Genomic DNA, 56,480 nt, shown 5'->3' on the forward strand with positions numbered 1-56,480 from the left:
CGCGTGGCCACGGGCTGGCCGGCCTCGCGGCTGGCCGTCTCCATCAGCACCGCATTCGCCTTCGCGGGGTTGCCGCGGGCCTCGTACAGCGCCAGCAGTCCCGCCTCCCCCCACTCGGCGGCCACCAGCGCGCCCTCGCGACTCGCCTGGAGGTAGCGCAGCAAGTCGCGCGCGGCGTTGATGCCGAGCTGCTCCTCCAGGTGCGCCATCAGCGCCTTCATCCCGTCCACGTCGAGCGCCGGCATCTGGAGCCGCCGCAGCCCGCCGCGTGCCTCCACCAGGGCCCGGGCGCCCTTGCCTCCGGCGTACAGCGCCACCATCAGCGCGGCCGGCGCCAGTTCACGCGTGGCCTGCTCATACTTGCCCTGGGCCAACGAGTACGCCCCGTGCCCCGTCCCCACCGCCAGGTGGTAGAAGCCCACCGGCACACCGAAGGTGAGGTGGTCGAAAGCCCCTGCCGAAGTGCTTCCCGGCGAGTAGTGCCGCTCCGTCAACGCCTTCGCCACCTCGTCGAGGGCGGCCTGATAGGGCGGTGGAAGCTGGCTGCGCTTCACCACCATGAGGTCCGAGTACTGGGCCTCAACACTCACCTGATTACTGGAGAGCATGTCCCTGCCCGCGCGCCCCAGCCCGCGCAGCACGTCGCGGGCCTTCTCTCCCCGCTCCGGGAAGCCCTCCAGCTCCAGGCCCCGCCGCTTCAGGTCTTCGCGGACGGCTGCCATGGCGCCCAGCGTCTCGCCCAGCTGCTTGTCGCGAGCCAGCAGCTGCACCACCTCGCGCAGCTCGTCGTCGAAGGCCGAGTGCAGGACGAAGAGAGCGAGCACCTCGGAATACGGCACGCCGTACCTCTCCACGGACGTGACGATGAAGGCCGCGCGCTTACGGCCCAGGGCGACCGAGGCTCGTGCGTCCAGGGGCCCCAGTGCTCCCAGGCGGACAGCGTCCCAGGCTGTGAGGGACTCCACCAACGCGGCCATGTCCACCCCGCGCTGCATGGCCACGAACTCTGCGGGCGAGGCACACGCCAGGAAGGGCGCCAGCACCTCCCGGCTGGAGTCCAGGTGAGGCCAGCCCGAGGGCAAGGCCTTGCTGCCACAGACGAAGACGCCGCCCTCCCTGTCTGAGCCTCGCGCCCCGTCCCTGTCGACGACCACCCCCTGGAGCCCGCGTCGCAGGCCCATCGGCCCTATCTCGGGCGGCCCATCCGCGGAGCCTGACTCCTCCCCCCGATACACACCTGCCGCCGCACTCCTCGCCGCATGGGTGGGCACTGAGAAGGGAGTGAAGGCAAGGGTGGCCCCTCGGCCCGCCTGGCCCGGCCTCGCCGGCAACGAGGCGCACCCGGAGGCCAGAACGGCCAGCACCAGCGCCAGGCCAAGCCCGCCGCACCAAGGCCGCTCAGCGCGCATTGTCCACCCCCAGCCCCACCGAAGCGAAGGCGCCTGGCCGCAGCGTCCCTTCCGCCGTCGGGAACAGCAGCGTGCCCCCCTGCCCCACCGCGTACAGCTTCCCGCCCAGGAAACGCCACCGCGCCTCGCCCGACGCGAGGTAGCGCGCTCCCGGCTGACCCGCGCCCGACGCCAGCCCACCCACGCCCACCGTGAGGTTCCGGTGGAAAGCCTGCACCTCCATCCGGCCGTCCACGTCCACCCGACCCCAGTTGAAAACCTCGGCCCCCATCGTCAGGCGGAAGTGGCGCTGCCCCAGTCGTCCCAGGCCCTCACCATCCCAGTTGAGAATCACCTCGCCGTGGGCCGAGTACCCGTCCGGAAACGGTGCGTCCGCCTGCGGCACAGCGTCCGGGCCTGCCACCTGGAAGCGCGCCAGTTCGTAGTCCGGGCCGAAGGCGCCCTGGCGGAAACCTCCGCGCTGGAGACGCCCCTCCAGGCGCGCGCGCATGTCCACCGTCGAGGACATGTACTCCGCGCCCAGCCCTGCCACCGCGCCCCACGCGCCGCCCTCGCCGGGACGCCCGCCCCAGCCCGCGTTCGCCTGCAACTCGAAGCCTCCCTCCTTGTTGCGGCGGCTCACGAGGACGGCTGTCCCATCCAGGTGGGCCAGCGTCATCGGCTCCGACGTCCCTCCGGCCTTGCCCCAGTCATGCGCCGCCGACAGCGACAGCATGTACTTCATGGGGTACGGCTGGCGGCCGAAGAGGATGTGCTGAATGTCCAATGCGACTTCTGCCCCCATCAGCCGCGCGCCCAGCACGTCCGAGGCGAAGGCCTCCACGTAGAAGGGCCTCAGCATGCCCGTCACCAGAGCCCCGGCTGGGTGGTAGTCGGGGTTGCCCCGGTTGTTGTAGCGGCGCACCAGGTGCCCAGACAGCAGCGTGTAGGACTCAAGGGCCCCCAGCCAAACGAAGTTCGGCGCGTCGCCTCCTATCGTCAGCGCCTGCACCACCTGGCCCCAGTCGGACAGCTCGTCCCAGTCCTCCTTCCGCACCAGACTGGCGCCCTCCTCTGCGCCCCACATCCGCAGTCGCACCGGCGCGCCCAGGTCGAGGTGGAGCATGCCCGGCTTGACGAGTTCCAACCGCGGCACCACCTGCAAGAAGCCTTCGTCCCTTCCGGCCCCTCGCCGCGGCAGCAACATCCACGTCGTGGTCTCCAGGCTCAGCCGGTTCGCCCAGCGAGAGCCCGAGCCGGACGAGGCCGGCTCCTCCTCGACCAGGGCGTCACCCTCGTCCATGGAGGGCTCGAGCTGCTCGTCCACCTCTGGCTCAAGGAGGACGGTGTCGTCCTCGACCTTCGCCAGGTCGTCTTCATAGGCAATCTCCTCCGCCCACCCCACTCCGGGTAACACCAGCAGCAACACGACGGCCCAGCGCATGAACATCGACGTCTCCTGTGAAGGCCCCAGCAACGGGGCAATGGACAGAGGCTTCCCGCTCAGTCCGGCAGGGCGCCGGGCTGCGGGGTGAATGCAGTGCATTGCGGGAGTCGCCGGCAGGCCGACTGGGCCAAGTCATGGGCAGACGTGTCACGTCACGGCGCCAGGAAGCCCCAGCGCAGTCTCAACAGCAGACAGACGTGTCACGCAACGGCGCCAGGCGGGCTTGGCTCCATTCATGACTCCAGTCGAATGAATAAGAATGACTGAGGAAGGGCTCCTCAGCGTCCGTCAGGCACGCAGCCCGACGAAGCGCAGACGGCGACTCGGCGCACGACGACCATCAGCACGCGCCTCGCATGGCGGTGCGGGAGGTCCTCTGCGCGGATTGAGAGCCCAGCGCCTACTTCGAAGCGGACTCACGAAGGTGGATCAGGCGCGTCGCCCTCCAGGCGCTCTTCGTGGCCACCAAGGAAGCGCGCAGTCGCGCGCACACGCTCCAGCACAGTGGGGAACACATCGCCCTCCAGGGCACGCCAGAATGGACTATACCTATTGGTATAGTCCATTGGACCTTATAACGACAATCCGCACAAGCCCCAAACGCCGGAAACCCATGAGAGAGCTTGGCAGCAGCCCTCGCTGGGTTAAGGGAAGGTGACGTTGCTCAGGGTGATGGTGCGGCGCATATCTGCATCCCAGAGCCTGAGCGTGAAGCCCTCTTGGGGGGCCTCGGACGCGGCTTCAGCCTCTACCACCACTCGCTGGACCACCGAACCGGAGGCCACGGGGCCCGACTGCCACACTCGAAGCACCTTCAGCTCGTCGTTGGCCTTGGCCCGTAGCATCGCACCTACTGCTGTCCACGGCTGAGCGTCTCCTACATACTTGAGGGTGACCACAACAGCCACCCTGCGGGCTGTGCGGTATGCATAGACAAGATTCTTGGCTGCGGCCCCTCCTGGGGCCTGGGTTACAGCCTTTGTCACCTCGCGGAAGTCAACGCCTCGATTGCTGAGGACTTCCGTCGAGATGAGTCCCGTCAGCCCATCAGGAGCACTTCGCTCCGCGCGCAGGCGCTCATTCTCCTCTCGGCATTGCTCAGCCTCGATGCGCGCCTGACGGACTTCCTCCTGGTATGTCTCGACGCTCCTCTTGCGCCGATAGACCTCGATGAGCGCTTCTGACCGTGCAGGGTGCGCGACCAGGACAAACGTCGCACTCGCCGGGGCCGCCCCGTCCTGAAAGCGCACCGTCAACTTGAGCCGCTCTCCCGCGGAGATTTTCTCGGACGGGACCAAGCGCAAGGTGGTGAGCCCAGCGTCCACCACCGCGAAGCGCTCGCGTCCCTCGAGGTTCAGCCCTTCTCGACTCACCTCCGAATCGAAGATGAACACCGTCGAGAGCCCTGGGCTCACCGCGACTTCAGCCGCTGGCTGAGTATCATCCGAGACCAGCTCGATTCGGCGAACGCTTAGCCCCGATGTAGCCGGTGGCGACTGCGCCAGAGCTGTCCCCTCGCCTGCGAGGAGGAGGAAAAGCAGAACGGCCGACACTGAATGATGCACTCGACATTTCTCCTGGACCAAGCCAGCAGCGACACCCCTGGCAGCTCATGAGCGTCTGCCAAACAGCGGCATGTCATTCAAACTCACTCACCGCCTTGACCAAAACGGCAGAGAACACGCGCGCCTTTCCGGAATCCCCTCCACCACCCTCTATCTCCAGTCCGCGGTTGCTAGAGCCGTCCCGCACCTCCAAGCACACGGGAAAGGTTCCTTTGCTCGTGCGCGCTCGCGTCAGCCGGACATAGACACGGTCAGCAATAATGAGTCGCCCAGACAGAGTGGCCATGTCCGAGCCCAGGATGATCTGTGCAGTGCCTTCCTTCACTGTGACGTACTTTTCTTCGCCCCTGACGAAGCTTGAACCCTCCTCGTCCCCAATCTTCATGCCCAGCTTCCTCATGCCCTCCACAGCGCCTGCCGGGCACGGTTCAGGCTCCGGAGCAGGGCGCACCTGCGCACCAGAGCACGCAAGCGTCGTGCAGAGGGCCGTCGTCGCCAAGGCACTGCTGACGCTCCTCGTGGCCTTCCTGGCAGGCACCGGCGGGGAGGTCGGGGAGTCACTCTTCGTCGTCGTCACGGTGGCAGTCACCTCGGGAAGCATCGCGGGAGGCGCGACGGCCGCAGGTGTTGCCTCCGGCCCGGTAGGAGCTGCGGCTCGGGCAGCTTGAGGTTTCTTTGTATATGGCGCTACTTCTTGGCCCGGGTCGGCCCGCGGCTTCGGTGAGGCCGTCCGCTGTGAGAAGTACGCCCCAGACGCGAGGGCCATGGCCAGCAGCCCCGCGCCCAGCACGCGTCCCAGCCTGAGTCGCGCGAGGAACGAGCGCCGCACCAACTCGACGACGGGGGCCACAGGCGCCGCTTGCTCCATTGCGGCTTCCGCCCTCACCCCCGCCTCATGCGCCAAGCCCGGCAGCGCCCCCTCCAGGGGCCGCGTAGCAGCAGCTACCGGAGCGGCTTGGGACAGCAATGCCGCGGGCGCGCCCGCTCCCGGCAGCTCCGGCCCCGGCGCCTTGCCACGGCGCATCTGGCGCAGGGGCCGCTTCGCCCACCGAGCCAGCGCTCCCGCCTCGCCCTCGGTGGTGGCCGAGTTCGGGCCATACGTGTCGAACAAGGGAGTGTCCCACGCCTCCCCTTCCGCCCCCGCCAGGAGCTCTTCCAGGGCCGCACAGACAGCGCTCGCTTCCGGACGCGCAGCAGGGTCCTTCTCCAGCAGCCGCATGCACAACATGCCCAGCCGCTCCGGGACGAAGCGGTTGGCGAGGTGAGGGGGTACAGGCGACTTGCGAATGACACTCTGGACGTACTCCGGGTCCGTCGCCGCGTCGAAGGGCAGCCTCGCCGTGAGGAGGCGGTAGAGGACAGTGCCCAGGGCCCACACGTCGTCCGAGGGGACGGACACGTAGCGGGCGCCTCGGTGCCCCGCGTGCTGCTCCACGAATAGCCAAGCCTCGGGGGGCCGGTACTCCATCGTCCCGGGCGGCAGCATGGACTGTGTGACACCGGGGGGAGCGCCCTCGTAGTCCCCTATGCCGTAGTCCACCAGCACCGCCAGGCCGTCCGCATCGCGCACCATGACGTTGGCGTCCTTCACGTCTCGGTGCACCACTCCCGCCGCATGAGAGGCCGCAAGCGCCCGCGCCACGTCGAGCGTCACCTTCGCAATCTGCCGGGCCGAGGGATTCTCATCCTTCACCCACGCGCTCAGCTTCCGCCCCTCCACGTACTCCATGGCGATGAGGGCGTAGTCGCGCTCCCCCGCCTGCCAGTAGGAGAAGCCGCGAAGCCCCACCACGTTGGGGTGCGTCAAGCGCAGGAGGATGGAGACTTCCTTCTCCACGCGCCCCTCCACGCGCTGCCGCTCCACCAGCTTCAGCGCGCAGGGCTGCCCGTCGTTCGTCGCGAGGTACACGGTGCCAAAGCCACCCTGGTCCAGGTGCCTCACCACCGTGTAGCCCTTCACCACGTCCCCGGGGGACAGCACGGCCGGGGGGCCGTTGTCCCTCACGGCGACGTCCTCCTGGCGACTCTGTAGGACAGCAGGACTGCGGCCACGCGCATGCGGCTCCCTCCCGGCGCGGGCCCACGCTACCAGAAGCCCAGGGAAATCGCGCGAAGTCTTCTCCCACCTCCGACCACCAACCCAAGAAATTCGAAGCCATCCAGCAAGGTTGAATTAACTATACTATCAAGTATAGTTTGTTTGAAATGTACATCCACCCTGACATCCGCGGCGTCGTCCCTCCGGAGACTCCTTCCAAACCCCTGTCCAACATCATCGGCGACACCGCGCGCTTAGCCCGCCTTCGCGCCAACCTGACGCAGGTGGACGTAGCTCAACTCCTCGACATCTCCCCCGTCGTCTACAACCGGCTCGAGCGAGGACGAATGCTCCCCAGCGTCCAGACGCTGTACCGTCTGTGCCCCGCCCTTCGCACCACTCCCAACGAGTTACTGGGCTACCCCGCCTCGCTACCGCCTGACGTCGTCGCTGACGCCAAGGAGTCCCTGCTGCGTCGTGTGCGCCAGTTGGACGCGCACCAGGCGCTCGCCCTCATCCAACTTCTGCCGGGCGTGCGCTGATGGAATGGTGTCCCCATGACAAATAGCAATTCGGGTATATTCTCCTGCACCTTATGAACGAACAGCTTGCAACGCACCTTGGCGCTATCGCCCGCCTCGCCCGGGAGCAAATGAGCCTGACGCAGGTCCAAGTCGCGGAGCGCGTGGGGATGGCCTCCGCCGTCTACAGCCGAATCGAACGCGGGCACATGATTCCCAGCGTCGAGACGCTGAAGAAGTTGTGCATCGAGTTGATGGTCTCTCCGGAGGACATGATGGGCCTCACCGAGTCGCCTGACAGAGGGGCTCCAACCCGGCCGGAGGATGACGTCACCTTGCGCCGCCTTCTCTTCCTCGCGCGGAAGCTCGATGCGGCGAAGCTGGACGCCCTCGTCCGCATCACCACCGAGTTGGCCCGCTGACGCAGCACCCTCGGAGGAGGGGCGCCGCCAAACGGCTCGCACCGCCCTCTTCCCAGCGCCAGGCTGCGTGCGGCCAGCGCTCCGGCGTCGCCGAGCAGGGGGCGGGCCTGGCGGGCAGAGCCCCATACCTCGGAGCCCTGCACCGAAGCACGCGCCCCTCCAACCCGAGCGGGACCCAGCGATGACGGAGCGCCTCCCGACGACGGAGGCACCCCGCTACGCTGCGCCGCGCTCCCACAGCTCCGCATTCACGTCGGCGAGCTGCGCCTCCAGGCCCTTCCTCCTCAAATGGAGACGGGCCACCTCGTCCAGCCCCACCTCCGCGTCGACACGTCTCTCCCTTGGAGGGTCGGCCTCCAGGTACTCACGCACCTCCACCGTGAGGACGTCGCCCGCGCGGATGTTGTTGACGTAGCACCACGTCAGGTGCTCGCGGTGCTCCCTGCCCACGGAGCCCCCCACATGGAGCGTCAGCTCCGGGCAGGCGGTGGATTCGTCGTGAGGGCGGCGCACCCACGTCAGAATGGTGGAGAGGACGCCGAAGTCCGGCACCCCCGCGGTGGTGAGGTGCCGGCCATTGCGCAGCGCCCGAAAGCAGAGCATCGGCGGCCTACCCTTTCTTTGGGAGCCCAAGCTCGTGCTTCTCCAGCCCATCCGGGTAGATGCCGGCCTCGCCGAACTCCACCTCGTCACGCAGCACCCCTCCCTCGGACACGACACGGGCTACCTCCTTGGCGGCCTCCGCTCGCCCATAGGGCTCGTGGAGCTGGGCGTGGGCGACACCACGCAGTGCATCCCTCATGTCCGCCGCCGTCGCGAAGCGCTCCTCGGGGTTGAGGCGCAGTGCCGTGTGCAACACCGCCTTGAGGTCCTCATTGAGGTGGGCCACCGCCTTCTCGACGACATCCGGCCCGAAGGACTCCATGAGGGTCTGCATCTGCCCCAAGGGCAGAGAGGGCTGCATCTCCGTCCGGAACCGGCTCTCCTTCGCCGCCAACACCGGGGCGTCGTGCACCTCGAAGAGGTGTTTGTTCGTCAAGGCCTCCACCAGCAACACCCCCAGGCTGAAGACGTCGGAGCGCGGCGTCAGCCCTTCCTTGCGCAGGTACTCGGGGCTGGCATAGGCAACGTCGCCTCGGAGCAGATTCTCCGGCGACTCCTCCCGCCCCACCAGCAGCGAGTACGCCGCTCCGAAGTCCAGCACCTTCACCTCTCCATGCTGCCCCAGCGCAATGTGCCGAGGGCTCACGTCGCGGTGGACAATGCCCAGATGCACTCCCTTCTCCGACGTCAGCGTGTGCGCGTAGTGCAGCGCGTCCGCCACCTCCGCGCCCACGTACAAGCAGAAGCCCTCCGAGAGGGGCTGCCCTCTCACCAACGCCGCACACACCAGCGTCTCCAGCGAGGGCCCACCCACGTACTCCATGATGGCGTAGGGGGCGTCCTCCAGCTCATCCACCTGCATATGGAAGACTTGAGCGATGTTGGGGTGGTTGAGGCGAAAGGCCAACTGCACCTCTTCAATCATCCGCGTGCGCTGCATGTACGTGGATGGGCTGGCAATTCGGCGGACCAGACACGGACCGGACAGCGCGCCATCCGCCACGCGCCGCTCCGCCTTCAGCAGCCGCTCGCCACTCGGCCGCACCTCCAGTTCCCGCACCGCCTCGTAACGCACGCCCTCCACCTCGAAGAGGAAGCGCGGCGCGCTGGGTGCAGTCAGGCTGGGGACTCTGAGCGGTAACTCTTCCGTCGTCACTTCATCTTCCGGACGCTTCGGCATGGCTGTGAATCCTCCTGAGTGAAGGGTGCGGCCCCACGGGCAACGAGACTCGCCGTCACCGGGCACCTCTCCGGGAACGAACTAGGTCTAGTTGACTTGACCGTCGAACTAACATGACCTTCCGTGCCTGTGAAGCCCTCTGACACCCGCAGCGGACAGGCCGCTGCCCCATGAGCGCCTATCCCTCTCCTGGGTGCAAGAGGCCCCAGCCCTGGCTTCGCACGCAGGCTTGGGTTGCTCGCAAAGGAAATGACTCGTGAGTGAAACCGTTGACTGGGGGCCGATTCGCGAACTGGCACGTCGTGTCTCCACCACAGGAGCGCGCCTGGCCCTCACAACTGAGGCGAAGGCACTGCTGAGGCGCACGGCCTCCGAGGTGGGAATCAGCGACAGTGAAGCCGAGAGCGCGCTCGCCACGGAGGAGGGTGCGGTGGGCCTCTTGAGTGAGGAGTCCCGGCGCATCCGAGAAGGCTCCCACAGGCTCATGGATGCGCTGCACCGGATGTACCAGCACAAGGACAAAGGGGACTTCGGCAGCGCCCGCCAGGAGATGCGGAACGTGCTCGCCGTGGAAGTCGTGCCCCACTACCGCGCCCTCGCCGAGGGGCAGCTCGAAGGCATGGCCGACGAGCCGTAGCAACGAATGCGGAGCGCCTTGCCCAGCGGTGTGCCGGGCGAAGGCGTCGCTCGCGCATTTGGGTTACTTGCCGCACGAGCGCCCTCCGGAGAAGGCGCTTCGCGGCCCTGACTCAGGCTGGCGTCACCTTGCCGAAGGGGCGCACTACCTGTTTGTTATCTGAGACACGCTCCACCGTCACCGTCTTCGCCTTCGCGTCGATGGACTTCACCTTCGCCGAGAAGCTGCCCCGCCCCTGCTTGTAACGCACCTCCTGTCCCACCTCGTATGCGACGGACGTCGCGGGGTTGGGATTGGAGCTGGGGGCGGCGACCGTCGTTGTGCGCCGCGCCGCACGCGGGCGCCCTCGGCGATTCTGGGGCGCGGCCTTCGTCTTCGTGGGGTTGGGCGCGGCCTCCGGTTTCACCCACTTCCGCACAGGCACCGAGGACGGGCGCTTCGGCGCGGGCCCGGGCGGGCGCTTCGACGCGGGAGGAGGCACGGAGGCGCGCTTCGGCGCGGACGCCGCAGGAGTCGGACCCACCTCAATGCCCAGGAACTGAGCAATCTTCTCCAGCAGCTCCAACTGCCGGCCCATCGCCTTCGCCACCCCCTCCTCCACCGCAGCCTGAATGGCACTCTTCATGTCGTTCTGCATGTGCTCTCGCTCACTTTCCTCGCGGACCACCCGGCCCGCCTATTCTTCAACACCACAGACAGCCGTTTGCACTCACGCTACACCAAGGAGTCCGTGTATTCGGACTCCCGTCTCAAAATGAAGCCTTCACCTCGCGCCAGCGCTCGCGCTGCACCGCCCACGTCCCCGCGTGTGCAACGGCCCGGAGGACTCGCTCACTGAGGAGCTCCGCCCCATCCACGGCCTCGAGGAACAGCACCTCCTCCTGGATGTCGGGCGCCAGCAACCGCAAGTCCAACAGGTGCGTCACACGCGCCCGGGTAAAGCCCAACTGGCAGGCGACGTCAGCCGCGCTCGCCACCAGCCCCCGCTCAATGGCGGACTCCACATGGTGCGCCAGGGCCAGCATTCGCGCGACGCGCGCGGGCCTTCGCGCCACCTCTCGCGGCGACGGCGGCGCCCCCTCTCGGAAGCGCACCTTCGCGCGGTGCACGCGGTGGAAGTGCGCGCTGACGAGGCCAGCCTCCGCCAGTTGGGATTCAGGGCTCGCGCTCACGCCGCCGCCTCCTCGCGCGCGGGCGCTGCCGGCTCACCGGCATGGGACAGGTAAACGTCGACCTGGCCCGTCGCCTCGTTCACCACCACCCGGCCAACGAGGGCTCGCAGCAGACGCCCACGGTTTGTCGCCGTCAGGGCGTCCCACACCGCGTCGAAGTCCGCCAGGGCCTGGGCCACCCACTCCGCCTCCACCTTCTCCCTCTCCATGGCGTCCAGGGCGCGCTCCACCTCCGCCAACCGCTTCCTCATGCCGGCGACTTCCTCTTCCGCAGCCGTCAGCTTCTCCTCCAGGAGGCGCCGGGCGGGCCCCTCCAGTTTGGCGAGGGAGTCCACCCACTTCCCGGACTCCCCAGCGCGCTTGCCCAAATCCTTCGGAAGCTGCGCGCGCTCGGCGCGTAGGGCCTTGTGCTTCTCCTCCATCCGCGCCGTGAGGCGGGCGTGTACCTGTGCCGCGAAGCCCTCACCTACCGAAACCTCCCTCAGCCGCGCGACGACGAAGTCCTCCAAGGCGGCTGCCGGAAGGGAAGCAGCCCGGCACCCCTCCCTCCCCTCCTTGTCCCGGGTGATGCAGCGGTAGTAGCGGTACTCACGCGCTCCCTTGCGCGTGCTGCCGGGCGTCATTGCCTCGCCACACATGCCACAGCGCAACAGGCCTCGCAGCACGTAGTCAGGGTTGCGCCCGTGGTACTGGATGCCGGGGCCACGGCCCTCCAGCATGTCCTGCACCTGATGGAAGGTGGCCCTGTCCACGATGGGCGAGTGCTCTCCCGGGTGCATCTCGTCGCCATACGGCACGAAGCCTGCGTACAGGGGACTCCTCAAGAGGCGCAGCACATCCTGCGTCGTCCATTTTCGAGCCGCGCGCGTGGCACCGCTCCGGGCCTCGTGCCGCTTCGTCTTGCGCCCCACCTCGTTGAGGAGGCGCGCCACCGTCGAGGCCTGCTGGTGCTGGAGGTACAGCTCGAAGGCCTCCCGCACCACCGTCGCCTCGTACTCATTCACCACGAGGCGCTTGTCCTTCACGTCGTAGCCCAGCGGAGCGCGTCCCCCCGTCCACAGTCCCTTACGGCGCGCGGCGGCCACCTTGTCCCGCGTTCTCTCCGAAATCATCTCCCGCTCGAACTCGGCGAAGGACATCAGCATGTTGAGGGTGAGCCGCCCCATGGCGTCCGCCGTGCTGAAGTTCTGCGTCACCGAGACGAAGGAAGCGCCCGCTGTGTTGAGGCGCTCCATGACTTTCGCGAAGTCGAGGAGGCTGCGGGAGAGGCGGTCCACCTTGTACACCACCACGACGTCGACCCGGCCCGCGTCGACGTCCTGCAGCAGCCGCTGGAAGGCGGGCCTCTCCATGTTGGCGCCGGTGAAGCCACCGTCGTCGTAGCTTTCATCCACCAACGTCCAGCCGGGCTGGCGCTGCACGTAGGCGACACAGGACTCTCGCTGGGCGTCCAGCGAGTTGAACGCCATCTCCAAGCCCGCCGCAGTGGACTTGCGGGTGTAGATGGCGCAGCGCTTCGCGTCCGTGGGTGGCGACTTGCTCTTCCTCATGGCCCCTCCGAATCCCCGGGCGACGGTTCCCGTGGCTCGACGCTCGGCGCCGGCTTCTGCCCGGCGAGCTGCTCCGCTACGGCCACCAGTCGCTCCAGGTTGTCGTTGAGACGCCCCAGTTGGCGGACGAACTGCGGCATCGTCGTCTCATAGAAGCGCTGGCCCATGTACGTTTGGAAGAAGGCGGGGCCACTCATGACTTCACCGCCTTCGGGCTGCCGTCCTTGAGGCCGAAGAAGGTGAAGCCATTCCAGGCCGTGCCCGTAATCAGCTTGGCCACGCTGGAGAGGCTGCGGTGAAGCTGGCCCTCGTATTCAATGCCGCCCTCGCGCACCGTCACCCGGTGCTGCGTGCCTTTGAAGGCGCGCGTCAGCACCGTGCCCGGCGGGGGCAGCCGCGCGTCGCGGCCGTCCGCAGCGGGTGCGCGTGCGTCCGCAGCGGCGGCGCGCACGTCCGAAGCGGATGGAGGCGGCGCGGAGGGCTTCGCATCCTCCACCTGCCGCATCCTCCAGCGCTCGGGAAGCTTGTCGCCCAGCTCCGCAATGCGTGCCACGGCGCGCGTGGAGAGGCCGCCTTCGGCCAGCTCCTGAATCCGGAAGGCCAGTCGCTTCCTCAGGTAGTCCCGGTTGCGGCTGCGCGTGGGCTCGCCGTAAAGCTCCAGGTACTTCGCCGCCAAATCCGGCACTGACATGCTGGCCAGCGCGGCCAGTTGCTGTGGCACGTCCGCCAGCTCCATACGGGCGGCCCGCGCAATCCCCCTCTTCGCCATGGTGGTGTCTCCTTCGTCCGGGGCAGCACGCCCTCGGGCGAAAGCCATGGACGCTCTGTCCCCAGAAGAAGACAAGTCGAGAGTCCGCAGCTCAGCCATGCGCGCCCTCCTCCGCATCCCACGTTGCCGTCTGCCGTTGCGGTTGTGCATGCCGACGCAACCGCAACTCCCAGAGGGCAGCTGGTGAGGACCTCCACCTCGCCCTCACGGCGTTGTTCCAGGAGGCTCGCCGGGCAACTCCTCCGCCCATGGGTCGACTTCCGCCACCTCTGCGGCAGCCGTGCCTGTACTCACCTCCAGTTCGCCCGCCAGTCTCTGGAGTGCGTACATCGTCCGCTTCTTGCGGTCCTGGTTCCTCACCACCACCCTCAAGTCACCAAAGACTCTGTCCCTCGCCGTTTGCAGCGCGCGGCCCAGCCGGCTCTGCTGCGAGCGTGGGCCACCCTCACCTCGCACCTGAAGCATCAGCTCGTCCTTCTCGCACAACTCGTTGAGGCTGGAGACGAGCACCTCCGCCGTCCCGTGGGCTGCCCACCAGGACTGCACGAATTCGCGCCAGGACTCCCCTTCGACGTCTGCATTCGCATAAAGCTCGTCGAGGTTGCCGAGGAAGCCCTCCACCCCAGCCACCTTGAGAAGGCCGCCCATGACGGCCGCCCAGTGCTCGAAGGAGCCCAGCCGCTCGCGCCCCAGGGGCCTCCCCGCGGCAATCCACGCCTGCACGAGCGTCAGGGCCGCACGCACCAACTCGCTCCGGTGCTCCTTCACCCAGAGGATAATCGGGTCATGCTTGAAGCGACTTCGCGTCCAGGCCCTGTCCAGCTTGGGGTCGATGCGGATGCGCACAGAGCGACGGGCAATGTCCTTTGAAAGCTTCGGGTTGTTGCCGGTGAGCATCCACATGGCGGTATTGGGCAGCGTCAGCTTCTGCGTCTTGCCCAGGAGGCGGTCCGTCCAGGAGGTACTCGTCAGCATGGCCGCGAGGGCCGCGGAGGAGAGCGTCGCCTTCTCATTGGCGTTGTCGAGGAGGATGAGGGGGCGCGCCAGGGCGAGCTCGGCGGTGAGCGTCTTTCGAATCTCCTCTTCATTCTCAGGCAAGGTGCCAATGGCGAACGCCCTGCCCGTCGCCACCCACGAGACGAGGTCGCACAAGAGGCCCTTGCCGGAGCCGACAGCGGGCGCCTCCACGACATGGAGAGGGGTACAGCCCTCAATCATCCGCCTGACGAAGGGCAGGAGGACGGCGGCGAGGGCATGTGCCTTGTCGCTGGGGTGCGCAAATGGGAAGTCCACGAAGACGTCGTCAAAGAAGAGGGCCCGTGCGGCTGCAACCTCCTCGGATGTCGGCCGCTCGGACACGGCGCCGAGGTGAAGCGCAGGAGTGGGCTCCAGCCAGAGTCTGTCCTCCGGGTGCAGCCCGGGCGTCAGGAGGAGCTTCCCGTCCTGGCCGAATACCGGCGTGGTAATGACGGCCTCCACTGGGGGAAGGCCCGGGGGCGGGTACGCGAGGAAGTCCCGCGCGACGTCCTTCGGCGGGAAGACGGAGTGCGGCCTGCCCTCCACTTCCGTTACCCACGTCGCCTCCCGGAGGAGGACTCCGTAGACGGCGGCCTCCGTCATCTCCGAGAGAATGGGCGCCTCCTTCTCGGGCTGCGCGAGTTGCACGAGGGCGTTGCCTCGCACAAAGAGTGGCGCCGCCTCATTGGCGAAGCCCTGCGTGCTGGCAGCCCGCATGCGACGCTCATTCGCCTGCACCACCGCTTGGCGCGCCTCGGTGACAATGGCCCAGAGTTGGCGGTTGCCCACGTTGATTTCCGGGCGCGCGGCGGAGGCACGGCGCTGCGCCGTGGCCGCCGCCTCCTTCTCCGCCACCACCCCCTTGAGGTTGGCGTTGAGTGCCCGCCTCCGGAGGCCAAACTTCGCCGAAATGGCGTCCAGCACCACGTCGGCTCGGACTGCCGTGCATTGCTGCAATGAGGCCAGGAGGGGCGCCAGCGCCTTGTCCAAGTCTGCCTTGGGCGCACTCTCTGGAATGCCATCCAGCAGGTACTCCGGGTATGCCCTCGCGCGTCCGAGGACTTCGTGAAGCGTCGCGGCGCCCTGCGACGCGACAAGAGCGTTGACGTCCACCTTCTCGGTGCCCTGCGGACGTGGAAGCAGGGCGACGCACGCCTCGCGGCCCTCGGCCCAGAGGGCTGCGGCAGTCTCCCGCGCGCCCGCCTCTCCGGCGCCGCTGGCCTCGGCGTCATTGCAAATGACGACGCGCCTGGCGTCGCGCGTCAGCCTCAGCAGCCGAGGAATGTCCTGCTTGCGAAAGCGCGTCGTGGCGGGAGAGAGGCAAGGAATGCCCGCCTGCATGGCGCTGATGCAGTCGGTGACGCCTTCCGTAATCAGCAGCGTGTCGGCCTTGCGTGCCGCGTCCTCGTTGTAGAAGTAGTCGTTGCGGACGGTGGGCGAGACGTAGGGGTGCCGCTCCGAATGGGTCAGGAGCTTCTTGTACTTCGCCTTCTCCCACTCTTCGTCGCCCGTATATTGCGTCGCGCGGGCGATGAAGTAGACGACGCGGCCCCCCTTCCAGTACGGGAAGACGAGGCGCTCCCGGAAGAAGTCCTCGACGCGGCCGCCTGGCAGTTGGACGAAGAGTCCCGTCTTGAGGGCCGCCTCGCGGCTCGCGCCCAATACCTCACTCAGGTGCGCGAAGAGGCCGCCGTCGGCCCACCCCAGCTTGAGGCTGTCCACCACCTCGTCGGTGAAGCCGTAGTGCTGGTTGAAAGACTCCTCGCGGAGTTTCGCGGGCAGGCCGCGGTGGTAGTAGTCGGCGGCGGCCGTGAGGAGTCGCTCGACTTCGCGGCGCTCCACCAGCGCCTCGAGCTCACGCGCGTAGGACTCGTCATGAGGCGAGGGAGGGGGAATGCCGGCGCGCTCGGCCAGCCGGAATACCGCCTCCTTGAAGTCAACCCTCTCCCTCTCCTGGACGAAGTTGAAGACGTCGCCCCCCAGGCTGCCGCCGTTGGAGAAGTCGTGCCACGTCTGCGTGCTGGGCCACACGACGAAGGAGGGCGTCTTCTCGGTGTGAAAGGGTGAGAGTCCCCTGAGGGTGCTGCCCGAAGGGCGCAACTCGACGTGGGCGCCGACGACGTCGGTGATGTCCGAGCGGCTCCGCACCTGTTCCACGAAGGCGCGAAAGCTCATGGCTCATACACCTGGAGGCTGCGCCTCGTCGCCGCGGAGTCTGGCCCTTGACGCACGCCAGGTTGGCGCGCACGCCACGCCAGCAGGGCGCTGGGCCGCCGCTGCGCAAAGACTGTTGGGCGGCCGAGGACACGAGAGGCACCGCGCCCCTCGTCCCCGCGGCGCGCGGAGAAGGAGTCCTGCATGGGTTGCTTTCCGGGGACGTGTGGACGGGCTGCCTCGCAGCACGCCCTCGCTTGGCGGCTCAATTCACCTCGGGCTGGCGCTCAGCAGTTTCGTTCCCAAAACGCCCGGTACTCGACGGCAACCGCTTCGACGAAGGTTTGCCACTCCTCGCCGCGCATGGCTGACACGTCCCCAACCTGCTGCATTCCGAGGTGGTGGTGGAGGAGGCGCTCCACCCTCTTGAGCGGCATGGTTTTCAGTACGTCAGAGAGGTACTGCACGAGGCGCGTGTTGGGTGGCCTTGCGCCCGCGTCGCCGCGGCGCGCCGCTTCGGCTTGCGTCGACGCGTCCACCCGGAGCTTCGCCAAGTCGTGAAGCGGCAGCCCCTGGAAGGCCTGCTGCTGCTCCGGAGACAGGCGGCGCTCGGGCTGCAGGGAGTAGCGCGTCTGCCACCAGTCCTTCGCGGCCCCGTGACGTTGGACTTCAACGGCCCATGTCTCCAACCCAAACGTGTGCCGCACGCGCAGGACGTCCTTGAAGAAGGCAATCCCGTACTCCAGCACCTTCACCTCGCGCGTCTCGAAGAGGGCGACGTTGTGGGTGAATCGCAGCACGGGCTTGTGTCCCTCCGCCTTCAGCCTCCGGGTGAAGGGGACGAACTTGTTGTCGATGAAAGCCACGTCGCGCGGGTGCGGCTCCCCGAGGAAGACGACGACGGCGCTGTCTCCGTCATTCTCCAACTTCAGCCAGGCGTCCCCGGCCTCCTTGGGCTGCTTCGCCAACTCCTGCGTCTGCTGCAACGCGCTCGCGGACATGCGGCAGTCCTCCCTCAAGGGCTGGGCTGGGCTGGGGCAGGGCTGGGTGTCTGGGTAACTGGCCTGGGGGAGTCGCTCTCGTCACACATGCGTGCCTCGGGGCCGGAGGAGGTTGTGGCCGCTGCTGCTGAGAAGCCGCTCCGTCCCTGCAGGGACAAAGGCTCGGGGCCCGCAATCGGGGACATGCTGACGCGCACGAATTTCCCCGGGGGCATCCGAATCACCAGGTACTCATGTTTTGCTGGAGTCTTGGTGGCTTGCCCTGCGTCCGGCAGCATCATGAGGAGTCCGCGGCGGGCCATCCTGCATGGAGGGGCGCTCCCTCAAGAGGGCGGCGATGGCCTCTGCTGAGCGGGCCTCATGCCCCTGCCTTAGACACGGGCGGAGTTCCCACCTCCTCCATTCGGACGCCCACGCTGCGCTCCAAGGGGAGAGGCCACGAGCACTCCACGAGGGGCTGGCCATGACTGCTCGGAACGGGCGAGGAGCGCGTGGGCGAGGCAACCTTCGCGCCGAAGGGCGCGGACCGCCGTCCCCCCAAAGCCGCTCTCGCTCGAACCAGGGCAACCCCAGCAGGCGCATCGGGTGGTGCTCACCGGTGACTCGCAACCGGCGGCCCCAGCACGACGCGGGGACATAGGACGATGAAGGCAGGGAACAGGAGAGTGAGTGACCTCGCCACCTACTTTCCCCCTCCGACTCTCGCATCCCTGCCGGACTGCCGGACTTCATGCCGGACTTCCCCCGCAGAAGTCCGGCACCCAAAACGGCTGTAACTACGAGTGGTTAGGCCCTCCTGCCGGACTTGCCGGACTTACTCCCCCGTCCCTCCCCTCTACGGGGAAATATTTTCTGCGCGCTCCCCTCCCAAAATATTTTCCCTCGCGTACGTAAAGGTGGCTTTGAAGTCCGGCAAGTCCGGCAGAGTGACTCAACCCCATGAAGTTGTTACGGAAATTACTGCCGGACTTCATGCCGGACTTCTGCCGGACTTTGGAGAAGTCCGGCAGCTGAAGTCGGGGGCGGTGCCCTGCTTCAACTGGAGGTAGAGGGCGCCCGAGAGAGACCTCGGCACCTCCGGCTTCCCTGCCCTGGTTGCTGGATGCCAGGGACCGGCTCAACGGATCGCATCCGGGTCGGCCAACCAGCTCGCGACTCCTGCGCTCTCAGGACTGGCCGCTTGCGCCCTGTTGCCCTTCACCTGCGCGCGGAAGGCGGGGCACGGAGAGAACCGTTCAGGGTTCTGCGAAGCTGCCCCTTGGCGCTCCTGAGCACCCGGGCTGCTTGAGTGGGGCGGGACTCCGATTCGCGCAGGTGACCACGGGGATGGGGCGGCCCATGACAACGCGAAGGAGCGGCTGCCTCGGCGGCTGCGCGAGACCCGAAGCTGCTCGTCCAGGTTGGCCCAGGGCCAGCGACACTCCCGCGCTCGGGAGATGCCCCTCCGCCAGGCTCCCTCCCCCCGCCGAACCCGACTGAGAGCGCCCTCCGGTAAGTGGACGCGGACACTTTCGCGATCAATCTCGCCGTTCACTTTCTCCGAGCTAGGCCGCGCCCGTTCACTTTCCCTGTGGAGCTCCGGCCTGGCGCGCGAAAGCACACGCCTGGCACCACAGCCTTTGTAGTTTCGCGAGGTTAGGGCGGACAGCCACCAGGTTCTCGAGCGCCGCGGTCCGAGTTCGGGCCTGAACTCGCGCCCGGAAGCACACTCGTCCAGCGGGCCGGACCCCAGCGCGCCGTTCACTTCTTCGGCCCGGGACGCCCTGCTGCGCTGCGCCCCGCTGGCCGCCACGCGGCCACCTGGCGCGCGCCCCCGGTTCAGCCCCGCGCGCCGCGCCTGTCGCCGCGTGGCGCCCCTTTCGTGCGCGCGTGTCCCCCAACGCTTCGGGCTGCAGGCCTTTGTCCTCCTCGTGAGCCCCACGGGCCCCCGAGCTGCCCTCGAAGCCCCGGCCCCCCGCTTCGCGCGCACCTGGGCACGCGTGCCGTTACCCGGGCCGAGCCGAATGGCCGAAAACAGGTAAAGGCGGCCATTCGGCGTCCCCGTCCCGACGCTGTTTCGCGTGCTTACGAGGCCACCTGGCGGGCCGAAACGCCGAGGCTCATGGCCGCTTTCCCCAGGTTGGCGCCTCCTGCTGCCCGTCACGCGCCCCTGCCCTTCACCAGCCAGCAGCACGGCCTGCCCCGCCGGCCGCAAACGATACCTACCGACGACGCCAGTAGGCCTACCCTGCCTACCCCTGACGCTAGGGTGGGGGGTGGTGCGTTTTTTCGTGCGGGCCTCGCCGCCGGGGTGTGTACCTAGGGCACTTTTTGAGAGGGTCACCTCCCAGAAAGTGAACACCCCGAGCCTGTTCATTTGCACCCGGTAAGTGAACGCCTCGCGCTGTTCACTTTCGCCGGCTGCGCCTCGGGCGGCCCGCGCCGGGCCCCGCGCACAGCCGCCCCTCACCGCCTCCGCGCGGCACCCCGGCCCAACCAGGGGCCCTCGCGGACGATCATCGCGGAGGTAGGGTGCCCCATCAGCAGGGCAACTCTTGCGTCACGCGCACTAACTCGTCGTCCGAGGGGTGCGTGTAGATGACGGTGGAGTCGATGCTGCGTTGGCGCGCGAAGCGCTGGGTGAGGCGGATGTCCTTCGTCCTCCGGTACACCCCGGTGCACGCGGTGTGGCGCACGGCGTGGAAGTTCAAGTGCCGCTCCAAACCCGCGCGCTGCTGCCACACCGCGAAGCCGTGGCGCACCTGTCGCGTGGACAGGCGCAGGCCCTTGCGGCTCAAGAAGAGCGGCGCTTGGGGACCCACGTCGTGCCCCAGCGAGCGCTTGAGGCGCAGCAGCTTCTCCAGCTTCGCGCGCACCGTGTCCGAGAGGACGACTTCCTGGGGGCTAGGGTGCCGACGGCAACCCTTGAAGACGCGCAGCGGCACGTGCCGGCGTGCGCGGCTACGCGCGTCGAAGATGTCGCCGATGTTGAGGGCCACCAGTTCGTGCTCGCGAAGGCCCGAGGCCAGCGCGAGGCTGTACAGGCAGTGGTCCCGGAATCCCCCCTTGTGCACCCCTGTCGTGCGCAGCAGGAGCGCCACCTCCTTCTCCGTGAGGGTGCGAGGTGGGCGGGCGACAGCGGCATAGGCAGACATGGCGACTCCATCGTAAAGAGGACGCGGCCATGCACGCTCTGTCGCCCCAGCAAGACAAGTCATTAACCACGCTGCGCATTCTCAGCCGGGCCCCACGCGGCCTCGGCGTTCCCCAGAAAGGAGTCGCTGTGCATCAGCTCGCGGAATTCAACTTCGAGGCACACCGCATCCGGGTCTCCATGGACGAGCGGGGTGAGCCAGGGTTCGTCGCCGCGGACATCTGTGCGGCGCTCACCATCAACACCGAGCAGACACATCCCTGCGGGGACGACGAAAAGGGTCTGCGTACTGTGCAGTCCCCTGGAGGCCCGCCGGAGATGAGCGTGGTCAACGAGCCCGGCATCTACGTGCTCACCTTCAGCAGTCGCAAGCCCGAGGCTCGGCGAGTCAAGCACGAGGTGACGTACAAGGTGTTGCGCCTGTCACCCGAGCGCAGGCTTCGACTTGCTTCCCGTCATGCACCAGATGTGGCGTAGGAAGGGGCAACACTTGCTGGTTGAGACTGCCAGCAAGAACAAGCGAGTCGCCGTCTGCGGAGTCTACCGCGTTCCGGACGGCCGTATTCTCTTCAGCCACCAGCCGAGCAGCGTCAACTCCGTCCTCTTCGCTGCCATGGTGCGCATGCTGAAGGCATGCGCCCAGGCCACCGGCAAGCGAATCGTGCTCGACAACAATGGGGCCTTCACGTCCAATCTCTCGCCCCAGGCCCTCCAGGCGGAAAAGGCGTGGTGCGCCCCCTCTGGCTACCGAAGTACACTTCGGAGAAGCCTAAACGGACTGAGGGCCACCGAGGCCACCTCAAGGAGGCGTACTTTGGCCGCATGCTGACTAAGAGCCGGGATGGCTTCTATGCTGCGGTCGTTCACCGCATGGAACGACCGGGTCGCCCACGAGACTACCGACGTCTCATTCCACCTGCCCGCCCTCGCAGGGTAGGCAAAGATTTACCCCCGATTGCATAGATAAGAGGTGGAGCCATGTTTCATCTGACTGCACGTGTTGCCTGGCACGACTCCCGCTGGAACGGCTCGGTCTGCCGCCAGCCCTCCTGCAACTCCTTCTGCGCGGCGCTCGACCGAATTCGCGAAGAACGAGACGACGCCCGCGAGGACGCCCTGGCCGGGACGCGATGGAGCATGCTCACCCCAGACGAACTGCCAGCCTGCAAGGCCGAGTCGGGCGCGTTCATGAACGAGGAGGAGTGGACGCGACGCTTTGTCCACCCTTATGCGGGCATCAAGAAGGCCGACGAAACGCACGGCCACCTCAAGCCGACGCTCGTCAAAATCCCGCGCTACGCCACGTTCGTGGTGCCGTTTGCGTGGATGCTCCGGAGCGAGCAGAAGGCCATCGACGAGCGGCTCCCGACGCCTCTCCCTCCTGACGAGGAGTCCCCGTTCGCGAGTCCTTGGGTGTTTGGGCGCGAGAGGCAGGAGGCGATCCTCAAGCTATTCTCGAGCCGACTCACACCGGAGCGCTCTTTAGTCTTCTTCTACTGCAAGGAGGGCCAGCCGCTCGGCGACACCATCTCCCGGCTCGTGATGGGCGTCGGAAGGATCACGACGGTCGCGGCACCCAAGGCCTACGACGTCACCAAGAAGAAGCCCACGCACTTGATGTGGGACCTCCTCATCCGGCACACGGTTCGACCCGACGGCGAAGACGGGTTCCTGCTTCCGTATCACGAGTACCTGGAGCCGACGGGAGATGCCGTCGAAGACGTTCGCCGTGAACGACTGCTGCTCGAGATCGCGGTGCCCGCCGACCCGGCTCACGTTCGCGTCTTCTCCTACGCTGCAGAGCTGGCGCCTGCCGACATCGCACTGTCGACACTGGTTCGTTGCCTTGAATCCGTGCGAAAGATCCGCGAGCACGGGATTGCCAAGGGCCCGTGGGAGCGCCGCGAGGAGTGGCTGAACCAGCAGATCGCACAGGCTTGGCAAGACCGAGGACCGTTTCCCGGACTCGGCCCGGCTCTCGAAGCGCTCGGGATACGCCTTGGGACGGCGCTTGCGCTCGAGTTGCGGTCGTCAGGAGCCGTGAAGGCCGACGCCGACCCGTGGCCGACAGTGGCCGGGCTTCTCCAGGGCAAGCAGAAGCCGCCGCAGCCCGCGTACACGGAAGACCTGAAGGCGATCCGGGAGACGTGGACGGGCCTTTCCGATGAGCGTCGGACGGTACTCAAGCTGCTCTCGCGCTTCGCGTTCACCTCGGCGCAGGCTCTCCGCTGGTTCGATCCGAAGGAGAGGGCCAAAGGCACGGCGGCGAAGGTGACTGACGAAGAGATCCTCGCGAACCCGTACCGGATGAGCGAGGTGGACCTCGGCGACTGGGACGACTCGCCGGTGTCCGTTGGGCTCATCGATCGCGGCCTGCTTCCCGACGCGACCATCGCGGTAAAACATCCGGTCCCGACCCCGTCGAAGGTCGGCTCGCCGAACGATGCGCGCCGTTTGCGCGCTGCGTTGGTCGCGGTGCTGCGCGAAGCAGCGGAGGACGGCGACGCGCTCCTCAGCATTTCCGAGGCGCTGCAGCGCGTGGGCTCGCTGGACCTCGCGCACCCTTGCGTGATCGGCTCGGACTGGCCGAGCACGAACCGCACTACGCTGTCTGGCGTCATCGAGTTGGTTGACGTCGCCGGCACGGGCGTAACGCCGACCCCCGCCCTACAGCTCACCGAGCTGAAGGGCCGTGAGGATCGACTCCGCTCCGTACTGGGAAAGCGCGCTGGCAAACCGGCGGCTCCCGTGAAGGCGGACTGGCAGAAGCGGCTCGTTCAAGCCATCTCTGATGCCGGCGGCAAGTTCGACAACAAGAACGAGCTGCACCGCCAAGCGATCGAGGAGCAGGCGCTTGCACTCGAACGGCTGCTGTCGCCTCGGTTGAGCGTCCTTGTCGGCCGCGCCGGTACGGGCAAGACATCCGTGATGGGCGCGTTGATGCTTTCCGACGCGCTCACGAAGGACGGCATCCTTTTGCTCGCGCCGACCGGGAAGGCGCGCGTGCGGCTCGGCAAAGCCACGAACGCAGAGGCGATGACCGTCGCGCAGTTCCTCCACCGGCTCGGGCGGTACGACGGTGCCCGCCAGCGGCCGAGGTTCGACGGCAAGGACAAGTACCGCAGGGAGAAGACCGTCGTCATTGACGAGTGCTCCATGCTGACGATGGACGACCTCGTCGCAGTGCTGGAAGCGCTCGACCTCGCGCACGTGCAGCGCCTCATCCTCGTCGGCGACCCGAATCAGCTTCCCCCGATCGGCGTCGGTCGCCCCTTTGCGGATTTCGTCTCGTACCTCGAGACCACGGATGCAAAGGGCGATGACGGCTCGCCGCTCGGGCGCGCTCTTGCGCGGCTCACCGTGGAGGTTCGCGCAGCGGCTGCAGCGTCGGCGGCATCGGACGCTCTGCGCCTCGCGTCTTGGTTCACGCGAGAACAGCAGCCGGTCGATGCCGACCGCGTCCTCAGCGACCTTGAGCTCGGTGAGAAGTTCAACGACCTGCAGATCGTGTTCTGGAAGACGCCCGACGAACTGCGCGGGCAACTGCTCCAGGCGTTCCAGAAGCACCTTGGGCTGAAGAATGGCGGCGACGTGGCGGGCTTCGACGCGTCGCTCGGGCTCGACGAGCGCGGCTGGGTCCCGTTCGATGCGCCCGAGGGTTCTGAACGCTGGCAAATCCTCTCGCCGGTGCGGATGCACCCGCATGGTGTGCATGACGTCAACCGGTGGGTGCAGCGGCACTTCCGCGCCAAGGAACTCGAAGCCGGCATGAAGCCGTGGGGCTTGGCTCTCGGCGACGAGAACATTGTGCGTAAGGACAAGGTCATCCAGACCTCGAATCAGCATCGGAACGCGTACGACGGCAAAGCCTCCGAGAAGCACTACATCGCGAATGGCGAAGTCGGCCTCGCTGCGACGGATACCAACGGGTGGATGAACGTCGTCTTCGCCGGTCGCCCCGGCCTGAGATTCGGTTACGCGAAGCGCGACTTCCCTGGAGGGGCCGGTCCCCTCGAGCTCGCCTACGCGCTCACCGTGCACAAGTCGCAGGGCAGCGAGTTCAAGAAGGTCTTCGTCATCCTGCCGAAGAACTGCAGGCTGCTCTCGCGCGAGCTCCTCTACACTGCGCTCACGCGCTCGCGTGAGCAACTCGTGCTCCTCGTTGAAGGCGACGACGCGACGGTGCTCTTCGACCTCACACGGCCCGAGCGCTCGGAGACGGCGCGGAGGAACACGAACATCTTCCAGGGCGTCATCCGCGTGACGGACGACTCCGTACCGTTCGCGGAGCACCTGATCCACCGGACCGAGAAGGGGCATCTCGTCCGGAGCAAGTCGGAGCTGGTCATCGCGAACATGATCTTCCAGCTCGGCATCCCCTACGAATACGAGCGCGTCTGCGACGGCACCGCTGCGCCGGGACGGCTTCGCCCTGACTTCTCGTTCGTGACCGCCGATGGCGACCTGATCGTTTGGGAGCACCTCGGGATGCTCAGCCGCCCCGACTACAAGAAGGGCTGGGACTGGAAGCGCGCTTGGTACCAGAAGAACGGCTTCACCGAGGGCAAGACGCTGTTCACGTCGACTGAGGAGGACGGCAAGGGCCTCGACTCTGCCGTGCTCAAGAAGACGGCGATGACTATTAAGGCGCTGCTCGAGTAGGCGACGAAACGAAACCCGATGCCTGAATCCACGCCGAGTATCGCCGACGAGATCGAGTGCTACGTTCGCACCGGCGACGCCGACATGGATGCCTGGGCGTGGCCCGGTGACTTCATTGAGCGCAGCCGACGCCAGCACGCCGACCTTCGTGGCGCGCTCGTCGAGGAGGTCCGTCGGCTTGCGAAGGGGCACTCGCACGAGCCAGTGCCCGCAAACGTCGGCGTCGAGTTCACGCGCGCCAACGTTGAACCGATGGTGCGCGGGCTCTTCGCGCGCGCCGAGCAGGACGTCGTGCTCTCGACGTTCGAGAAGTCCGTCGTCTACGTCACGAGCGACACCATCGAGCCGATCATCCTAAATCACAGGTGGGATCGCTCCGCGTGGTACCTCGCGAACCTGTTCCTCCTCAGTGTCGGCGCGAAGCCGCTCGGCAAGAAGGCCGTGCGCATCGTCGGGATGAGCGAGGAGACGACCTGCTACGTCTCGCCGGAGTACTTCGCCGAGGACGATCCGTTCGCCGACTTCATCGTCCACGAGGCCGCGCACATCTTCCACAGCTGCAAGCGACGGACGATCGGGCTCCAAGAGACGAGCAGGAAGGAGTGGCGGCTCGACATCGAGTTCGGGCAGCGCGAGACGTTCGCCTACTCGTACGAGGCCTACGCCCGCATCTCGGCGAGCGCGAAGAGCCCCGCCGAGCGCCGGGCACTGGCGGTCGAGTACGGCTCGAAGCGGCGGATCTCGGAGGAACGCGTGGACCCGGCCGAGGTGGCGAACATCATCGAGGAGCGGCGAGCCCGCGGAACGGCTGGAAGGCGATCCTGGCGCAGTGCGCGCCGACCAGGAAGCCGCGCTCGGCACTGCAACTCTCGCGCGAGACGATCGCCGCCCGGGACCGCGCCGGCCGCATGTGACGCGCTGCTGCGAATAGCTGCTTTTGCGTCAAAGCGGCTATTCACGCCGCCGAGGGCGGCAGCGAGTCATCACGCCCCTCGCCACAAGACGGGCACGCGAAGTCGACCTCGGTCCCGTCAACCCACGGAATGGCCAGGACGTCGGCGCCCAGCGTCCGGTCGACCCAGCCGGACGCTCCAGCCCTTGCCGTCCAATCGGCCCCGCTCAGCCGCAGCACCGGGATCAACTTCGAGCACCTGCGGCATGCGATGGTGCCCCACGTCGTCGAGCAACCCGCGCAGGTGCAAGAGAAGTGCTGGCCCATCGGCTTGAAGTCGCGACGCGCGTCTGCCCGCCGGTTGCAGGTCGGGCACGTGAGCAGGGCTGCCACGGCCTCCACGGACCTCGACAAGTCCGCTGCGAACCTCTGGAGTGCGGCGAGCCTCTGCTCCGCTGCTGTGACCTCGCCGTTCAGCGCCTTCTTTCGCGCGTTGCTGTCGCCGGTTGCACCGCCAGCGCGATGAACTTCACGCAGGCGATGGGAGACAGCTTCCCGCTCAGCCTCGAGGCGTCGCAGATCAGCAGCGGACTCGGTGACGAGGCGATCGGCGTGAAGCGACTCGTTGTCGAGGGGCGCCCGGAGCACGCGCATAGTATTGCCGGTCACATCGAACCACGGCTGCGTGCGCCCGACCTCCGACGGAACAGGGCGAGTGATCGTCGGCGGGTACGCAAAGAACGACGGCGTCGTCGTGCTCCAACGAAGCTGACGCGCGACCCGTTCCACGCTGCCGATGTCCCACGGAGACACGGGCAAGAAGCCGACCCGCCTTTGACCAGCGGAAGCGCTCTCATGCGACAGCGAGCGAAGACGCCGCGCGAGGTCAGCAGGCAGAAGGTCGAACGCGTCGGCGTTCGAGGGCGACGGGTAGAGGATGAGGGTGGTGATGCCTGTTACCGTCTGGGCGTCGGCCTCGGCGAGTAGCGAGCGAAGCTGCTCTTCGTCGAGCGTCGTGAGCGAGCTGCACAGAGGAACGATGCGCAGCGTGTCGACGCCCACGCCATCCAGCGAGATTGCCCCGTCCTTCGAGGACCACGAAACACGTACGACGCATGAACCCCGACTCACCTCCATCCCGTTGGCATAAAGGGGGCTCTCTATCTCGCTCGGCTCGAAGCGAAGCTGCTCGAGCGCGCGAAGCGTGAGGAGGACCGCAAAGCTGTCAAAGGAGCGACAGACGCCTTGCATCTGGTCGAAGTACTCACGCGGACGAACAGCGTGTTCGAGACCGAGCCGCGCCCACTCGATCCAGAGTTCGGCGACGCGTCGGTAGTGGGCGTCGTCGCTCAAGATGTTGGTCATCGTGAGACTCGTGCCCACGGTCGCCCTGCGCGGGACCTCTCGGTACAACGCCGAGTCCTTCAGGCCAGCTATGGTGAAGATCAGGTGCTTCAGGACGCCGAGGGTTCTCTCTGCCTTGCGCTTCGCCTCGCTCGCGTCGAGCGCCTTGCCCCACAGCGTGTAGATGCGGTCTTGGCGCCAGTGCGAACCACCAGCCGCCGAGCCGTGATTGCCAGCAGCCTCCTCGAAGATTCGCAGCAAGCGCGAGACCTCCTGGACCCGGCGACGCAGGTGCGTGACGAGGTGGTCTACGAGACGAACCGCCACGCGGTTCTCGTAGATGTCGAACTGGTCCTCGCGAACGGTGGCGAGGATTCTCTTCGGGACGACGGAGCGGAGCATTGGCCGCTCCCAGTCTTCAGTATGCGCGGCGAGATAGTTCGCGGCCTGCGCCGGGAACCTCCGTGCGCGCGACACGGGCATGCGATCCACTTCGACGCGGAGGTGCGTACGTGGCCGCCTACAGACCTCCTCAAGGTGGCCGACGTTCTCCTTGATCCGCAGTTCGAACGGCTGAAGCTCCGCGCGGGCGGACATCCCCGGCACCAGCGGGGACACGGCGAGGAGGTCGAGCCAAGTCCCTCCGCGCTCGGCCAGTTCGCTCAGGCTGTGCCCGACGGTGCGGATGCTCGCGACATCGAGCGGGTCGAGCATTTGAGTGCGCGCGAAGGTCCCTTCGATGCGCTCCGACGCGCGCAGCAGGTGCCATCGCCCGCCCGACTCAGGGACGAGGAACATCCCGTCGCGGGCTGGGAACGAGTTCACGAGCAAGTCCCCGGATGCGTCGTCGCGCACGACGTAGCGCCCGAGCAGCGCGGCCCCGCCACGCACCTCGGCAACACCGCCGAGCCGGTCGAGGAGCCGGATGGTCACGCGGTTTCCTCGGCCCCAAGTCGACGCAGTTCGTCACGGACGATTGCCGTAGACAACAGCTTCGCGACGTCACCCTTCTCCAAAGCCGGCCACGCCTCGCTGATGCGCTCGTTGAGGGCGGTGAGATCTTCCGGCCGCGTGTCGTGACGGTCTCGTACCTTGCGAAGCAGCTTGGTGGCAAGGATGTGGTCCACGGCTTCGCCGACGGTTCCACCGGCCGCGACCACCACGGGGACGAAGTCGAGCATCTGCCGCTCGAGCCGGTTCCCCCATCCCACGCCGAAGCGGCGCCCGAGGATGTCGGCGAACCATTTATCGAGGAAGGCATACGCGTCCTTGGCCTTTGCCGCGTGGACGGTTTGCGCCTTATCGAAGGCTGACCGGAGGGCGTCGAACGAGACCGGCGACCGAGCGGGCAATCGCTGCAGTGTGAACTGCGCTCGGTGGCGCGGGAGCTCCATCACATGGGCGCGGTCGTAGGTCTTGTCTGCGAAGTCCTTGGTCGTCTCGTCGTGATTCGCGGTGCCGACGAACCACACATTCCGCGGGATCGCGAGCGTGCGTCCGTTGCGCATGTGAGCGGGCGCGGGCTCGACCGGCGCGGTCATCAAGTCGAGCTTCTGGAGATTGGGGGCCTGCTCCAGGGCGGAGAGCAGATCCGCGAAGTACTGCTCAGGGTGAGAGAGGTTCATCTCGTCGAGGACGACGATATTGACGAGGTCCTTGTAGCGCGGGCACTGCGCCCGGTAGAGCGCCTGGAGGAACTCTGATTCGTAGAAGCGCCGCTCGAAGGCATTGAAGTGACCGACGAGGTCCTGCCGATCGCGCCACCCGGCCTGCACCTCGACGAGGGTCGAACCCGCGCCAAGGGCCCGTGCCACCGCGAGCGGAAGGCTCGTCTTTCCGGTTCCGCTAATGCCGTGAAGCAGGTGGAGCCGGCTCATCGCGAGCCCACCCAGGAAGCAGCGGATGTCGCGCAGCCCATAGAAGAGCACCTTGTCCTGGTTGTTCGGGTCGATCGCGATCCGGTGCTGGAGGTCCTCGCAGAAGGCCTTGAGGTCCGTGATGGCGTCGGTGACGGGCGTCTGGGTCTGCAGCGCGCTGTCGGTGTCCATCTGGCTGCACGCGGGGAACGGGCTGACGCCGTCGGCGCGGCGGATGCGCTCGTTGACGTCCTTGCGCAGCTCCTCGATGGCAGTGTGCAGGAGGTCGCGAGCACTCTCCAACGCCGCCTTCTGGTCGCGGAGCGTTTCGAGTTCGGTGACCGCGATCGAGGCCCTCGCCAGCGCCGTCCTCGCCGCGACACTCTCCTGCGTGAGCCGCGCCCGTTCCGTCTCCCAATCCTCCTGCGCTCGTTCGAGGGTAGCGAGTCGCTCGGTGACATCCTGGTTCGGGCGCTTGGCGAGTTGCGCCTTCAGGGAGGCGCGCTCCTTCGCGAGCGCGTCGAGTTCCTTCTTCACCTCCTCGAGCGGGCGGTTGCCTAGCGCGCGCTCTGCATCGTCGCGCAGACGCAGCTTTTCGTACAGTTCGTCCTGACCGGCCTGAGCGCTCTCGAGTCGGGCCTCAAGGTCCCTCTGCTTAGCCTTCGCGGCCTCGAGTTCGTGCGCAGCTCGCCGAGCGACGCGCTCGTCGAAGGCCTCGCGATCCTCGCGAAGAACATCCCTCTGGAGATCCACCTCGACAGCGCGCTTTTTCAGGTCCGCACGGTCCTTCGTGAGTTGCTCACGTTCGAGCCGGAGCCGTTCGGCGCTCTCTTTCTCCGCAACAGCGATCTTCGCCTCCTGGGTGGCGCGGGCATGCCTTTGCTCCTCGCGCCTGCGCTCTTCCTCCGCGCTGCGCTCCGCTTCCCACGCCGCGCGCTCCTTCGCGATCTGAGCGCGGGCCTTGGAAAGCTCCTCGCGCAACGTCGCGGCTTCCTCATCGAGTTGCCGCAAGGAGGCTCTGCGCTCGACGGCGAAGCCTGCCTCCGCGTTCAGCTCCCTGTCGCGGAGGCTATTCTCGCGTCCGTCGAGTTCCAGCCCTCGCGACCGGAGCCTCGCCTCCGCCTCTTTCACCCGCGACTGGTCCGCCTTGAGCGCGCGCTCCGCTTCCTCCAGCGCCGCCGCGCCCGTCTTCAGCCCTTCGTCACGGGTCAGCACGTCCTGCTCAAGCGCGGCGAGCTCCGTCTCGCGCTTGGCGAGGCGTTCGTCGCGTGCCCGGCACAGCGCCAAGGTCTCATCGACCTGCTTCGCGGCCGCGGCCAGGTCGAGAGTCGAGACGTCGGTAGAGGGAGGGGTGGCGAGGGCGATTTCCATATCCGCCTCCGTGGCTGCCGCGATGGCGGTTCCGTTGGTCGCCGTGATGATGGCGAGTGCGACCTCGGGCGTCATCGGAGCCGCAGCGACGATGGGCTGGACCGAGTTCGTGGGTGACGAATCCGGCGCCTTGGCCTGCTGGTGCTGCTGCCGATGCTTGTTCTTCTTGCTCATGTTCTGTCAGGTCCTCGCGGAGTCGAGCGGCTGCCCGAGGCCCGAAAGCAGCCCCACGGCGCGGTGAACGTCGGCGACGACTGGCAGCACCGACGGGAGTGATAGGCGCTCTGCGCCAGCGTGAACGGCACCGCCCGCCTTCGTGGCAACGTCGTCGAGAAGCTCGAGAAGACCCGGCTCCCTGGCCGCCGCGCGTCGTAGCGGGTGTCGAGCGTCATCGCGCGCTGCGAGCAACGCTGCGATGATGGCTCCACGCAGACGCCAGCCCCCATCGGGGTAGCACGCGGCCTTCACGTGGTTGGGCTTCACGCGGGCCAGTGCCTCCGGCAGCGGCACTCGAAACCCCATGGCCTTCGCAGACGCCTCGTAGACACCTTGACAGTAGACGTTGTCCTCGACCGGTCGACGATCGGTGTAGACGCGGCGCCAAGCTTGGCGCGGCGGGTGGCGATCGAAGATAGCCTTAAACGTACCTTCCAATGCACGTCGGGCGGCACCGAGGAGATCGCGCAGCTTGTGCTCGGGACACGCGGCGCCGAGGAGGTCGGCCTCGACGCGCGCGTACTCCAGCGCGACGAGGTCCTCGAACTGCGGGAGGTCGCGGGCGCTCACGGACAGCGCCTTCTCGACGTTGTTGATCGCCATCGCGCGAACCTCGCCTGCCAGGCGCTGCTGTGCCTCGATCTGCTGGTCGAGCGATTGGCCGATCATGCCCTCAAGCACGGTACGCAGCCCGTTCGACGACCGCATCTCGCGCTCGAGCGCTCGCCGCAGCATCGGGCTTACGCCGAGCCCGAACGGATCACATGCGTGCCACTCTCCCCCGAGGTCGCCAGCCTCGGGCAGGTACATAAAGCTCGTAACGAACACAGGCGTCGGGCGGTTGTCGACGAGCGAAACGCGCTCGAGCGCGACGCTACCCGCATGCGCGAACGTGTCGTCGTCGTCTGCGATCTCGTAGGATGCAGAGCGGCGAAGCGCGGAGCGATGCCGGCGGGTCACCCGAACGATCTCGGAGGCGCCAGGGGTCGGGGGCAGCGCGAGGTCGCCAGGCAACACCATGAACGAGCGCTCCCGGCGCGGCTTCCCCTTCGAGCCGAGCACGAGGTCGGGGAAGCCGGTGTTCGGGTTCTGCTGGAGCTCGACGTAATCGAGCTTCTCGATGAAGCGCGGCCAGAGGTCGCCGGTCCACGGATCTTGGAACACATGGCCGGTGACAATCCGCCTCGCTTCGAGCGTCTCCTCCTCGATTAGATCGTGGCCCTTCTCGGTCGGGAGCCCGTTCGTCCCGAGCAGTCCACGCCGGTGCAGTTCGAGGGCGACAAGCTCCGCGAGGTCAGGATGAATGTGCAGTCGCGCCCCGATGCGGTCGACGGTAGTCACACCGGCGCGGCACATCCCGAGGACCGCTTTCTGCAGCACGTTGAGCTGGCGAGCACGCACCTCGGGCGCCACCACGCGATACATCAGCGCGGGCCAGAGCACGAAGCGTCGCTTGCTCCAGCGCATGTCCTTGGGCAAGCGGGGCCCGAAGTGGAGGACCGGAGCTTCACGCCGAAACAGCAAGGCCATGCTTTCCTCCACAGAGTTCACGGAAGGCCACGAGGCCACGAAGCGCCTTCTCGGACGCTTCGCCCCTCAACATCGCCGCGTCGCCGACCACGATGAGCAGCCGCTGCTGGCGGCTCATCGCGACGCACAGGCGGTTCTCAAGCATGAGGTGCCCGAACTTGCGTCGCAGGGACCTCTCATCGGTCACGGGCAGATCATTCGAACGGGTCATCGACAGGAAGACGACGTCGAACTCCTTGCCCTGGAATGCGTCCACCGTTCCGACGCGCAGTCGCTCGATGAGGCGCCCATCGGCGCTGCGCGTCTCGCGCCATGCGTCCTTGACGCGATAGGAGCCGTCGTCGAGCCGCTCAGACATCCCGCGCTTCTCCATCACCTCCAGCACCTCGTCGGCCTGCGCGGAGTAGAAAGAGATGACGCCGAAGCTGAGATCCCGACGTACGGTCGCGAGGCGCTCGACCTCCTTCGCGATCCACTCGGCTTCGGCGGTGCGTCGCTTGCTCTGGCCGCCGTGCTCTCGCCCACGCGAGAGCGGCATGTCCACCCATGCGGCGACACGGCCAGTGTAGCCGGGCAGGTCGTGAACGAACTCCTCGGCACGCCGGGGAGACGCGAACCCTTCGGCATAAGGGGCATAGAAGGTGTCGCTCACGAACGAGCCGAGGATGGGGTGCATTCGGTACTGCTGGTCCAGCGTGACGGTCCGCTTGATGCCGTCCTTCGCCTCGCGCTCCTTCATCGCCTGGAACAAGCGCTCGAAGAGGCTGCGCCGCAAGGCGGTCGTGGTCGCCTCGGTCACAGAGTGCTCGAGCTGGCTTTCGATGTCGGGCTCAAGGATGTGCGGGAGCTGCCGATGGTCTCCGACGAGGATGATTCGCCGCTCGGCACGCGACATCGGGATGAAGAGGTCGAGCGGGTTCGCACGCGCGGCCTCGTCGACGATCACGTTGGCGAAGACTGTGTCCGCTCCCTTCGCTTGGCTCATCTGGAAGCCGACCGACTGCTGACACGTGGCCGCGAGGACGACGGTGTAGTCCCGCACCGCGTCGCGGACACCGTCGACGTCGTGTTCGAGGTCGTTGAGATACTCATAGAGCACGGCGTCTTCGCCGCCCGCCGACTCCCGTGCCTTGCTGTAGAGCGCGTCCACGATCTCCGGCAGGAGGCTCTCAAGGTCGCCATGGACCAACGGGGCGCCCACCGGATTATCCGCTGCCAGTTGGTCGACCAGCGCGTCCTGCAACGACTTTAGCGCGGCGAGGAACGGCGGCGTATTGTCCTCGGTCCACTCTGCGGCGTCGGTCAGCACGCGGTGCATGGCCTCGTCGAACAGGCCCATGTTCTTGAGTCGAATGAGCGCACGGCCCGCGTTCCGAGGCCCATCATCCCCGAAGGCCGCCGCCTCAATACGGAGCGCGCGAACGGCCTTCAGTGCGAGCGCGCGCTCGTCGTCGTCTGCGTCCGCAAGTTGCGCCGGGGACCGCGAGAGCTCTTGGCGCAGGACCTCGAGTCGGTCGTTGAGCGAGGGCGGGACGTAGCTGCGGCAAAGATCCTGAACGTCGCGAACCACGCGCAGCGATTCATCAGCGGTGAGCGGCGACGCGATGTATGCCGCAGCCATCGTGCGAACCTTGCGGAGCGCCTCGGTCACCGGGCGCTCGGGGGTCATCGCCAGGTCGGCGCGGACGGCGTCAGCCCTCTCGCGGCGCCATCGGTCGAAGCCGTCGCTCTGGTCAGTGGTCCCGCGCTTGCGCCCCACCTTAATCGCTGGCAGGCCGAACACGAGAGTCCGTGACGCTGCGTTCTCGACGGCGTCGTGTTGGTAGCTCGTGAGCAGGGTTTGGCCGGCGAGGTCGTCCTCTGAAAGTTCAGCGAGGCGCGCCTCCAGCGCCGCGATCGTCTTCGTCTTCCCGGTTCCCGGTGGCCCCTGAATTAGCGCAATGTCGGGCGTGTTTAACGCCACGCGCAGCGCCTCGATCTGCCGCGCGGTGGGCTCGCCGCCGAACACCTCTCGTGCGGACTGAGAGAGCGCGTCCTCGATCTTGCGCCGACGCTCAGGAACAGCGCTGCCTTCGAGCAAGAGTCCGAGCTGGGGCATCGGGCACGCAGCCGAGGCGATGAGCGACTGCGCGTGCTCCCGGCGCTCAAGGCGCTTGCGGTCACCGCTCACGCTCAGGAACAGCACCCCGGACTCGGGCGGCTCGCGGTCGTCGCTGTCGAGCGGAGGCTGGAGGTCAATCGCGCGGCGATGAAGCTCCGCACCGGAGAACGCACCAACGAAGATCCGTGAGCGCGGCGCGCGTGACGCCGGCTCCTCAACCGCCGCTAAGGGCTCGTCGGTCGCCTGCTGCAGTTCGGGAGGCGGATTCTGCGCAGCCTCGAGATCGACGTCCTCGGAGTTTCGCAACACCTCAAGTGCGGTCTCGAGCTGCTTCGTATCCTCGACAAAGAAGCGCCATCGCCCGTCGCCCTGGAGCTGGCGCTTGCCGTAACGAAGCCAGCCCAGGGTACGCGCGCGCCGCAAGACGCTTTCCCGCTCCAGCTTGTTGTAATCGCGCCAAATGTTGAGATAGCTGCCGGCCTGTTCGACGAGCTGGTCGAGCTGGGTCCTCGCGGTACCGCGAAAGACACCGGCGATCGTCGCGTCGCAGAACCTGACGTGACCAAGGATGAGAACAACGGGGCGGCGCTCATCGGGCGACCTGCCGAGCTTCGCCTCCACGAGCCGAGTGATGAGGAGCTTGTCGTCGCGCCCCTTCGCAATATCAATCGCATAGCCACGCCCATGCAGCCGGAACGCGCCCCGCTGGTCGGTCTCCGGCGTCGGGCTGCCCGACAGGAACACACGGGTGCTGCCATCCGCAGCCAGCAACAGGAAACGGTCGCTGAGCCACTGCGTGACCTCGCTGGCCGAGACGCTACGCCCGAGCTTCTGGCGCACCTGTTCTACGATCTTGTCGTCGACGGCAATGTCGACGTGGTCGGGCCAATCGTAGCGCGCGGGGAACTCGTGGACCTGCAGCAGCACTGCTTCGCTCTTCTTGCCCAGCGGGCGAACGGAGGCGACCCACGCAACGCGCGGGAGGTTGCGGTCGCGAAGGCGCTGCAGCGCTTCCGATGCTCGCTGGTCGACGCCGACGACACTCCACGCGCTGGCGCCGACGCGCAGCAAGGCATCGCCGGTGACGTCAGAGAACTGGATGGTCGCCTCAGCGCGAGGCTCGATCGCCACGTCGAAGTCGGCCGCTGCGCTTGGTGCAACCTCGATGGTCGAGACCGCTCCCGAGACCAGGTCGTGGATGTTCATCGGGCCCCTCCCGGCCGAAATTCAAAGTTCACGACGCGATGCAGGCTGTCAGGCGCGCCGATGTGGAGCCGCCATGACGCGATGCCCGGCTCAAGCCGGATCTCCTTCACGCGGTCGGTCACCTCGGTGTCCCGACCACCGCTGGGGGATGAGAGTCGGTAGCGGCCACCATCGACGCTGCGGAGCGACAGCCGTGAGCCCGTGAGCAGCAGTTCGACGACGGGGCGAGCGCCAGCGGCACCGTCGCAACCATGCGTGAGGCGCTGCGTCACCGAGACTGTCTCGCCGTCGGTCAGCGCGAGGACCGCCGCGACGACAGCCTTCCGCCTATCGCCTGCGGGCTTCTGCAAGAGCTCACCACCCGGGCCGATGGACGGGTCCCACAGGTTGAATGCCGCCGTCGCGAACGCGGGGCGAGGCTCATCACACCACGGGCACTGCTTCTCGTTGAGGTAGTAGGTCCCCTTGCACGAGGAGCAGACCAGCGTCGCGTCGGCGGCGCCGTGCAAGCACTCGGCCCACTCCGAAACACCAGGGCGCTTCGCTGCGTCTCGAAGGCCGAGGCCGAAAGCGCGCCCGGCGATGTCGATGAGTTTGCGTGACAGGACCCCGGAGCGTGGGATGCCGTAGGACGCGCTGTTGCTCTTGTCGGTTGGGTCGTCGATCCACGGGAGCTGACCGCTCAGCGCCTCCTCCTCGCGCTCGGGTGGGCCATCGTTGACCGTGTCGCCGATCAGCGGGTGGACGAGCGACAAGGTCTGGAACGTCAGAACGCTGAATGCGTGCGCGTCAGTGAGCGAGTTGACGCCGCTCGTGCAGCGTACAAGCTCGGGCGCGCCGTAGCCGGGTGTATAGACAGCGGGCACGCCCGCGACCGACGTGTAGTGGATGTTGTCCGCGTCGATGAAGCGAACCTCCGTCGCGTCGGGGCTCTCCGAGACGAAGATGTTGTGTGGCGACGGGTCGGAGTACACGAGCCCCTTGCCGTGGAGTCCTGCGAGCACGTCGGCGCTGCGCGCGAGGAGCTGAAGCCGGCGACGGAGCCCGCCGCCAGCGAGATACCACGCGGCGGGAGAGCCCGCGTCCTTGGGCACCGCGCCGAGCACCTTCAGCGGCTGCATCCCAGTGAGAAGCTCCATCACGTAGCCGAGCACCGGCTCGCGGAGCATCTCGATGGGGCGGGCGATCTCGAGGTCGGCGAGCGAGAGCCGCTTCACCTGCGTGAGTTGGTTTCGCAGTCGCTCGCGACGCGCGACTGAAGAGTCGAAGACGATCTTCGCGGCGAGCCTTCCGCCGTCGACCTCGTACACGGCCCCCTGGCCGCCGCGCCCCAACTGCCGGAGCAACGAGTAGCGCGCGCCGTTGATGTCAGTGACCTGGCGAGGAGCAGACGTCATGCGAGCACCGCCTCTCGCTGGGCGAGGACGACGAGTGTCTTGTCGTCGGTATGGTGAGGCGTGGGCCAGTCCTTCAACTCCCGCTGGAGGGCGCGCCACCGATTGCTGGGCGCCATGCCGGCGAAGTCGTCCATGAGCCACTGCACGAAGCCGTTCATACGTTCGGGGAGCAGGTCATCTGCGACCCCGTCGGTCGCGAGCACGACGACATCTCCGCCCGCGCGCGGGAAGCTGCGGCTCGCCCACGAGGCCGAGTGACCGAGGGCGGCAGTCTCGTTGGCGAAGCCGCTCGCGCGCGGGCCCACCACCCACTCCATCCCACGCTGCGTTCGGAGCAGCGCGAGGCCGTCGCCGATCGCCGCCACGTGGACCTGACCGTGGACGTGCGCGAGCGCGAACAGACACGTCGCCGCGCAGTCACGCGCTATCGATGGAGCAATGAGCGAACACCAGAGTGGCTCGATGCGGACGAGAAGTTCGTCCAAGCCGTGCGCGCCGGCCTTGTGCCACGCGCGCACCGCCTTGAGCACCGCTCGGCACGCCATCTGTGCGCCACGACGAGCCTCGCGCCGAGAACCCATCCCGTCGCTGACAACGACTAACGTTCCGAACGCGCCACGAGCACCGAGCCAACTGTCCTCATTACGCTTGCCTTCGGAGCGGTGGCGCGGTCCGACCGTGCTGGCGCCAAAGTAGTCGTCGGGTGGGCGTCTCGACACGTGGTCCTCGGTGCGCTCAGAAGTTGAAGTCATCGAGATCGGTCGGCTCCGCGGCGATCACGCTGTCGGGGTTCGCGCTCCGCGAGCGCTGCGTGACACTCATCGTCACCCACCGGAAGAACTGCTTGATCTGCCGCGCCTCGTGGGCCCGGTAGACGCGCGCATCGGGCGTCGCGAGGAACGCGGAGAGCATCGCCTCGTCGGCGTCGTCGCCGATACCCATCGCGAACCGAGCAGCCTTCGACGCACGCTCCGCCCCGAGGAGCCGCTTCAGTGGGGCCTGCCACTCGTCATTGGGCTGGCCATCCGAGACGAGGATGATCGTCGGGCGGTACGCGCGGCTCGGGATCTGCGCGCGGTCCTCAATCATCTCGGTCGCCGCGTCGAAGGCGGCGCCCATCGGCGTACCACCAGCCGCCGCCATGCGGGTCCACTGGACCTTCGAGGCGGGGGCAAGCGACTGGTGAACCTTCGCGCCGTCCTTTCCGAAAGTGACGACGGAGACGTGGATCTCCGCGCGGCTGTCATCCTCACCACCGAAGCTCTCCAGCATCTCCTGCACGGCATCGTTGAGCGCGTCGATTTTCCCGTTCGTGCTCATGCTGCCGCTGACATCGGCGAGCAGCAGCACCGGCAGCGGCCTCGCGCTCGCCGCAGTGAACTCCTTCAGTTTGCTCATGGCTTTGCCTCCGGTCTTCTTCGGTGCGGCCTTCGATGGCGCTCGGCGCGCTACCACCTTCTTGATCTCTCCTTGAACTCGCGACGTCCCGTTCCGGCGGCTGACGATGTCCTCGAGGTACTTGGCCCATCCCATCGCTCACCTCACCATCGAAAGCTGCGACGACGGCGCGTGCGCAGGCTCCTGAAGTCGCTGTTCCGGTACACCGTCATCACCGCGCCGCTGGCCATGCCGACCACCTGAGTGCCCTCGAACTCGCGCGGCTCGATGCCGTCGCGCCGGTACTTCTCGACCTCCCTGCGACCGATCGCGAAGCTCTGAGCGCCGCGGATCTCAACGCAGCGCCCGAACTCCAACGCGACCTCAATGGCGGTGCGAGAGATCGAGCGCGTGATCATGAGCTCGTAGGCGTGCCTGGGGAGAGAGAAGCTGCCGAGCGTCGAGAGCAGTGCAGCGAGGGCAGGCGACATCGAACGGCTCCTTTCGGTTCTCGTCGCGTGATGCGGCGACCGTAGGCCGTAAAGCGAAGAACATGCCAAGCGGATGAGCCCCCATCACCAAGCGCGCGGTCATCACTTTACATTGTAGCGTTGGAGCCAGTTTGTGAGGGTCTGGTAGCTCGGGAGGCCGACGAGGCCTGCAGCCCTCGTCTTGTTCCCACCGGCTTCGTCCAGTGCGCGTTCGAGGTAGTGGCGCGCAACTTCCGCCAGCAAATCCGGGAGGTTGAGGTCCGAGCCCAGAGGGCGACCGAGGATATCGGTGCGCTGTGTCGAAGGGACCGCCAGGAGAGCTTCGCGCACGTCTTCGGTGGTGATGGTCTCGCTCTCGCTCCAGATGGCGGCGCGCTTCAGGGCCAGCAGCAGTTCGCGGACGTTGCCCGGCCAAGGATGGGCAAGCAGAAGACGTCTTGCGCCAGCGGAAAGATTCTTGTTCCGGTACCCGGGCTCTCCGGCAGCCTCGTGGTTCACCTGCTTCAGGAGCTCGTCAACGAGCAGCCCGACGTCCCCAGAGCGCTCTCGAAGCGGCGGCAACTTCAGGACCGCGACCGCGAGCCGGTAGAAGAGATCCTCACGGAAACGGCCGGCAGTGACCTCGTCGACGACGGTGCGGTTCGTCGCGGCCACGATCCGAACGTCGATCCTCTTCGGTTTCCTGGCGCCGATGCGCATGACTTCGTGCTCCTGCAGGACTCGGAGGAGCTTCACCTGAACCGGCAGAGGGAGTTCGCCCAACTCGTCGAGGAACAACGTCCCCCCGTCCGCCGCCTCGAAGTACCCCTCGCGAGCTTCTACGCCGGTCGCCGCTCCCTTCTCGACGCCGAAGAGTTCGGACTCGACCAGGCTCGCGGGGATCGCTCCGCAGTTCACAGCAATGAAGGACTTGCCCTTGCGCGGGCTCGACTGGTGGATCGCCTTCGCGAGCAACTCCTTGCCAGTGCCGGACTCGCCCTCGATCAGCACCGGGACGTTGCGCAGCGCCACGCGACGCGCGCGCTGGATGAGCCGGGTCATCACGCGGCTCCGGTAGATGATGGCCTTGAACTCCGGGGCAGGCGGCGAGTCCGCCGTGCTCTGCGCGCGGAGGCGCTCGTCCGGCTCGCGCAGGAGGTCGGGTAGGAACTCAGCCGCGATGTCGAACGGCACCTCGGCGGTCTTCACGCCCTGCTCACGCGACGACTCGATGAGCTCGGCCGGGAAGATCGTCTTGCCGAGCAGCACCCACACGGCCGCCATCGGTGGAGAGCCGGGGCTGAGGTGGAACGTGAGCGTCGCGTCCTTCTGCTGCGCCAGAACCTCCTGGCAGGCTCGGCGAGCAGCCTCGTAAATGCCGCCGAAGTCCGTTGGGCCGCGCAGTGTTTCGCGCCGCTCGACGATCTCTGCCTTCGTGCGTTCGCGCAGCCAGGCGATGTAGCCGGGGAGGATCTTCTGATGGTCGGCCTTGTCGAAGAACTCGAGCAGGACGACTTGGTCGAACGAGCGTGCAGCGAGCGCCTGGGCGATGGGCCCAAGGTCGCCCGCTCCTGATTTCTCAGGTCCCTTCAGGTCGGAGACGCCGACCCACGCGATGAGGACAGCTCGCACAGTATGACAGTACAAGAATTCTTCGGTCACCACAACGAACCTTGTGGATGTCGATGGGCATCCTTCGACGGGCTTCGCGGGCTTGCGAGCGGCCACGGTGCTGGTGCAGTTCGTGCTGATGCGCTCGACGAGCCCGGAGCCAGACCCCCACGGGAAGGATCTGAAGCGCCATGCAGAACACCGAGATGCGGAAGTACGCGGAGGAAGCGCTGCGGCAGGTCCCCAAAGAGCACCGCCGGCGCGGGCACTCAGCGGGCGTGTGCGCCACAATCGGAGGCGTCGTGGGGTCGGTCCTCGGCGGCCCGATCGGCGCGGCGGTCGGCTCGTCTATCGGCGGTGCCGTCGCCGAGAAGTCCGGCAAGGGAGGTGCGCGATGAGCAGCCTCGCGCGCCGGAGGGAAGGACAGTCGGGCAGCGAGAAGCTCGCCCTCGGGATCGTCGGCTCCCTCGCGGTGGTCGCCACGGGGGGCGCGTTCGCATACGCCATCGCGACCGAGGAGCTCGTCGTCACGAGCGGCAGGACGCGGGTCGTCGTCGGGAAGGCCGCGACCAGGATGCTGCGCGTGCGGGTCTGAGGGCACGCTACGAACGGCCCCCTCGTTCGTCGCGGGACAGCGAAAATCCGAGAGAGCGTCCCAGTTCGCGCCGTTCAAGTACTCGGATTCACAAGCGTTCGCCTTCTCGGGATGGTGCGAGCAGAGAAAACCTATCCCGCCAAGAGCGCCACGAACGTGTTAGCGGGCAGTTCCCCATGCAGAGCCAGTCACGCGGGGTCACGGAAACGCGATCCCGCTTTCTCTAACGCCGGCCTCGGGAACCCCGGTGCCTCTCGTGTCGGAGGAGACGCACTGGCTGGGACACCCCACGCCCTCCCCGCCAGCAGCCTGCGACAGCAGGTGGCCGCGATGCTGGGTTTCGTCAACGGGCACCTCACCCAGACTGCAGGGGCCTATGCAGCTTCCGCCGTCTCCGTGGCGGACACAGGCAATCTGCTGACGGCGGGCATTGTCGAAGCGGCCCTCACCGAGGTCCTCGGGGCCTTCAGCGGCAGTCACTTCCGCGACAACGAGACGTCAGCGGGCCAGCACAAGGCCATCCTCCAGCCCGTCCTGGGCGCTGGTCGCGTCCTTCTCCTCGACACCCAGGGCGCAGGCGGCGCAGCCGCGAGGCTGCGTCTCTACGCCGACAGCGACTCGGCGTGGTTCACCCTCAACGCCGCCTGGAATGGGAGCGCCTGGGCCCGCGACACCACCGGGGCGGCGGCGGGCGGTTTCCGCCTCTCACGCAACGAGGCCGAGTTCCTCCATGACGCCAGCCTCACCGCCACCTTCGCCTCCTGGACGCGCACGTTGCGACTCCCGCTGAGTAGCACCGCCAGCAACACCTCTTTCGAGTTGGCAGGCAGCGTGCGCGAGGTGGGCCGGCTCGGCCTCCAGTACAGCAACAGCGACACCGTCGCGCACGACAACCTGTCCGGCGGCGGCTCGGTGACGTTCCGCAGTCGCTTTCCCACCGCGCCCTCCTCCATCACCCTCAGCCCCTACGCCACCAGCGGAAGCTTCGTCGGCAACCCCACCGTCATGGTGCCGGACAGAGACGGCTTCGCCTTCTACAGCCACCAAAACCTCCAAGGCCTCGCCGCGACGTACTGGTTCGGCGCGTACACCGCTGTCGCGTGAGGACGCCCATGGCCATCCACGAAGTCACCGCCGAGGACGTGCTTCAGCGCTGCGCCCGGTGCGGCAGCGGCAATCGCCTCTCCCTCGACTCCCTGGAGGTGGGCGTCGCCCGCCGCGAGGACGTGGATGACGGCCTCGTCCAACTCCCTCCCTGTCCCGCCTGCCGCTCCACCGAGTTCCTCATCCGCGCCGCCGAGAGCGAGCCGGCGCATCCGGCGCCAGGAAGCTTCGGGCACCTGCACCGACTCCTCGTCGGCCATGTGCACGCAGAGCTCGTCCAGCGCGGACGCCTGCATACGGTGCTCAAGCCCAAGGGGGGCGGTGCCGGCAAGGTGGTGGTGCGGCCCCTGTCGCAGGAGGCTCGCGAGCGCTGGTTCCCCCAGGGCCTCCGAATCGCGGTGCCCCCCGACGAGCAGCCCCGCGCCCCGGGAGAGTCCAGTCAATAGGCATACACTGCCAGCAAACACCCCTGCGCCCGCCATGCCCAGGGGTGTCCAAAATCCCTCTCTCCTCGACTTGATCTGTCTCGAAGACAGAGCGTGTATGTCTTCGCGCGCCACCCAACTGCGCGCCAGGGAGACACCTATGGTTATCGGCACCGACACCATCTACCTCGGCAACGAAATCCCCGGCCTCCGGGGGCAGAAGGTCCGCATCTTCGCGGTGTTGCGCGGCGGCCTCCGCCCAGACGCCAACCCGGACGCGGACGACTACTACGTGAATGACGACGAGAAGCTGGCGCGCCTCGGGGGCGTCACGGCCGAGGACTGCATCGACGCTGCTCCCATTCACCCGGGCGGAACCACCTCCTTCGTGCATGGCGACCCGCGCGCCGTCGACTTGGAGTGCTTCGCGCATCTGCGCAATCCCAGCGCACAATGACTTGCCATACGCGCGAAACAGAGCGCGTATGTCTCACGCGCGCCACCCAAGGCGCACGAAAGGACAAAACAATGACACCCCGCAAGCCCCGCCCCGCCAAGACCACGAAGCCCACTCCGGCGCCCGAAGAAGTCCTTGAGCGCATTGCGCGCGAGGAGATGAACATCGAAACGCTGAAGACACGCAACAGCGACAGCCTCGACATCCACGAGGTGGCGGTGTGGCAACTGAGGGACGCCCTCGAAGCGGCCTACCAAGCCGGCATCCGCGCCGCCAACAGCCCCCGCAGCACGTAGTCCCCCACTCACCACCGACGCCCCGCCCAGCGGGGCAGCCGCGCATGAGGGCCGCCGGGCCGCCCTTGTGAACGGCAGACGTGTACCCACAGCCCGGAAAGGAAAACACCACCATGCCTCGCAACGCCGCACCAAAGACGAAGACGAAGACGAAGAAGCTGGAGTCCATGAGCCTGACGGAGCTGCGCGCCCGGTACCGCGAAGTCGTGGGCGAGGAGACGCGCAGCCCCAACAAGACGCACCTCATCCGCCGCATCGAGGAGGCACTCGCAGCGAAGAAGCGGAGAAGCCCCACCCACCGGGCGACGGCCGCCACCCCCAGCGCGCCTCCGGCGCCTGCCGCACGGGCCGACACCCCGGCCGAGGGCACGCAGCCGGCCCCCCGTCGCGGGCGTTTCGCCAACATGTCGCTCGCGGAGGTGCAGGCGAAGTACCGCGAAGTCGTGGGACGCCCGACGGGCAGCAACAACATCCCCTACCTCAAGTGGAAGATTCGGGAGGCGGAGGCTGGACGCGTGCCGGTGGGCCCTCGTCCCGAGCGCGAGGCGAAGGTGCGCGACGACGGCAAGCGCGTCATCCCCCTCTCCTACGAAGCAGAGGCTCTCGCGGCCCTGGACAAGGCCTGGCGCGACGCGGGAATCCCGAGCCGGACTCGCTTCTTCAGCCGGGCGGTTCATCGAGAGCTGACGGCCATGGGCGCCACCGAAGCCGCCGCGTTCTTCGCACCCAAGGAGGAGTGAGGTACGCCATGGCGACAAAGCACCAAGCCACCGAAGCCCTCGTATCGAGTGGGTGGTAGCCAATGCCCAGCGCGCCGAGTCCGTCGCGCTGCGCGTGCGGGGAGAAACCGACGAGGCGAAGGCCGCGGCGCTGGTGGAGGAAATGCTCCGTGAGGGCCTGGCGACGCGGGGGTGAAGTCCTCCTCCCAGCACGCGTGCGCTACTCCCCGTTCAGCCCCTGGCGAATCGCTTCGCGCAGGGCCTCCCTCAACAGGTGCACCTCCCCCAGCAGGCGAAGCACATCCTCAGCCGCGACGTGCAGCGGCGTCCCCTGTCCCGCGGGTTCGTCGCTCAGCAACCGCAGGTAGTGCCCTTCGAGCGCGGTGAGTTCCTCGTCCGTCATGGGGCGCCTGCCTACCGAGTGACGTGACGCCATGTCCAGTCTGGACGTCCTCCAGGACGTGTTGGGGCCCTCACCGGCACCGCGCGCCTCCACAAACACCAACGCCTCGCGCGCCCCCTGCTCCACCAAGGTAGCGGCCCGCCCCCTACTCCAGCTTCGCCTGGGCCAGCCGCGTCCGCGCCGCGGGACTGCCGTCCAACCCCGCATACGCCCGCCGCAACTCCACCTCTGCCCGCCCCAAGCGCTCCGCGAGTGCCCGCCGCTTCTTCATGCTCATGGCCGAGAGTGTAAAGCAGGGGGCATGCCGCACCTTCACAGACACCTCGTCGCTCGGGACGTGTTGAGCGCCGGCTTGGTGCCCGCGTCCGTCAGCTTGCACTCCCCAGTCCGGGCAGGAAGACGCCGGCCACCGTCGCCCAGGGGCAGGCGCCCCTGGCGACATTGGCCCGTGAATTGAACTGCCCCGAAGGACGAGGCCCCTTGAAAGGCGTGGTTCCAATCAAGACAGATAACCGTCGAGCTCTGTCCAAAGGATGACGGTGACTTGCCGTACGGGGGTTCGCACTCGTTGCCCCGGCCGCGGACTCGTCCTCAGTGCTCGCCATTGCCACCGCATTTGAAGCAATGACTCTCACGCACCAGCGCCATGTGGGACAGGAAGGAATTCCCTCCATGTCAGCCCTTGCGGCTACATTTCCTGGAATAGAGGGGGAAGCAGGAAACATGCTTTTGGTAGACGTGCTGGAGGAGTACCTGGACGAGGCCGAATTTCGGTGGCTGCAGTGGGAGAGGGCCCTGGAGGCACCCGACTTCACGCTGGTGGAGACGGCGGAGCGCGAGGAGCGGCTGCTGGCGTACCTGGAAGGGCTGGAGGACACGGACGCCCTGGACACGGTGGTGCGCCCAGCCTTCGACTCGGAGGACGCGCCACGCATTTCGGCCGCGGCCCATGCGCTGCTGGGGCTGGGCGAGGTGGACGAGGTGCTGGTGCTGCTGAGAGGGGCAGAAGCGCCGGCCCGTGCCGCCATTCTCCGGGCGTTGGAGGTGAGTGAGGCCCCAGGACTGGGCGCGCGCCTCCTGGAGTTGCTGAAGCTGGAGGACACGGCCCTGCTGGCCGGGGTGCTGGAGGCACTGGCCTTCCGCCAAGAAGCGCCCGCCGAGGTGCTGGCGCGCTTCTTCACCCATGACGAGGCGCGGGCTCGAGTCGCCGCCCTGCGCGGGGCGCCTTCGCTGCTGGAGGAGACGGTGCGCAGGCACTTGCCCGCGCTGCTCGACTCAGCCCACCCCGGCATTCGTGCGGCTGCCATAGAGGCGGGCCTCACCTCGGGAGTGCGCATGGCCTGGGAAGCATGCCGCAAGGAAGTGCGGGCGGCGCCCGGCGCTCATGCCCGGGAAGCCATGGTGTTGCTGGCGCTGGGCGGTGACGAGGCGGAAACCTCCCTCCTCGTGGACTTGCTGGAGTCCGCCGAGTTGCGTGCCCACGCCCTCTGGGCCCTGGGCTTCAGCGGACGGGTGGCGGCCATGGAGTCCTGCGTGAAGCACCTCGCCGTGCCCGAGGTGGCACGCCTGGCGGGGGAGGCCCTCTCGGCCATGACGGGCCTGCGCCTGGAGGGCGCCTTCGCCCTGCCTCCGGGAGAGACGCCCGAAGGCGCTCCGGTACCGCCGGCAGAACAGGAGAGCCTCGACGCCGACTTGACACCCCGTCCAGAGGACGACTTGCCCTGGCCGGACGTGGCCGCCGTGAAGGACTGGTGGGCGCAAAACCATGCACGCTTCGTGAAGGGCACGCGCTACCTGCAGGGCCAGCCCTTCAGTGGCCCGGTGCTGGTAGAGGCGCTGGAGTCCAGCCCCATGCGTCGCCGCCACGTCCTGGCGCGAGAGTTGACCATTCGCACCCGAGGGCAGCACCGCATTCCCACCCGCTCCTTCACCCACCGCCAACGCGAAGCCCTCGCCAGGGCCCAGGCCACCCACCTGCGCGCCGCGCCCCTGGCTTCCACCTTGCGCTGACGCCCCATGCCCGCCCTGGAGAATTTCACGCCCTTCGCGGCCACCGACTTCCTCTCGCTGACGAAGCAGGGCGAAGAGTGCCTCGTCCTCGTCGTCGCCGGCAGCTTCGTCCTGCCTCCGGCCGGGCGCGCCACGGACGCACCGCTGGCGGTATGCGAGGAGCAACCGCAGCCCGCCACCACGGACACGTATTGGGGCGAGCCGGAGAAGTCGAGCCTGCGCCACGAGTCGCAGTCGGCCTACACGCGGCCGGGAACAGACGTGCTGCTGCACGGCCAGGCCTGGGCGCCCCAAGGCCGCAAGGTGACGCGGACGCAGGTGGCGGTGCGGGTGGGCACGCTGGAGAAACGGGCCACCGTCTTCGGCACTCGCGTGTGGTACCGCGGCCTCATGGGGCTGAGTGCCTCGGACGCCCTGCCCTTCGAGTCGGTGCCGCTGCGCTACGAGTACGCCTTCGGCGGCACCGCGGACTCGGGCCATGAGGCGCGCAACCCCGTAGGCCGGGGCTTCTACACCAGCGCGAAGGAGGCGCTGGAAAAGCCCCTTCCCTCCATTGAGGCGCCCGAGGCCCTCGTGCGCGGCTGGGCGGACAGGCCCCCACCCCGCGGCTTCGGCCCGGTGGCGCGGCACTGGCAACCGCGCCTGGGCTGGGCTGGGACATACGACGCGGCCTGGGTGGAGAAGCGCGCTCCCCTCTGGCCCCGGGACTTCGACGAGCGCTTCTTCCATGCCGCCCCTGACGGCCTGCGAGCTTCGACTCACCTCCAGGGCGGAGAGCCAGTGGTGCTGGAGGGCGTCTCGCCCGACGGCCCACTGGCCTTCCACCTCCCCACGTACCGACTCCTGGCCCGCTGCACCTTCGCCGGGCGGCGGGAGAAGCGGCGCATGGTGTTGGACACGGTGCTGCTGGAGCCGGACGAGGGCCGCCTCGTCCTCACCTGGCGAGCGACGTTTCCTGCGCACCGGCAGTTGGCCCTGCATGAGGTGAGCACCGTGCGGCTGCTCTTGCCCGGGGAGGACACGCCATGAGTGCTGCGCAGGTAGTGGGCCTGGGCCTGTGCACGCCGGTGGGCACCTCGGCGCACATGACGTTGGCCTCGCTGCGCGCGGGCCTCGTGCGCTTCTCGGAGACGGAGGTGCTGGACGACGTGGGCGAGCCCGTGCGGGCCTCGCGGCTCAGTCTCCTCGACGTCTCCCTCTCCCGTACTCAGCGCATGGTGGCGCTGGCTCGGCAGGCCCTCGTCGGAGTACGGCCGCTCCTGGACGCACTCCCTCCCGGGCGGGTGCCGCTGTACCTCGGACTGCCCGAGGCAGGACTGGGCGCCCGGGTGGAGCAGGAGGCGCTGGTGGCGGCGCTGCGAGACGAGACAGCGGGACGGCTGGAAGTGGTGAAGGCGCACGAGTCCGGGCGAGCTGCCTTCTTCGAGGCCCTGGCCTCCGCCCAGAAGGACTTGCACTCCGGCCGCGCGGGAGCGCTGGCCCTGGTGGGCGCGGTGGACTCGCTGGCCGACAGCGCTTCCTTGGAGGCGCACGTGGGCGCGCGGCTGCACCTGGGGCGCCGGAATCCGGATGGCCGGATTCCAGGTGAGGGGGCGGGCTTCGTTGCCCTGGCGCGCCCCGGAGCGCCCAAGTCCCTGAAGCTGGAGTCCTCGGGCGCCCTGCTGAGCACGTCGCTCGCCGTGGAGCCGAGGCCCTTCACGCAGAGCCGCCCCAGCCTGGCCGAGGGGCTGACGGAAGCTCTCCATGCCCTGCGGCAAAGCGTGGCAATGGGCGGGCGACGCGTGGACGCAGTCCTGGCCTGCCAGCCCGGAGACGGCTTCTGGGCAACTGAATTCTCCCGCGCGTACCTGCGCAACGCCGCACTCACGCCCGAGCCCTTGCGCGTCCTCGTCGCGGGCGAAGGACTGGGAGACGCGGGGGCCGGCGCGGGCCCCATCATGCTGGGCGTAGCCCTGCACCGAGCACGCTGGCGCCAGCCCACCGCACGCACGACACTCGTCTATGGCAGTGCCGACGGCGGACGCATTGGCGCCTGCATCGTGGAGATGATTCGAAACGCCAAGGAGGAAGCATGAGCAAGGTTTTCGCCAACGGCCGCTCCATCCTGCACAAGGGGAGCGGGAACACGCACACCTCTGCCGCGCCCGACGTCTGCAAGGTGCCGACGCCAGGCGGGCCGGTGCCCACGCCCTTCGTCAACTCCGCCCAGGACGCCATGCTCACCAAGGGCAGCAAGAGCGTCACCATCAACGGCCAGCCGGTGGCGCTGACGGACTCCGAGCTGAGCGTCAGCTCCGGCGACGAGCCCGGGACGGCAGGCGGCCTCATCTCCTCGAAGTTCAAGGGGAAGATGGCTTGGGGCAGCGGTAGCGTGGACGTGAAGGTTGAGGGCAAGGGCGTCGTGCGCTTCCTCGACGTCACCCTCCACAACGGCAACTCCTTCAACACCACGTTCATGTCGAATGGCCGGGCAGGAACTGGCTTCGCTTACGGGGACGACTTCGAAGGGGTGTGCATCATCTGCCAAAAGGATGCGGAGAGCCACGCGGTGCCCGAGCTTCTCGAAGGCAGCCTGGACGTCGCTAACAAGATTCTCAAGGACCTCAAGGCACGCGAGGACGCATGGGTCAGGGTCAACCAGGAAATCGCCATGAAGGTGGCTGAATTCGAGCGGCTTGGGCGCCAACCTGTCCCCCCAAAACAGGCGACGCTGGAGGAACGACGGGCGACCATCCAGTCACTGGAGCGGACGCGCGATGAACTTGAGAGCCATCGTCGAGAAGACTCCACCGGGTACATGTTTGGAGTCATGGTGTGCCTCACCGGCAAGAAGTTCGCCGCGGTATCGGGGAATGAGGTGCCTCCCGCGTTCGAGACCATCGCCGCGAGTTACGGTTGCACGGTCATCAGGGATTCGGCCACGCTGGAGAGCTTCAAGGCCATGAATCCACGATGTGCCGCCGGAGACACCGCGGCCACCCAGAAAATGACCAAGCAGTGGAACGACACGACGAGGATGGTCGCCAGAGGAGAGACTGGCTACTCCAACCGCCCAGGAACTTGCGCAGGCGCCAAACTCATCGGCAAGAGCGGCCACGTCGCGCACTCGATGACGGAGCTCTACTTCTCGTTCACAGGTGGAAGGCGGGCGCTGACCTTCAATGTGCTTTATCGCGGCCCCAACAAGTTCGCTCCATCCGAGGGAACTTGGACTCCTCCCAGCGTAGCTTCTCTCTTAAGTGGCGAGGGCGGCACGAACATTGAGGAGCGTCGTGACATGAAACGCAAGAAGGAGACCACCGTGCCTTCATGTCGCTCGTGTCAGGACACGCTTTACATGGCCCGGTGCGATATCGAGGTGCAGACATGCGGATGACCTGGTCGGAACTCCTCAAGGCCCCGCCCCCCCTCTCGGTGGCGGGCATGCTCACGTTTATGGAGCGATGGAAGCCAGAGAGCACGCACGGCTTCGAACCAGCAACGGGCGACCAGATTGTGGCACTGGCCCAGCCGCATGGAGGGCTCGACACGCTGCCCCCAGTCTACCGAGAGTTTCTTGCGACGATGGGCGCATCGACCGGCGGCTTGCGGTTGATGTGGGGCACGACTTCGATTTCGGAGTTGCTCGAGGAGCGCAAGGAGCATCAGCAAGAACGGCCCGATTCGCGCCGCTACCTCAAGTTCGCCATCGGCGAGGATGACTACAATGGCCGCCACCCCGATGACTTCTTCGACCTATCCCGCCGAACATCTGACGGACGCGACGCGGCGATTATCCGCATCGACAAGCGGCACTTGATAAGTGGCAAAGCGGAGGCAGAGCAGCCCTTCCCGACCTTCTCAGACCTTCTCAGAGCGGTAATCGTATCCAGAGTCTGCCTGGAAGCCGACCCGCGAAAGAGAACGACATCCTACGACCTTGGCTCAAATCCCGAGGCGTCGGCCAAGGCCTACGCGTTCCTCACACAACTAGGATTCTCGCTTACGGAGCTCGGGGCATCCTCGGCGATAGTTCCCCTAGAACACCCAGAGCGCGGCGCAGTCGCCCTTATCAGTGCGCCTTCGACACTTATCCCAAGTACGAGCGTTGAGTTGCGCGCGCGTGACAAGGCACAGCAGAGGATTCTGGAGGAAGTCATCAGCGACCATGAGAAGGAGTTGAGCGGTGGTTGACGAGGCCACCATTCTCATGGCGTGCAAGACCTCCGTAACGCCGCGTCGCTGGTGGAGGAAATGCTGCGCACGAGCCTGACGACGAAGGGGAGGCCGGCTGGTATGGCCCGCTTGCCCTGTGCCTCGTGCATCCCCATGAGGCAGCAAGACACTTCTCCTACACGAGGGCAGCGCGGACCAGAAGACGTGCCATCCCTCGGTGGCATCCTCGCGCTCCTACATCAGCCACACAGTCTCTTGCTGCACTCGTCGTGACAGGGTTGAGTAGGCCCATCCATGGACACCCGCAGCGAGATTGAGCGCTTCCTTCGCACCGGCGACTACGACGCCCACGGCAGGGCATTGCCGGGCGATGTCCTCGAAAGAGAGAGGCGGGCGCATGACGAGTTCCGTGAGGCCCTCGCCATGGAGGTGCAGCGGCGAACCGCGGGCATCGGCGTTCCGGAGAAGCTCCAAGGCCTCGACGTCGTCGCCCTCACCCGGCGGAAGGTGGAGCCCATGGTGCGCGGCCTCTTCCCCGTCTCGGAACAGGGCGCGGTCCTCTCCCTCCTGGAGAAGTCCGTCGTCTTCCTCACGCCGGCCAACATTGCCCAAGTCCTGCGGGAGTCCTCCTGGCTGAGCACGGCGTGGGACTTGGCCAACCTCTACCTCCTCAGCGTCGGCGCCGAGTTGCTGGGGCCACAGGCGCCCCAACTCCTGGGCCTCAGCGAACACACCACGTGCTACGTCTCCCTCGCCTATTTCGACGAGGCGCCCCCCTTCGCCGACTACCTCGTGCACGAGGCGGCCCACGTCTTCCACAACTGCAAGCGCCGCACGGTGGGCCTGCCCGAGACGCGCCGACGCGAGTGGCTCCTCGACATCGACTTCCGGAAGCGTGAGACGTTCGCATACGCCTGCGAGGCATATAGCCGCGTCCTCGATGCCGGCGGCAACCGCCAGGCGCGCATAGCGCTCGCCGAGGAGTACGCGGCCTGCGCGGCGCCATCCGATGAGCGTGTCTCGGTCAGCGAGATGGTGGAGCTCGTCCGTGAAGCCGCGGCGGCGCGGAATGGGTGGAAGCGCATCCTCACGCGATGCGAACCGGTGGCACGGAAGGTCACGCGTCCACCCGAGATGGACGGGGCACCAGTCTCTCAGCCTCGCAGTCAATGAGGGGGGCGACGAGCCTCGAGCCCTCCGAGGGTTCCACCTCCTGGCGCACGAAGATGAGCGGCCCTTCTTCGGACCACGAGCGCGCCACAGCCACCGCCCAGTGATGGGCCAGCGAGATCCGCGTGCGGAGACGGCAAGATTGAAGCGCCAACGTCCTGGGACCTCAATGATCACCTATCTGCCCATCCTTCCCTGTCCGCCGGCAAGGTCGCGCCAGTGCAATCCGGAGTACGTCTCCGCAACCACGCACGCCTGCGCCTGTTCTACTTTCGCGTCCCCGGCGCCACGCCAGCGAGACACATCGAGAGCGTCGACCGCACCATTTTCCGGGATGTGCTTTCCTTCCTGACGATGCTCACCTAGTACTTTGAACGAACGGGGTTCATGCCTTGGAGGCAATCAGGATGACGCAGCGCCAAATCAACACCCTGGCTGTACGCAAGCTGCTTCCTTGGCGCAAAAGGTTCCTCAAGCTCCTTGGTGGACGAAAGCCGGATCCACTCACAGCCAGCAACTGGCGAAATCCCGCAATCGCACTCCTCTTCGCGTACTTCCCCATTCAATGGATTGCATCCTGGCGCGGAGGCAATGCTCCCACCTACGCCATGGGCACTCTCTATCTCTCAGCTTGCCTATTTGCAGTCGCAGCACTGCTGGAAACAGTCGCACTCCTAAAAAGCAATCTTGCAAAGTCTATCAGCCCAACACTAGTGAGCATCGGGGTACTTGCCGTAGGAGCAATCGCCACCATCTTCGCCCGCAGCGAAGTGAACGAGCTTGTCAGAACCGACCCATCGGCACTTCCATACGCCGTAAGCGCATTAGCCGGGACGCTGCTACCAAGCATCTGGCTCACTCTCGTTGGCACCACCCTCGGCCTCGGAGGAATTCTTTCCATTGCATTGGCCATCTGGCTGCTCATACTAGAGCGCTCTGGGCTTCTCACTACAGCTCTTTTGATTCGCAACAGCACCGCCTTCCGTATTCTGTTCGCTCGTTCGAGAAGCAAATGGACCGCACCGTCCTCTTCGACGGTAGGCGCCAGGGGCTTTGGTCTGGCTTTCTTGGGGATGACGGTTCTCTGGCTAGGCATTTTTGCTGGTGGCACGTGGCGAAAGCCTCTACTGAAACCACTTATCGTCTGGTCCCAATACTCTCGCTTCAGCCAGTGCATAAACCACAAGAACGGCGAGCTCGTCGCATTTCTCACAGAGAACCGTATTAGCGTCGCAGCAACGGACGCTTCAGGCGAGATTTCCTTCGACTCCCGCCTATGCGAATTGCCATCAACAACCGGCACGTCGCCTAGCCAATCCGCACAGTTGAACCGAGTTGACTGACCACCGAGGGGCCTACTCCGCTCAAGCTGATCTTCAGAGTGTCAAGCGCGCTCAGGGTCGGGCCACCCGGCTCATCGCAATTAGGCGCCCGTCCCCCGTGACGCGCAGCACATGGACTGGCGTGGACGCACCCGCCCGGCCACAGAAGATTTCATCGAGTCGCTGCTCCGTCGTCCCCACGACGAGGTTCCCCGCTTCATCCAGCCCGTGTGCCAGCGGCGCGCCTGGGAGTTCCACCCACGGCGTGGCGCGCCAACGCCCCTCGGACGCTTCGACACGCACCAGACGCCCGTCTCCGCCAAAGAGGTGTGAGAGGCCCTCCACCACCACGAGGGTGCCGTGCATCCACACGGCCTGCAGGGGGTTGGCGTGTGGCTCCTCCAGCACCGTCACCCGACCGGCCTCATGCACTTCCAACGTGCCGCCAAACTCCCCGTCGTCCCGTCCGACGAGGCACGCCTCTCCCATGGCTTCGAGGACGGACGCTGAGCCCGCTCCAGGTACAGCCGCGCAGGGCCCCTCTCGCGAGGGCGCCTTCGGTTTGTCCCAGTGCAAGTGGCTGGACGTGGGGCCCTGGCACATTCCCCAATCCGGGCCGCGCCCCGGAAGGACACTGGCGGGCTCGGAACGCGACGCAGGCCGCACCTCCTCCCCAGAGAGAGCCTGCAGGGCCCACCTCGCGTGGCTCCGCGCCACGGGGGAAGCATGCGTCGTCAGCACCTGTTGGAACAGCGGCTCCAGCTCTTCCGCATGGGCCCTGAAGACGTAGCTGCCCAACGCCCGGACCGCCGCAGCCTGGACTTCGCTGTGTGGCTCGGACACCGCATGGCGCAGTGCCTTGAGGGCAACTGGGTCGCCCAGCCGTCCAAGGGCCTCCGCCGCCCGCGCGCGCTCCCACCCCTCTGTCCCCGTGGCCAGCACGCGCAGCAGCGGCTCCGTCGCGGCTGGACGGGCCACCGGCCCCAGGGACGAGAGGCTCGTGAGGGCTCGCGCACGGCACTCAGGCGCGGCGAGCTGCCGGAGGACCTCGGGCACCGCAGCGGGGTTGTCGAAGGCCACCAGCGCCTGCAGCGCCACCGGCGTGAGGCGCACGTCTGCCCGCTGTAGTGCCTGGAGCACCTCGGGGGCCGCCTCCACCCCCTGGCGTCCGTAGGCCGCCAACACCGACGACACGTAGGCCGCTCGCGGGCTGCACCCGTCGAAGAGGGCCTCACAGCCTGGCGCTGGAGCTGCCGGACAGGATGTCCCTGGTGGGCGCCGGAGCGTGGGCTCCGCCAGCTCCCGCGCGAGGAGCGCCCGCAGGCGAGGAACGAAAGTCTCCGTGTGCGTGACGGCGCGCCGGGCGAGCACGTAGCGCACCCGCACCAGTTCCTCCCGGCTCGACTCTGGATTCTCCAGCACCTCCATCAGCACCGGAGCCAAGGTCGGCCCGAGGTGCTCCAACGTCGACGTGGGCGACTTCAGGAGGTTTCGCACAATGGCTGGCGCTGCTCGCGCCTCGTCGAGCGAGGAGAGCGCGTGCAAGGCCATCCCATCGGGCTCCCGTTCATACGCAGCGAGGAGCGCAGGTACTGCCCGCCTGGCCTTCTCTTCCATCGCCGCCAGCGCCCGTGCCGCACCGCTGCGGACGCGGCGGTCCGCATGGTGGAGAAGTGGAACCAGCCGGGGGACGACGTCCTCCCCCTCGCGCCCCAGTTTCCAGGCCGCACACGCCTGCTCCGGCGGCAGCCACTTCTCCCCCGTGTCGGGGCCGTGGAGTTCCTGCAGCAGCGCAAGGCACGAGTCAGCCCCCTCGCAGCAGCCCTCCCATGTCCTGATGTCTTCCCGCTTCCACGGCCGGGAACACCCCATGGACAGCGCCACCACCACGCACACGAGCCCAGCCAGCCAGCGGGGACGCCCGGACTTCACCTCTCCCTCCATGTCATCGCCTCTCATTCTCCCTTCGCTGTGAAGGGACTCCGAACCCAACGCTTCAGCCAGTCACGAACCACGCAGCGAAGGAGTGCTGCGCTCGAGGAGCCTTCACGACGCGGGTGCCGGCCACCCAGTCGTGAAGGCATCGCCGCTCCTCCCCAACGATGAAGAGCGCGTCCACGAGGCCGAGCCAGCCGAAGTAGCCGCAAAGCGCCATCGGGAGCACGTTCCTCAGCAGGGCGATCCGCCACACCTCCGCCGGACGGCCATCTCTTCGGACGACGCGGATCCCCAGGAGCCTCTTGCCGAAGCTCGCCCCCGTGCCCCGAATCAGGCTCGCCTGCACGAACAGCACGAGGAGTGCCGGTGCGTAGACTACTGGGGCATTCATCGCCGCCTGGTCCGGAATGGCCAGACACCGAAGGACGCCCAGGAGTAGGCACGGGAGCAGGAGCGCGGCACCATCAACAAGGCTTGCCGCGAGCCGGGCCCTGCGCGTCGCCAGCTCAGGGGCAGCATGAAGGCACTTGAAGCACCGGCCCGCCCAGGACAAGGCACAGAAGGCACAGACGAAGGTGCCGCAACGAGTACAAGCACCGGCAGCGGAGAAACCTGGGTGCTCCGAGCACTGGGCTTCCGAAATCGATTCAAGGGCCTCGCGGAAGTCGGACATCGAGGGCCGCAGCACAGCTACGCCCGCCCCAAGGCGGCAAGTTCCTTCAGGGGAAATCTCCCGCCTGCACCGACAAACACAACCCAATAGGTCTAGTCAACTAGACCATCACGTCAGGCTCAACACCTCGGAATTGCTTGACACCAGCCTCGGCCACAAGCTCGATGGATTCGACGAGCCACACGAGCCACATGCCAATATGCAGAACGACTACTTCATTCTCATGGGCGATTCGCTCAACCAATGGATGCAGCGCGAAGGACCGCCACCCCAGAAGCAGCTTGTTGGAGTCCCCTGGCAACAGCGCCCTGTCTTCGTGACAGAACCCATCAAGCTACGCATCCGCACAGGAGTGCTCCCGAAGGAACCCTTCCCTGCCTATGAAGGCTCTTGTGAGCCCCTGCTCTCCGCCCGGGCCAAGTCCCTCCTTGAGCCTCTTGCCATCAGCCAGCTTCACCCTCTCTGCCAACGTGAGTGAGCCAGTCCGTACCCGGCAGTTTAGTGTGCAGGGCGACCCAGGCAGGGACGATGAAACCGGTGGTGGAAGAGGTTCGGGTCAGGGAGACCGAGGTGGAGGAGAAGG

General features: G+C 67.1%; 47 protein-coding genes (1 of these 47 running past the window's edge). 20 read left to right on the forward strand and 27 right to left on the reverse strand.

Annotation, left to right across the window (positions count from 1 at the left end; genetic code table 11):
• The 4 genes from HUA78_RS32335 to HUA78_RS32350 form a co-directional block, all read right to left on the reverse strand.
• Positions 1-1,409 carry the 5' portion of a hypothetical protein gene (locus HUA78_RS32335; RefSeq protein ID WP_174477868.1) on the reverse strand. Its footprint begins 943 nt before the window's first position, so only the first 1,409 of its 2,352 coding nucleotides appear in the window; it begins with the start codon at positions 1,407-1,409; its stop codon lies beyond the left edge, outside the window.
• On the reverse strand, positions 1,399-2,838 hold the full coding sequence (locus HUA78_RS32340) for a hypothetical protein (RefSeq protein ID WP_174477869.1): 1,440 nt from the start codon (positions 2,836-2,838) through the stop codon (positions 1,399-1,401). Before HUA78_RS32340 ends, HUA78_RS32335 begins: the two co-directional genes overlap by 11 nt.
• Before the next feature lie 641 nt (positions 2,839-3,479).
• Entirely contained in the window at positions 3,480-4,400 is a 921-nt protein-coding gene (locus HUA78_RS32345; RefSeq protein ID WP_174477870.1) for a DUF2381 family protein, read from the reverse strand.
• Between the two features lie 73 nt (positions 4,401-4,473).
• Complete coding sequence (locus HUA78_RS32350) at positions 4,474-6,405, reverse strand: serine/threonine-protein kinase (RefSeq protein WP_174477871.1); 1,932 nt, start codon at positions 6,403-6,405, stop codon at positions 4,474-4,476.
• Positions 6,406-6,605: 200 nt separating this feature from the next.
• Here HUA78_RS32350 and HUA78_RS32355 point away from each other — a divergent pair, with 200 nt between their 5' ends.
• Positions 6,606-6,980, forward strand: coding sequence for a helix-turn-helix domain-containing protein (locus HUA78_RS32355; RefSeq protein WP_174477872.1), 375 nt, complete (start codon positions 6,606-6,608; stop codon positions 6,978-6,980).
• Positions 6,981-7,033: 53 nt separating this feature from the next.
• Positions 7,034-7,381 (forward strand): helix-turn-helix domain-containing protein, encoded by a 348-nt coding sequence (locus HUA78_RS32360; protein ID WP_139919023.1) that lies wholly within the window; start codon positions 7,034-7,036, stop codon positions 7,379-7,381.
• A gap of 216 nt (positions 7,382-7,597) precedes the next feature.
• Here the strand turns inward: HUA78_RS32360 and HUA78_RS32365 are convergent, their stop codons facing one another.
• Both HUA78_RS32365 and HUA78_RS32370 read right to left on the reverse strand, forming a co-directional pair.
• Complete coding sequence (locus tag HUA78_RS32365) at positions 7,598-7,984, reverse strand: hypothetical protein (RefSeq protein ID WP_254623999.1); 387 nt, start codon at positions 7,982-7,984, stop codon at positions 7,598-7,600.
• 7 nt (positions 7,985-7,991) lie between these two features.
• The gene (locus HUA78_RS32370) at positions 7,992-9,164 is read right to left on the reverse strand and encodes a serine/threonine-protein kinase (protein WP_174477874.1); all 1,173 of its coding nucleotides are present in this window, start codon (positions 9,162-9,164) and stop codon (positions 7,992-7,994) included.
• Between the two features lie 256 nt (positions 9,165-9,420).
• Here HUA78_RS32370 and HUA78_RS32375 point away from each other — a divergent pair, with 256 nt between their 5' ends.
• Entirely contained in the window at positions 9,421-9,801 is a 381-nt protein-coding gene (locus tag HUA78_RS32375) for a DUSAM domain-containing protein (protein ID WP_174477875.1), read from the forward strand.
• Positions 9,802-9,913: 112 nt separating this feature from the next.
• Here the strand turns inward: HUA78_RS32375 and HUA78_RS32380 are convergent, their stop codons facing one another.
• From HUA78_RS32380 to HUA78_RS32415, 8 genes are all read right to left on the reverse strand, one after another.
• Complete coding sequence (locus tag HUA78_RS32380; protein WP_174477876.1) at positions 9,914-10,438, reverse strand: PspA; 525 nt, start codon at positions 10,436-10,438, stop codon at positions 9,914-9,916.
• A 112-nt stretch (positions 10,439-10,550) separates the two neighbouring features.
• Positions 10,551-10,973 carry a hypothetical protein gene (locus HUA78_RS32385; protein ID WP_174477877.1) on the reverse strand — a complete coding sequence of 141 codons (423 nt, stop codon included), beginning with the start codon at positions 10,971-10,973 and terminating at the stop codon, positions 10,551-10,553.
• Entirely contained in the window at positions 10,970-12,523 is a 1,554-nt protein-coding gene (locus tag HUA78_RS32390; protein WP_174477878.1) for a recombinase family protein, read from the reverse strand. The genes HUA78_RS32385 and HUA78_RS32390 overlap by 4 nt, the downstream gene beginning before the upstream one ends.
• Positions 12,520-12,720: a hypothetical protein gene (locus HUA78_RS32395; RefSeq protein ID WP_174477879.1), complete on the reverse strand. Its 201-nt coding sequence runs from the start codon at positions 12,718-12,720 to the stop codon at positions 12,520-12,522. Before HUA78_RS32395 ends, HUA78_RS32390 begins: the two co-directional genes overlap by 4 nt.
• A complete protein-coding gene (locus HUA78_RS32400) occupies positions 12,717-13,292 on the reverse strand; it encodes a DUF2924 domain-containing protein (RefSeq protein ID WP_174477880.1) in 576 nt (191 codons plus the stop codon). The genes HUA78_RS32395 and HUA78_RS32400 overlap by 4 nt, the downstream gene beginning before the upstream one ends.
• A 204-nt stretch (positions 13,293-13,496) precedes the next feature.
• On the reverse strand, positions 13,497-16,484 hold the full coding sequence (locus HUA78_RS32405) for a CHC2 zinc finger domain-containing protein (RefSeq protein ID WP_174477881.1): 2,988 nt from the start codon (positions 16,482-16,484) through the stop codon (positions 13,497-13,499).
• A gap of 266 nt (positions 16,485-16,750) precedes the next feature.
• Positions 16,751-17,464, reverse strand: a complete 714-nt coding sequence (locus tag HUA78_RS32410; RefSeq protein ID WP_174477882.1) for a hypothetical protein — start codon at positions 17,462-17,464, stop codon at positions 16,751-16,753.
• A 2,519-nt stretch (positions 17,465-19,983) separates the two neighbouring features.
• Complete coding sequence (locus HUA78_RS32415) at positions 19,984-20,598, reverse strand: tyrosine-type recombinase/integrase (RefSeq protein ID WP_174477883.1); 615 nt, start codon at positions 20,596-20,598, stop codon at positions 19,984-19,986.
• Positions 20,599-20,726: 128 nt separating this feature from the next.
• Between HUA78_RS32415 and HUA78_RS32420 the strand changes: the two genes are divergently transcribed.
• The 3 genes from HUA78_RS32420 to HUA78_RS32430 all read left to right on the forward strand — a co-directional run bounded on the left by HUA78_RS32420 (position 20,727) and on the right by HUA78_RS32430 (position 25,259).
• Positions 20,727-21,074: a BRO family protein gene (locus tag HUA78_RS32420; protein WP_174477884.1), complete on the forward strand. Its 348-nt coding sequence runs from the start codon at positions 20,727-20,729 to the stop codon at positions 21,072-21,074.
• Positions 21,064-21,426: a hypothetical protein gene (locus HUA78_RS47800; RefSeq protein ID WP_371745707.1), complete on the forward strand. Its 363-nt coding sequence runs from the start codon at positions 21,064-21,066 to the stop codon at positions 21,424-21,426. The genes HUA78_RS32420 and HUA78_RS47800 overlap by 11 nt, the downstream gene beginning before the upstream one ends.
• A gap of 149 nt (positions 21,427-21,575) precedes the next feature.
• Positions 21,576-25,259: an AAA family ATPase gene (locus HUA78_RS32430; RefSeq protein WP_174477886.1), complete on the forward strand. Its 3,684-nt coding sequence runs from the start codon at positions 21,576-21,578 to the stop codon at positions 25,257-25,259.
• Between the two features lie 955 nt (positions 25,260-26,214).
• On the opposite strand, the gene HUA78_RS32435 is transcribed toward HUA78_RS32430, so the two are convergent.
• The 9 genes from HUA78_RS32435 to HUA78_RS46795 form a co-directional block, all read right to left on the reverse strand.
• Positions 26,215-28,428, reverse strand: coding sequence for a hypothetical protein (locus HUA78_RS32435; RefSeq protein WP_174477887.1), 2,214 nt, complete (start codon positions 28,426-28,428; stop codon positions 26,215-26,217).
• Positions 28,425-30,896, reverse strand: a complete 2,472-nt coding sequence (locus tag HUA78_RS32440; protein ID WP_174477888.1) for an AAA family ATPase — start codon at positions 30,894-30,896, stop codon at positions 28,425-28,427. The genes HUA78_RS32435 and HUA78_RS32440 overlap by 4 nt, the downstream gene beginning before the upstream one ends.
• Positions 30,897-30,902: 6 nt before the next feature.
• Positions 30,903-32,468, reverse strand: a complete 1,566-nt coding sequence (locus HUA78_RS32445) for a hypothetical protein (protein ID WP_174477889.1) — start codon at positions 32,466-32,468, stop codon at positions 30,903-30,905.
• Positions 32,446-35,775 carry a DEAD/DEAH box helicase gene (locus tag HUA78_RS32450; protein ID WP_120564980.1) on the reverse strand — a complete coding sequence of 1,110 codons (3,330 nt, stop codon included), beginning with the start codon at positions 35,773-35,775 and terminating at the stop codon, positions 32,446-32,448. The genes HUA78_RS32445 and HUA78_RS32450 overlap by 23 nt, the downstream gene beginning before the upstream one ends.
• Positions 35,772-36,992 (reverse strand): serine/threonine protein kinase, encoded by a 1,221-nt coding sequence (locus tag HUA78_RS32455; RefSeq protein ID WP_174477890.1) that lies wholly within the window; start codon positions 36,990-36,992, stop codon positions 35,772-35,774. Before HUA78_RS32455 ends, HUA78_RS32450 begins: the two co-directional genes overlap by 4 nt.
• A gap of 176 nt (positions 36,993-37,168) precedes the next feature.
• Complete coding sequence (locus HUA78_RS32460) at positions 37,169-37,924, reverse strand: PP2C family serine/threonine-protein phosphatase (protein WP_254624000.1); 756 nt, start codon at positions 37,922-37,924, stop codon at positions 37,169-37,171.
• Positions 37,908-38,570, reverse strand: a complete 663-nt coding sequence (locus HUA78_RS32465; RefSeq protein WP_120564983.1) for a VWA domain-containing protein — start codon at positions 38,568-38,570, stop codon at positions 37,908-37,910. Before HUA78_RS32465 ends, HUA78_RS32460 begins: the two co-directional genes overlap by 17 nt.
• A gap of 143 nt (positions 38,571-38,713) precedes the next feature.
• Positions 38,714-39,040, reverse strand: a complete 327-nt coding sequence (locus HUA78_RS32470; protein WP_174477892.1) for a hypothetical protein — start codon at positions 39,038-39,040, stop codon at positions 38,714-38,716.
• 102 nt (positions 39,041-39,142) lie between these two features.
• Positions 39,143-40,681 carry a sigma-54-dependent Fis family transcriptional regulator gene (locus tag HUA78_RS46795; RefSeq protein WP_199724495.1) on the reverse strand — a complete coding sequence of 513 codons (1,539 nt, stop codon included), beginning with the start codon at positions 40,679-40,681 and terminating at the stop codon, positions 39,143-39,145.
• A gap of 343 nt (positions 40,682-41,024) precedes the next feature.
• Between HUA78_RS46795 and HUA78_RS32480 the strand changes: the two genes are divergently transcribed.
• The 7 genes from HUA78_RS32480 to HUA78_RS47330 all read left to right on the forward strand — a co-directional run bounded on the left by HUA78_RS32480 (position 41,025) and on the right by HUA78_RS47330 (position 44,422).
• Positions 41,025-41,225 (forward strand): hypothetical protein, encoded by a 201-nt coding sequence (locus HUA78_RS32480; protein ID WP_174477893.1) that lies wholly within the window; start codon positions 41,025-41,027, stop codon positions 41,223-41,225.
• Positions 41,226-41,555: 330 nt separating this feature from the next.
• Positions 41,556-42,329 (forward strand): hypothetical protein, encoded by a 774-nt coding sequence (locus HUA78_RS32485; RefSeq protein WP_254624001.1) that lies wholly within the window; start codon positions 41,556-41,558, stop codon positions 42,327-42,329.
• A gap of 8 nt (positions 42,330-42,337) precedes the next feature.
• Entirely contained in the window at positions 42,338-42,775 is a 438-nt protein-coding gene (locus tag HUA78_RS32490) for a hypothetical protein (protein WP_174477894.1), read from the forward strand.
• Positions 42,776-42,914: 139 nt separating this feature from the next.
• Positions 42,915-43,211, forward strand: coding sequence for a hypothetical protein (locus tag HUA78_RS32495; protein ID WP_174477895.1), 297 nt, complete (start codon positions 42,915-42,917; stop codon positions 43,209-43,211).
• A gap of 71 nt (positions 43,212-43,282) precedes the next feature.
• A complete protein-coding gene (locus HUA78_RS32500) occupies positions 43,283-43,507 on the forward strand; it encodes a hypothetical protein (protein ID WP_120564987.1) in 225 nt (74 codons plus the stop codon).
• A 113-nt stretch (positions 43,508-43,620) separates the two neighbouring features.
• Positions 43,621-44,247, forward strand: coding sequence for a DUF2924 domain-containing protein (locus HUA78_RS32505; protein ID WP_120564988.1), 627 nt, complete (start codon positions 43,621-43,623; stop codon positions 44,245-44,247).
• A gap of 52 nt (positions 44,248-44,299) precedes the next feature.
• Positions 44,300-44,422 (forward strand): hypothetical protein, encoded by a 123-nt coding sequence (locus HUA78_RS47330; protein ID WP_255424212.1) that lies wholly within the window; start codon positions 44,300-44,302, stop codon positions 44,420-44,422.
• A 24-nt stretch (positions 44,423-44,446) separates the two neighbouring features.
• Here the strand turns inward: HUA78_RS47330 and HUA78_RS46800 are convergent, their stop codons facing one another.
• Positions 44,447-44,629, reverse strand: a complete 183-nt coding sequence (locus HUA78_RS46800; protein WP_233591712.1) for a hypothetical protein — start codon at positions 44,627-44,629, stop codon at positions 44,447-44,449.
• Positions 44,630-44,774: 145 nt separating this feature from the next.
• Positions 44,775-44,906 carry a hypothetical protein gene (locus HUA78_RS47335; protein ID WP_255424213.1) on the reverse strand — a complete coding sequence of 44 codons (132 nt, stop codon included), beginning with the start codon at positions 44,904-44,906 and terminating at the stop codon, positions 44,775-44,777.
• 446 nt (positions 44,907-45,352) lie between these two features.
• Here HUA78_RS47335 and HUA78_RS32515 point away from each other — a divergent pair, with 446 nt between their 5' ends.
• From HUA78_RS32515 to HUA78_RS32545, 7 genes are all read left to right on the forward strand, one after another.
• Entirely contained in the window at positions 45,353-46,639 is a 1,287-nt protein-coding gene (locus HUA78_RS32515; protein WP_174477896.1) for a TIGR02270 family protein, read from the forward strand.
• A 6-nt stretch (positions 46,640-46,645) separates the two neighbouring features.
• Complete coding sequence (locus HUA78_RS32520) at positions 46,646-47,668, forward strand: DUF2169 domain-containing protein (RefSeq protein WP_120564990.1); 1,023 nt, start codon at positions 46,646-46,648, stop codon at positions 47,666-47,668.
• Positions 47,665-48,714: a 3-oxoacyl-ACP synthase gene (locus tag HUA78_RS32525; protein WP_174477897.1), complete on the forward strand. Its 1,050-nt coding sequence runs from the start codon at positions 47,665-47,667 to the stop codon at positions 48,712-48,714. Before HUA78_RS32520 ends, HUA78_RS32525 begins: the two co-directional genes overlap by 4 nt.
• On the forward strand, positions 48,711-50,015 hold the full coding sequence (locus HUA78_RS32530; RefSeq protein WP_174477898.1) for a DUF4150 domain-containing protein: 1,305 nt from the start codon (positions 48,711-48,713) through the stop codon (positions 50,013-50,015). The genes HUA78_RS32525 and HUA78_RS32530 overlap by 4 nt, the downstream gene beginning before the upstream one ends.
• Entirely contained in the window at positions 50,006-50,812 is an 807-nt protein-coding gene (locus tag HUA78_RS32535; protein WP_174477899.1) for an SMI1/KNR4 family protein, read from the forward strand. The genes HUA78_RS32530 and HUA78_RS32535 overlap by 10 nt, the downstream gene beginning before the upstream one ends.
• A 276-nt stretch (positions 50,813-51,088) precedes the next feature.
• Positions 51,089-51,967, forward strand: a complete 879-nt coding sequence (locus HUA78_RS32540; RefSeq protein ID WP_174477900.1) for a hypothetical protein — start codon at positions 51,089-51,091, stop codon at positions 51,965-51,967.
• A gap of 404 nt (positions 51,968-52,371) precedes the next feature.
• Positions 52,372-53,307 carry a hypothetical protein gene (locus tag HUA78_RS32545; protein ID WP_174477901.1) on the forward strand — a complete coding sequence of 312 codons (936 nt, stop codon included), beginning with the start codon at positions 52,372-52,374 and terminating at the stop codon, positions 53,305-53,307.
• A 51-nt stretch (positions 53,308-53,358) separates the two neighbouring features.
• Here HUA78_RS32545 and HUA78_RS32550 read toward each other — a convergent pair whose 3' ends face one another.
• Positions 53,359-55,158: a HEAT repeat domain-containing protein gene (locus HUA78_RS32550; protein ID WP_254624015.1), complete on the reverse strand. Its 1,800-nt coding sequence runs from the start codon at positions 55,156-55,158 to the stop codon at positions 53,359-53,361.
• 124 nt (positions 55,159-55,282) lie between these two features.
• On the reverse strand, positions 55,283-55,897 hold the full coding sequence (locus HUA78_RS32555; protein WP_217442666.1) for an RDD family protein: 615 nt from the start codon (positions 55,895-55,897) through the stop codon (positions 55,283-55,285).
• Between the last annotated feature and the right edge of the window lie 583 nt (positions 55,898-56,480).

The sequence above is a fragment of the Myxococcus sp. CA033 genome (assembly GCF_013336625.1).
Lineage (GTDB): Bacteria > Myxococcota > Myxococcia > Myxococcales > Myxococcaceae > Myxococcus > Myxococcus llanfairpwllgwyngyllgogerychwyrndrobwllllantysiliogogogochensis.

Bases quoted from the DNA above. Each gene is read 5' to 3' on its own strand.
- HUA78_RS32340 (WP_174477869.1), bottom strand. From the start codon at position 2,838: ATGTTCATGCGCTGGGCCGTCGTGTTGCTGCTGGTGTTACCCGGAGTG.
- HUA78_RS32355 (WP_174477872.1), top strand. From the start codon at position 6,606: ATGTACATCCACCCTGACATCCGCGGCGTCGTCCCTCCGGAGACTCCT.
- HUA78_RS32360 (WP_139919023.1), top strand. From the start codon at position 7,034: ATGAACGAACAGCTTGCAACGCACCTTGGCGCTATCGCCCGCCTCGCC.
- HUA78_RS32365 (WP_254623999.1), bottom strand. From the start codon at position 7,984: ATGCTCTGCTTTCGGGCGCTGCGCAATGGCCGGCACCTCACCACCGCG.
- HUA78_RS32370 (WP_174477874.1), bottom strand. From the start codon at position 9,164: ATGCCGAAGCGTCCGGAAGATGAAGTGACGACGGAAGAGTTACCGCTC.
- HUA78_RS32380 (WP_174477876.1), bottom strand. From the start codon at position 10,438: ATGCAGAACGACATGAAGAGTGCCATTCAGGCTGCGGTGGAGGAGGGG.
- HUA78_RS32390 (WP_174477878.1), bottom strand. From the start codon at position 12,523: ATGAGGAAGAGCAAGTCGCCACCCACGGACGCGAAGCGCTGCGCCATC.
- HUA78_RS32395 (WP_174477879.1), bottom strand. From the start codon at position 12,720: ATGAGTGGCCCCGCCTTCTTCCAAACGTACATGGGCCAGCGCTTCTAT.
- HUA78_RS32400 (WP_174477880.1), bottom strand. From the start codon at position 13,292: ATGGCGAAGAGGGGGATTGCGCGGGCCGCCCGTATGGAGCTGGCGGAC.
- HUA78_RS32405 (WP_174477881.1), bottom strand. From the start codon at position 16,484: ATGAGCTTTCGCGCCTTCGTGGAACAGGTGCGGAGCCGCTCGGACATC.
- HUA78_RS32410 (WP_174477882.1), bottom strand. From the start codon at position 17,464: ATGTCCGCGAGCGCGTTGCAGCAGACGCAGGAGTTGGCGAAGCAGCCC.
- HUA78_RS32415 (WP_174477883.1), bottom strand. From the start codon at position 20,598: ATGTCTGCCTATGCCGCTGTCGCCCGCCCACCTCGCACCCTCACGGAG.
- HUA78_RS47800 (WP_371745707.1), top strand. From the start codon at position 21,064: ATGTGGCGTAGGAAGGGGCAACACTTGCTGGTTGAGACTGCCAGCAAG.
- HUA78_RS32430 (WP_174477886.1), top strand. From the start codon at position 21,576: ATGTTTCATCTGACTGCACGTGTTGCCTGGCACGACTCCCGCTGGAAC.
- HUA78_RS32440 (WP_174477888.1), bottom strand. From the start codon at position 30,896: ATGAGCAAGAAGAACAAGCATCGGCAGCAGCACCAGCAGGCCAAGGCG.
- HUA78_RS32445 (WP_174477889.1), bottom strand. From the start codon at position 32,468: ATGGCCTTGCTGTTTCGGCGTGAAGCTCCGGTCCTCCACTTCGGGCCC.
- HUA78_RS32450 (WP_120564980.1), bottom strand. From the start codon at position 35,775: ATGAACATCCACGACCTGGTCTCGGGAGCGGTCTCGACCATCGAGGTT.
- HUA78_RS32460 (WP_254624000.1), bottom strand. From the start codon at position 37,924: ATGACTTCAACTTCTGAGCGCACCGAGGACCACGTGTCGAGACGCCCA.
- HUA78_RS32465 (WP_120564983.1), bottom strand. From the start codon at position 38,570: ATGAGCAAACTGAAGGAGTTCACTGCGGCGAGCGCGAGGCCGCTGCCG.
- HUA78_RS32470 (WP_174477892.1), bottom strand. From the start codon at position 39,040: ATGTCGCCTGCCCTCGCTGCACTGCTCTCGACGCTCGGCAGCTTCTCT.
- HUA78_RS32480 (WP_174477893.1), top strand. From the start codon at position 41,025: ATGAGCAGCCTCGCGCGCCGGAGGGAAGGACAGTCGGGCAGCGAGAAG.
- HUA78_RS32485 (WP_254624001.1), top strand. From the start codon at position 41,556: ATGCTGGGTTTCGTCAACGGGCACCTCACCCAGACTGCAGGGGCCTAT.
- HUA78_RS32490 (WP_174477894.1), top strand. From the start codon at position 42,338: ATGGCCATCCACGAAGTCACCGCCGAGGACGTGCTTCAGCGCTGCGCC.
- HUA78_RS32495 (WP_174477895.1), top strand. From the start codon at position 42,915: ATGGTTATCGGCACCGACACCATCTACCTCGGCAACGAAATCCCCGGC.
- HUA78_RS32500 (WP_120564987.1), top strand. From the start codon at position 43,283: ATGACACCCCGCAAGCCCCGCCCCGCCAAGACCACGAAGCCCACTCCG.
- HUA78_RS32505 (WP_120564988.1), top strand. From the start codon at position 43,621: ATGCCTCGCAACGCCGCACCAAAGACGAAGACGAAGACGAAGAAGCTG.
- HUA78_RS46800 (WP_233591712.1), bottom strand. From the start codon at position 44,629: ATGACGGACGAGGAACTCACCGCGCTCGAAGGGCACTACCTGCGGTTG.
- HUA78_RS47335 (WP_255424213.1), bottom strand. From the start codon at position 44,906: ATGAGCATGAAGAAGCGGCGGGCACTCGCGGAGCGCTTGGGGCGGGCA.
- HUA78_RS32515 (WP_174477896.1), top strand. From the start codon at position 45,353: ATGCTTTTGGTAGACGTGCTGGAGGAGTACCTGGACGAGGCCGAATTT.
- HUA78_RS32520 (WP_120564990.1), top strand. From the start codon at position 46,646: ATGCCCGCCCTGGAGAATTTCACGCCCTTCGCGGCCACCGACTTCCTC.
- HUA78_RS32525 (WP_174477897.1), top strand. From the start codon at position 47,665: ATGAGTGCTGCGCAGGTAGTGGGCCTGGGCCTGTGCACGCCGGTGGGC.
- HUA78_RS32530 (WP_174477898.1), top strand. From the start codon at position 48,711: ATGAGCAAGGTTTTCGCCAACGGCCGCTCCATCCTGCACAAGGGGAGC.
- HUA78_RS32535 (WP_174477899.1), top strand. From the start codon at position 50,006: ATGCGGATGACCTGGTCGGAACTCCTCAAGGCCCCGCCCCCCCTCTCG.
- HUA78_RS32540 (WP_174477900.1), top strand. From the start codon at position 51,089: ATGGACACCCGCAGCGAGATTGAGCGCTTCCTTCGCACCGGCGACTAC.
- HUA78_RS32545 (WP_174477901.1), top strand. From the start codon at position 52,372: ATGACGCAGCGCCAAATCAACACCCTGGCTGTACGCAAGCTGCTTCCT.
- HUA78_RS32550 (WP_254624015.1), bottom strand. From the start codon at position 55,158: ATGGGGTGTTCCCGGCCGTGGAAGCGGGAAGACATCAGGACATGGGAG.
- HUA78_RS32555 (WP_217442666.1), bottom strand. From the start codon at position 55,897: ATGTCCGACTTCCGCGAGGCCCTTGAATCGATTTCGGAAGCCCAGTGC.